At 68.1% G+C, this 57,671-nt stretch carries 49 protein-coding genes and 1 pseudogene (1 of these 50 running past the window's edge); 32 read left to right on the forward strand and 18 right to left on the reverse strand.

Annotation, left to right across the window (positions count from 1 at the left end; all coding sequences use genetic code 11):
* Positions 1–229: 229 nt before the first annotated feature.
* Positions 230–604: a hypothetical protein gene (locus ABZX37_RS36140; protein ID WP_354747322.1), complete on the reverse strand. Its 375-nt coding sequence runs from the start codon at positions 602–604 to the stop codon at positions 230–232.
* 24 nt (positions 605–628) lie between these two features.
* Positions 629–1,156 carry an N-acetyltransferase gene (locus ABZX37_RS36145; RefSeq protein ID WP_354747324.1) on the reverse strand — a complete coding sequence of 176 codons (528 nt, stop codon included), beginning with the start codon at positions 1,154–1,156 and terminating at the stop codon, positions 629–631.
* Between the two features lie 18 nt (positions 1,157–1,174).
* Here ABZX37_RS36145 and ABZX37_RS36150 point away from each other — a divergent pair, with 18 nt between their 5' ends.
* Positions 1,175–1,699 carry a hypothetical protein gene (locus ABZX37_RS36150; RefSeq protein WP_354747326.1) on the forward strand — a complete coding sequence of 175 codons (525 nt, stop codon included), beginning with the start codon at positions 1,175–1,177 and terminating at the stop codon, positions 1,697–1,699.
* Here the strand turns inward: ABZX37_RS36150 and ABZX37_RS36155 are convergent, their stop codons facing one another.
* Together ABZX37_RS36155 and ABZX37_RS36160 are read right to left on the reverse strand one after the other, a co-directional pair.
* Complete coding sequence (locus tag ABZX37_RS36155; protein WP_354747328.1) at positions 1,700–2,896, reverse strand: MFS transporter; 1,197 nt, start codon at positions 2,894–2,896, stop codon at positions 1,700–1,702.
* A gap of 57 nt (positions 2,897–2,953) precedes the next feature.
* On the reverse strand, positions 2,954–4,192 hold the full coding sequence (locus ABZX37_RS36160; protein ID WP_354747329.1) for an FAD-dependent oxidoreductase: 1,239 nt from the start codon (positions 4,190–4,192) through the stop codon (positions 2,954–2,956).
* A 150-nt stretch (positions 4,193–4,342) separates the two neighbouring features.
* Between ABZX37_RS36160 and ABZX37_RS36165 the strand changes: the two genes are divergently transcribed.
* Positions 4,343–4,798 (forward strand): nitroreductase family deazaflavin-dependent oxidoreductase, encoded by a 456-nt coding sequence (locus ABZX37_RS36165; protein ID WP_354747331.1) that lies wholly within the window; start codon positions 4,343–4,345, stop codon positions 4,796–4,798.
* Positions 4,799–4,857: 59 nt separating this feature from the next.
* Here the strand turns inward: ABZX37_RS36165 and ABZX37_RS36170 are convergent, their stop codons facing one another.
* Positions 4,858–8,550, reverse strand: a complete 3,693-nt coding sequence (locus ABZX37_RS36170) for a multifunctional oxoglutarate decarboxylase/oxoglutarate dehydrogenase thiamine pyrophosphate-binding subunit/dihydrolipoyllysine-residue succinyltransferase subunit (RefSeq protein WP_354747333.1) — start codon at positions 8,548–8,550, stop codon at positions 4,858–4,860.
* 699 nt (positions 8,551–9,249) lie between these two features.
* On the opposite strand from ABZX37_RS36170, the gene ABZX37_RS36175 reads away from it, so the two are divergent.
* The 5 genes from ABZX37_RS36175 (at position 9,250) to ABZX37_RS36195 (ending at position 11,940) form a co-directional block, all read left to right on the forward strand.
* Positions 9,250–9,522, forward strand: coding sequence for a hypothetical protein (locus ABZX37_RS36175; RefSeq protein ID WP_354747335.1), 273 nt, complete (start codon positions 9,250–9,252; stop codon positions 9,520–9,522).
* A 178-nt stretch (positions 9,523–9,700) separates the two neighbouring features.
* Entirely contained in the window at positions 9,701–10,042 is a 342-nt protein-coding gene (locus tag ABZX37_RS36180) for a PadR family transcriptional regulator (RefSeq protein ID WP_354747336.1), read from the forward strand.
* Complete coding sequence (locus ABZX37_RS36185; protein ID WP_354747338.1) at positions 10,032–10,415, forward strand: DUF1048 domain-containing protein; 384 nt, start codon at positions 10,032–10,034, stop codon at positions 10,413–10,415. Before ABZX37_RS36180 ends, ABZX37_RS36185 begins: the two co-directional genes overlap by 11 nt.
* Positions 10,412–11,182 carry an ATP-binding cassette domain-containing protein gene (locus ABZX37_RS36190; RefSeq protein ID WP_354747340.1) on the forward strand — a complete coding sequence of 257 codons (771 nt, stop codon included), beginning with the start codon at positions 10,412–10,414 and terminating at the stop codon, positions 11,180–11,182. The genes ABZX37_RS36185 and ABZX37_RS36190 overlap by 4 nt, the downstream gene beginning before the upstream one ends.
* Positions 11,179–11,940 carry an ABC transporter permease gene (locus ABZX37_RS36195; protein WP_354747342.1) on the forward strand — a complete coding sequence of 254 codons (762 nt, stop codon included), beginning with the start codon at positions 11,179–11,181 and terminating at the stop codon, positions 11,938–11,940. The genes ABZX37_RS36190 and ABZX37_RS36195 overlap by 4 nt, the downstream gene beginning before the upstream one ends.
* 438 nt (positions 11,941–12,378) lie before the next feature.
* On the opposite strand, the gene ABZX37_RS36200 is transcribed toward ABZX37_RS36195, so the two are convergent.
* A complete protein-coding gene (locus ABZX37_RS36200; RefSeq protein WP_354747439.1) occupies positions 12,379–16,095 on the reverse strand; it encodes an ABC transporter ATP-binding protein in 3,717 nt (1,238 codons plus the stop codon).
* Positions 16,096–16,659: 564 nt separating this feature from the next.
* Entirely contained in the window at positions 16,660–17,775 is a 1,116-nt protein-coding gene (ald, locus tag ABZX37_RS36205) for an alanine dehydrogenase (protein WP_354747344.1), read from the reverse strand.
* Positions 17,776–17,964: 189 nt separating this feature from the next.
* Between ald and ABZX37_RS36210 the strand changes: the two genes are divergently transcribed.
* On the forward strand, positions 17,965–18,906 hold the full coding sequence (locus ABZX37_RS36210; RefSeq protein ID WP_354747346.1) for a zinc-binding dehydrogenase: 942 nt from the start codon (positions 17,965–17,967) through the stop codon (positions 18,904–18,906).
* Complete coding sequence (locus ABZX37_RS36215; RefSeq protein ID WP_354747348.1) at positions 18,903–19,355, forward strand: pyridoxamine 5'-phosphate oxidase family protein; 453 nt, start codon at positions 18,903–18,905, stop codon at positions 19,353–19,355. The genes ABZX37_RS36210 and ABZX37_RS36215 overlap by 4 nt, the downstream gene beginning before the upstream one ends.
* Here the strand turns inward: ABZX37_RS36215 and ABZX37_RS36220 are convergent.
* Positions 19,324–20,892, reverse strand: coding sequence for a helix-turn-helix domain-containing protein (locus ABZX37_RS36220; protein WP_354747349.1), 1,569 nt, complete (start codon positions 20,890–20,892; stop codon positions 19,324–19,326). The two genes, ABZX37_RS36215 and ABZX37_RS36220, sit on opposite strands and share 32 nt — an antisense overlap.
* Before the next feature lie 71 nt (positions 20,893–20,963).
* Positions 20,964–21,452 carry a hypothetical protein gene (locus ABZX37_RS36225; RefSeq protein ID WP_354747351.1) on the reverse strand — a complete coding sequence of 163 codons (489 nt, stop codon included), beginning with the start codon at positions 21,450–21,452 and terminating at the stop codon, positions 20,964–20,966.
* Positions 21,453–21,623: 171 nt separating this feature from the next.
* On the opposite strand from ABZX37_RS36225, the gene ABZX37_RS36230 reads away from it, so the two are divergent.
* Both ABZX37_RS36230 and ABZX37_RS36235 read left to right on the forward strand, forming a co-directional pair.
* Entirely contained in the window at positions 21,624–22,931 is a 1,308-nt protein-coding gene (locus ABZX37_RS36230; RefSeq protein WP_354747353.1) for a bifunctional o-acetylhomoserine/o-acetylserine sulfhydrylase, read from the forward strand.
* Entirely contained in the window at positions 22,928–24,055 is a 1,128-nt protein-coding gene (locus tag ABZX37_RS36235) for a homoserine O-acetyltransferase (protein WP_354747355.1), read from the forward strand. The genes ABZX37_RS36230 and ABZX37_RS36235 overlap by 4 nt, the downstream gene beginning before the upstream one ends.
* 61 nt (positions 24,056–24,116) lie before the next feature.
* Here ABZX37_RS36235 and ABZX37_RS36240 read toward each other — a convergent pair whose 3' ends face one another.
* The gene (locus ABZX37_RS36240; RefSeq protein ID WP_354747357.1) at positions 24,117–24,887 is read right to left on the reverse strand and encodes an SGNH/GDSL hydrolase family protein; all 771 of its coding nucleotides are present in this window, start codon (positions 24,885–24,887) and stop codon (positions 24,117–24,119) included.
* 195 nt (positions 24,888–25,082) lie between these two features.
* On the opposite strand from ABZX37_RS36240, the gene ABZX37_RS36245 reads away from it, so the two are divergent.
* From ABZX37_RS36245 to ABZX37_RS36280, 8 genes are all read left to right on the forward strand, one after another.
* Entirely contained in the window at positions 25,083–25,673 is a 591-nt protein-coding gene (locus tag ABZX37_RS36245; protein WP_354747359.1) for a TetR/AcrR family transcriptional regulator, read from the forward strand.
* 52 nt (positions 25,674–25,725) lie between these two features.
* Positions 25,726–26,223 (forward strand): hypothetical protein, encoded by a 498-nt coding sequence (locus ABZX37_RS36250; RefSeq protein ID WP_354747361.1) that lies wholly within the window; start codon positions 25,726–25,728, stop codon positions 26,221–26,223.
* Between the two features lie 196 nt (positions 26,224–26,419).
* Positions 26,420–28,033 (forward strand): carboxyl transferase domain-containing protein, encoded by a 1,614-nt coding sequence (locus tag ABZX37_RS36255; protein WP_354747363.1) that lies wholly within the window; start codon positions 26,420–26,422, stop codon positions 28,031–28,033.
* A 5-nt stretch (positions 28,034–28,038) separates the two neighbouring features.
* Positions 28,039–30,024 (forward strand): acetyl-CoA carboxylase biotin carboxylase subunit, encoded by a 1,986-nt coding sequence (locus tag ABZX37_RS36260; protein WP_354747364.1) that lies wholly within the window; start codon positions 28,039–28,041, stop codon positions 30,022–30,024.
* The gene (locus tag ABZX37_RS36265) at positions 30,021–31,178 is read left to right on the forward strand and encodes an acyl-CoA dehydrogenase family protein (RefSeq protein WP_354747366.1); all 1,158 of its coding nucleotides are present in this window, start codon (positions 30,021–30,023) and stop codon (positions 31,176–31,178) included. Before ABZX37_RS36260 ends, ABZX37_RS36265 begins: the two co-directional genes overlap by 4 nt.
* A gap of 71 nt (positions 31,179–31,249) precedes the next feature.
* Positions 31,250–31,759 (forward strand): GNAT family N-acetyltransferase, encoded by a 510-nt coding sequence (locus ABZX37_RS36270; RefSeq protein ID WP_354747368.1) that lies wholly within the window; start codon positions 31,250–31,252, stop codon positions 31,757–31,759.
* Positions 31,760–31,819: 60 nt separating this feature from the next.
* Positions 31,820–32,686: an SDR family oxidoreductase gene (locus ABZX37_RS36275; protein ID WP_354747370.1), complete on the forward strand. Its 867-nt coding sequence runs from the start codon at positions 31,820–31,822 to the stop codon at positions 32,684–32,686.
* 103 nt (positions 32,687–32,789) lie between these two features.
* Positions 32,790–33,848, forward strand: coding sequence for an alpha/beta hydrolase (locus ABZX37_RS36280; RefSeq protein ID WP_354747372.1), 1,059 nt, complete (start codon positions 32,790–32,792; stop codon positions 33,846–33,848).
* Here ABZX37_RS36280 and ABZX37_RS36285 read toward each other — a convergent pair.
* Complete coding sequence (locus tag ABZX37_RS36285; protein ID WP_354747374.1) at positions 33,837–34,232, reverse strand: hypothetical protein; 396 nt, start codon at positions 34,230–34,232, stop codon at positions 33,837–33,839. The two genes, ABZX37_RS36280 and ABZX37_RS36285, sit on opposite strands and share 12 nt — an antisense overlap.
* 66 nt (positions 34,233–34,298) lie before the next feature.
* On the opposite strand from ABZX37_RS36285, the gene ABZX37_RS36290 reads away from it, so the two are divergent.
* On the forward strand, positions 34,299–35,288 hold the full coding sequence (locus ABZX37_RS36290; protein ID WP_354747376.1) for an NADPH:quinone reductase: 990 nt from the start codon (positions 34,299–34,301) through the stop codon (positions 35,286–35,288).
* On the opposite strand, the gene ABZX37_RS36295 is transcribed toward ABZX37_RS36290, so the two are convergent.
* A complete protein-coding gene (locus ABZX37_RS36295; protein ID WP_354747378.1) occupies positions 35,250–36,215 on the reverse strand; it encodes an NADP-dependent oxidoreductase in 966 nt (321 codons plus the stop codon). The genes ABZX37_RS36290 and ABZX37_RS36295 overlap by 39 nt on opposite strands.
* Before the next feature lie 75 nt (positions 36,216–36,290).
* Between ABZX37_RS36295 and ABZX37_RS36300 the strand changes: the two genes are divergently transcribed.
* The 4 genes from ABZX37_RS36300 (at position 36,291) to ABZX37_RS36315 (ending at position 39,975) form a co-directional block, all read left to right on the forward strand.
* Positions 36,291–36,653, forward strand: a complete 363-nt coding sequence (locus tag ABZX37_RS36300) for a helix-turn-helix domain-containing protein (RefSeq protein WP_354747380.1) — start codon at positions 36,291–36,293, stop codon at positions 36,651–36,653.
* A gap of 206 nt (positions 36,654–36,859) precedes the next feature.
* Positions 36,860–37,606 (forward strand): hypothetical protein, encoded by a 747-nt coding sequence (locus ABZX37_RS36305; RefSeq protein ID WP_354747382.1) that lies wholly within the window; start codon positions 36,860–36,862, stop codon positions 37,604–37,606.
* 858 nt (positions 37,607–38,464) lie between these two features.
* Positions 38,465–38,764, forward strand: a complete 300-nt coding sequence (locus tag ABZX37_RS36310) for a hypothetical protein (protein WP_354747384.1) — start codon at positions 38,465–38,467, stop codon at positions 38,762–38,764.
* The gene (locus tag ABZX37_RS36315; RefSeq protein WP_354747386.1) at positions 38,761–39,975 is read left to right on the forward strand and encodes a DUF6575 domain-containing protein; all 1,215 of its coding nucleotides are present in this window, start codon (positions 38,761–38,763) and stop codon (positions 39,973–39,975) included. The genes ABZX37_RS36310 and ABZX37_RS36315 overlap by 4 nt, the downstream gene beginning before the upstream one ends.
* A gap of 479 nt (positions 39,976–40,454) precedes the next feature.
* Here the strand turns inward: ABZX37_RS36315 and ABZX37_RS36320 are convergent, their stop codons facing one another.
* From ABZX37_RS36320 to ABZX37_RS36335, 4 genes are all read right to left on the reverse strand, one after another.
* The gene (locus tag ABZX37_RS36320; protein ID WP_354747388.1) at positions 40,455–41,666 is read right to left on the reverse strand and encodes an acyl-CoA dehydrogenase family protein; all 1,212 of its coding nucleotides are present in this window, start codon (positions 41,664–41,666) and stop codon (positions 40,455–40,457) included.
* 28 nt (positions 41,667–41,694) lie between these two features.
* On the reverse strand, positions 41,695–42,990 hold the full coding sequence (locus ABZX37_RS36325; RefSeq protein WP_354747441.1) for an acyl-CoA dehydrogenase family protein: 1,296 nt from the start codon (positions 42,988–42,990) through the stop codon (positions 41,695–41,697).
* 101 nt (positions 42,991–43,091) lie between these two features.
* Positions 43,092–44,282, reverse strand: coding sequence for a low temperature requirement protein A (locus ABZX37_RS36330; protein WP_354747389.1), 1,191 nt, complete (start codon positions 44,280–44,282; stop codon positions 43,092–43,094).
* Positions 44,283–44,335: 53 nt separating this feature from the next.
* Positions 44,336–45,517, reverse strand: coding sequence for a TetR/AcrR family transcriptional regulator (locus ABZX37_RS36335; protein WP_354747391.1), 1,182 nt, complete (start codon positions 45,515–45,517; stop codon positions 44,336–44,338).
* Between the two features lie 159 nt (positions 45,518–45,676).
* Between ABZX37_RS36335 and ABZX37_RS36340 the strand changes: the two genes are divergently transcribed.
* From ABZX37_RS36340 to ABZX37_RS36375, 8 genes and pseudogenes are all read left to right on the forward strand, one after another.
* Positions 45,677–46,888, forward strand: coding sequence for an acetyl-CoA C-acetyltransferase (locus ABZX37_RS36340; RefSeq protein WP_116203333.1), 1,212 nt, complete (start codon positions 45,677–45,679; stop codon positions 46,886–46,888).
* Positions 46,889–46,895: 7 nt separating this feature from the next.
* Entirely contained in the window at positions 46,896–49,067 is a 2,172-nt protein-coding gene (locus tag ABZX37_RS36345) for a 3-hydroxyacyl-CoA dehydrogenase NAD-binding domain-containing protein (RefSeq protein WP_354747393.1), read from the forward strand.
* Between the two features lie 375 nt (positions 49,068–49,442).
* Positions 49,443–49,832 (forward strand): hypothetical protein, encoded by a 390-nt coding sequence (locus tag ABZX37_RS36350; protein WP_354747395.1) that lies wholly within the window; start codon positions 49,443–49,445, stop codon positions 49,830–49,832.
* Positions 49,829–50,431, forward strand: a pseudogene (locus ABZX37_RS36355) (DUF3558 domain-containing protein); the annotation flags it as partial. The gene ABZX37_RS36350 and the pseudogene ABZX37_RS36355, both read left to right, overlap by 4 nt.
* 28 nt (positions 50,432–50,459) lie before the next feature.
* Positions 50,460–51,698 (forward strand): hypothetical protein, encoded by a 1,239-nt coding sequence (locus tag ABZX37_RS36360; protein ID WP_354747445.1) that lies wholly within the window; start codon positions 50,460–50,462, stop codon positions 51,696–51,698.
* 75 nt (positions 51,699–51,773) lie between these two features.
* Positions 51,774–52,487 carry an ESX secretion-associated protein EspG gene (locus ABZX37_RS36365; RefSeq protein ID WP_354747443.1) on the forward strand — a complete coding sequence of 238 codons (714 nt, stop codon included), beginning with the start codon at positions 51,774–51,776 and terminating at the stop codon, positions 52,485–52,487.
* Between the two features lie 345 nt (positions 52,488–52,832).
* On the forward strand, positions 52,833–53,381 hold the full coding sequence (locus tag ABZX37_RS36370) for a DUF3761 domain-containing protein (RefSeq protein WP_354747397.1): 549 nt from the start codon (positions 52,833–52,835) through the stop codon (positions 53,379–53,381).
* Between the two features lie 122 nt (positions 53,382–53,503).
* Positions 53,504–54,907: an MFS transporter gene (locus ABZX37_RS36375; RefSeq protein WP_344272292.1), complete on the forward strand. Its 1,404-nt coding sequence runs from the start codon at positions 53,504–53,506 to the stop codon at positions 54,905–54,907.
* Positions 54,908–54,920: 13 nt separating this feature from the next.
* Here the strand turns inward: ABZX37_RS36375 and ABZX37_RS36380 are convergent, their stop codons facing one another.
* Both ABZX37_RS36380 and ABZX37_RS36385 read right to left on the reverse strand, forming a co-directional pair.
* Entirely contained in the window at positions 54,921–56,483 is a 1,563-nt protein-coding gene (locus tag ABZX37_RS36380; RefSeq protein WP_354747399.1) for an acetolactate synthase large subunit, read from the reverse strand.
* Positions 56,484–56,488: 5 nt separating this feature from the next.
* Positions 56,489–57,671 carry the 3' portion of an FAD-binding oxidoreductase gene (locus ABZX37_RS36385; protein ID WP_354747400.1) on the reverse strand. 203 nt of this gene lie beyond the right edge of the window, so only the last 1,183 of its 1,386 coding nucleotides appear in the window; its start codon lies off the right edge, out of view; the stop codon is at positions 56,489–56,491.

Consider the following 57,671-nt stretch of genomic DNA (forward strand, 5'->3'; position numbering starts at 1 on the left):
ACTGCGCAGCCTACGCTCGCCGACCGTCCACAAAGGACGTCAAGGTTGCCGGAATGCCCGATTTACGACCATGCGACCGTTTACTGGAGTCCGTGAGGGGAACCCTGAGGGACTCAGAGTCCCTCAGGGTTCCCCTCACGGACCACTGACCCCGCCCAGGGCCTTCGACCTGGGCAGATTCGCCTCAACCGCACCCGTGGCACCGCCTCAAGCTATGCGGCATTGTGTTCTAACTGGGATTGCCACTCACGAGAATCTCGATCGCCTCGAAAATGTCCGCGTCGGTCTCCTGCTGCCACTGCGGGAGCTGATCCCAGTCCGCGACGTACGCTGGCTTCGGGTCCGAGATGTGCTGATGAATTTGCGCGATCCAGCACAGCGCCACGAAGCGGCTCTTCTGCGCTCGGGTCAGTTTCGCGGTGCTGCCACCGGAAATCTCGACGAACTGCCGAACCTGCGTGTAAACCGCAGCGGCACTGGCTCGCTCCCAGTCTGGCGTTTCATCCCACGGCGTGACGTAACCGGGCTTGGGCTCGCCGGGGAAATGCCGCCTGACGCCGGCGATCCAGGCGTCACGAAAGATGCGGCCGGGTTCCTCGGACACGATGGCGCTCCTTCTCCGGAAAGCTCAAAGCCGGTCAAAGGCCGCAGCGTAGCGGAAGGCTCCTCGATTCTCCGGGGCGTACGCCGCCAGCCGGAGGGCCTGGAAGTGCGGGGCCCATTCCGGCACCGGCGGCGTGATGCCGAGCGTTTCGGCCAGTACGAAGCCGAAGCGGGAGTAATAACCCGGGTCGCCCAGCAAGATGATCAGGCCGTACCCCAGGGCATTGGCGGCGCCGATCGTCGCGTGGACCAAGGCTGAGCCTGCCCCGCTGCGTTGGTGCGAGGGGAGGACGCCTAGCGGGCCGAAGCCGATGGCGGATTCTGGGTCGTCGCCTAGGTGGCCTGGGCTGGAGCAGGCGTGGCCGATCAGCTCGCCGTCGCGGTGGGCGACGAACGAGAGGGCGGGGAGCAGATCGCCGTCCGCGGTTAGTTCGGTGACTAGCTTCGCTTCGGGCATTTCGCCGGTGACGTCCTTGTTGTGGACGCGGAAGGCGGCGGTGTGCACGGCGTGGATCGCGGGTGCGTCGTCGGCGGTCGACTGGCGGATCTGCATGTCGCTCAGTCTCCCTGAGTGACGGGCTGCGCGGAAATTGATTTCGACACGGTGCATAACCTGGTGCTCGACGACGTGGGGGTAAGAGTGAGCGATGTCGAGTCGGCCTCGGTGACCATCGGGAGAAAAGGGGGTGATCGGCTGGTAATCACCGTGCTGGGACGGATGCACGTCGAGGCGGCCGATTTTTGGGACGGTAACTGGCTCTTCAGTCCAGTGGACCTCGTCGTCGGCGGGTTCACCGCCCAGGTGCCCGCCGGGTTGCGAGCTGACGAGCTGCTGAGCTTTCGGGAGCAGCTGTCGAAGGCGTATGCCGAGTTCGGCGGTGTCGCTCGGCTGGAGTCGATGGAGAGGTGGCTCGGGCTGACGGTCACGGTGGAGAAGTCCGGCAGAGTCGAGATCGAAGGAGAGGCCATCGATGGGCACGGGTCGGGGAACCGGCTGTGCTTCGAGATCGACGGCCTTGACCAGTCCGATCTGCCGGCCATCGTCGGGGAGCTGTCCTCGATCGAGGCGCAGTTTCCGGTGCTCGGAATGCCCTGATCAGGCCGTCGCTGCCTGCGGAGCAACCTGTGCTGGACGGTCGTCGCGCATGAAAAGCAGAACCGCCGCTCCCACAAGCGGTCCGGCGGCCAGGGTGAGGAAAGCGGCGTAGAACGAGCCGGTCGCGTGGAAGACCGGGCCTACCACCGCGGGCACGATTACGCTGCCCAGCTGCCAGAAGGCGTTCACCGCACCGGCGGCGGAACCGGCTAGGCGGGGGCCGGTCAGGGCGGGGATCATGGCGGCGGTCAGGGGGCTGTAGGCGTAGGCGCCGATGCCGAGAATTGGGGCTACCACTAGGAAAGCGCTGTAGCTGTTCAGGGAACCGAAGACCAGCAGAGCCGCGCCGAAGAGGATGAGGACGGCGATGATGGGGATTCGCCTGCCCAGGCCGACTTTGTCGGTGAGCCAGCCGATCAGCGGTTTGATGACTACCGCGGTCCCGGAGAAGATCACCAGGACTACGCCCGCCCGCACCGGGTCGATGTGTTCGCCTCGGATCATCAGGGTGTTGGACCACGTGACGAAACCGTAGGTGCCCCATAGGCCGCCGAAACCGGCCAATCCCAGTAGCAGCAGGTCGCGGTTGCGGAAGAGCGGGCGCGGGTTCGGCAGGGCGCGGGGGCCAGTCGAGGGGGTGCCGTTGCGGATGAAGGCCAGGCACAGCAAGCCGAGTACGACGGTGACTCCGCCGAAGAGGTGATACGACACTGGCCATCCGCTGTTTTTGACCAGCGTGGGGACGACGGCGTTGGCTACGACGGTTCCTAGCGACGTCGCGGTCATGAAGATGCCGCTTGCCAGACCGTGCTCCTCTGGGCGGAACCAGGTGGTGATCAGCTTGAGCCCGGCGGAGAAGTCGACTCCGGCGAACAGGCCGAGCAGGGCTTGCAGGATCAGGCCCCAGGCGATGGAGGTGGTGGAGCCGAACCCCACCATCAGGACGCCTGCGACCAGGGAGCTGATGCCTAGGACTGCGCGGCTGCCCAGCCAATCGGAGAGGAAGCCGCCGGCGGTGTTGGAGATGACGTAACCGATGTAGTAGCAGGTGGCGAAGATCCCGAGCGCGGCCAGCGGGACACCGAGCGAATCGCTGACTGCCGACGACGCCGGGCCCCACGTCGACCGGTCGACCGAGGTCATCGTGAACACTGCCCAGCAGAGCAGCAGGACGACCCAGCGATAGCGGCTCGGCATGGGGGCTCCTTCGGCCTGGGGACGATCAGGGAAGGTTCTCGTTACCGGGTTGGCGGGTCAAGCCAGGGCGTCTTGGCGGTGCAGTTCGGCGCGGATCGCGCGGACGTCGTGGGCGTGGCCGTCGACGTACTGTGCGGCGGCGATCCCCGCTGCGTGGCCGGTCGCGAAGGCGGTGCCCATGACTCGGACTGATGCGTACGCGTCGTCGTCGGAGCTGGTCAGGCGGCCGACGGCCCAGAGGTTCGCGGTGTCGGCGGAGCAGATCGCGCCGTAGGGGAGGTCGTACCAGCCCCGGTCGGCGATCGGTTCGTAGCGGGTGACGCCTGGCCCCGCGTGGTCTTCGATCGGCCAGCCGCAGCGGCCGATGGACGCGTCGGGGCGCTTGCGGGCGGTCAGGACGTCGCGGCCGGTGAGTTGTTCGCGGCCGACCAGGTGACGTCCTTCGCGGATGCCTAGCTGTGGGCCGGTTTCCTCGAGGCGTGCCGACGACCAGCCGGGCAGGTGTTTGCGCAGGGCGTCGAGGTATTGCCATGCTTGACGTCGCGCGCTGGCTTCGTCGCGGCTTAGCGCGGCGGCGTTCAGGACGTCGGTTTGTTCGTCCACTAGCAGCGCGATTACGTTGCGGGTCAAGGGAAGGTGCACGGCGATGCCGTAGTCGCGGGCCAGCTGGACGCCGGTTTCTCGTTGATACGCGGCGACTGCGGCCCGCAGGCCCTCGCGTGAGAGGTCGGCGTCTTCGGAGACGCCGGAGAATCGGCAGACGAGCGTGCTGGTTTGCCGGTCGCTCAGCGGCGTGATGCGGACGGCGGCTCCGGCGTCGGCCAGGAGTGCGCCGTCGCCGCTGGCGTCGATGAACGCACCGGCGGTGACCCGCTCCACGCCGCCGCGATGGTGCAGTTCGACCTCGGTGACGACCCCGTGCGTCCGCTTCGCGCCGATGAGTTTGGTGTGCAGGAGGACGTCCACGCCGGCGTCGGCGGCCAGCTCGTCGTAGACCAGTTTGGTGGTTTCCAAGTCGAGCAGGACGATCTTGTTGCCGGTCCAGCCCATCGTCTTTTCTTCGTAGGCGCCGCGCTGGCGCAACCGCCGCAGCACCTCGTCGCCGACGCCCGCGACGACCTGCTCGCCGGTCTGGTCGAAGAAACCGCACAGGGTCAGCACGGAGCTGATCGTCGCCGCGCCGCCAAGGTACGGGTACTGCTCGACCAGCAGCACCCGCGCCCCGGTCCGCGCCGCCCCGGCAGCGGAGGCGATACCCCCAGCACCGCCTCCGACTACGACGACGTCGTAGTGCACTCCAGCCCTCCTCGGATGTTTGTCAACCAGTCAACTTGGTCCGGCCGGTGCGCCGCCACTGCCTTTCCGGTACCCCGGGCATAACCGGAAGGTATACGTATGACTCCCAGAAAGTATGAAACTCATACAAGATGGCGTACGCTCGGAACCATGGACACCAAGGCAGCCGGATACCGGCGCAAGGTCAACACGATCAACCGGTTCATCACCGCCCTGCAGCGCGCGGGGCTCGCGTTCGGGCCGATGGAGCTGCTCACCGTCCCCGGGCGGCGCAGCGGCGAGCCGCGGACGTTTCCGTTGGCGGTACTGAAAGTTCAGGGCGAGGAGTACCTGATCCAGGCGTTCCCGAAGGCGGCCTGGGTGGCGAATGTCCGGGCGGCCGGTGCGGGCACGTTGTCTCGCGGGCGACGGTCGCGGCGGGTGCGGTTCGCGGAGCTGCCGGTCGCGGAGCGGGGGCCGGTGTTGCGCGAGGTGGTGGCTGGAGGGCCCGCGAGCGTGGGGAAGCGTTACGTCACGACGGGGCTGGCGGAATCGCCGACACCGGACGGGGTCGCGGCGGCCGCGGCTGCGGGGAGGATCGCGGTGTTCCGCGTAGAAGTGGCCTGAACAACGGCGAAGGCCGCCGCGGGAACGCATCCCGCGGCGGCCTTCGGAGCAAGCAACGATCAGTCGAACGCCTTGGCGATCAACGCCTTCTGCTCGACCTCGTGCACCTTGGACGAACCGGCCGACGGGGCGGCCATCGGACGCCGTGCGACCACGTCGAGCCCACCGAAGAACTCCGGGAACTTCCGGGGCAGGTTGAGGCCGAAGAACGGCCACGCGCCCTGGTTTTCCGGCTCCTCCTGGACCCAGGCGATCTGCTGCGCGTTCGTGTAGCGCTCCACCGCCGCCAGCAGCTTCTTCTTCGGCAGCGGGTAGTACTGCTCGATCCGCACGATCGCGACGTCGTCCGCGCCGCGCTTCTCGCGTTCGGCCACCAGCTCCCAGTAGAGCTTGCCCGAGGTGAGCAGCACCTTGCGGACCTTCGCCGGGTCCTGCGTCGTGTCGTCGATGACCGACATGAACCGGCTCTGGCCGGTGACGTCCTCGACCGTCGACGTCGCCGCCTTGTTGCGCAGCATCGACTTCGGGGTGAAGACGATCAGCGGACGCTGGATGCCGTCGAGGGCGTGGCGGCGCAGCAGGTGGAAGTAGTTCGCCGGGGTGGAGGGCACCGCGACGGTCATCGAGGCTTCCGCGCACAGCGCCATGAACCGCTCGATCCGGCCGGACGTGTGGTCCGGGCCCTGGCCCTCGTGGCCGTGCGGCAGCAGCAGCACGACGTCCGAGCGCTGGCCCCACTTGGCCTCGCCGGAGGAGATGTACTCGTCGATCACGGTCTGCGCGCCGTTGACGAAGTCGCCGAACTGCGCTTCCCACATCACCAGCGCCTCGGAGTTCGCCACCGAGTAGCCGTACTCGAAGCCGACGGCCGCGTACTCCGACAGCGCCGAGTCGTAGATCATCACGCGGCCCTGGCCGTCGGCCAGGTTCTGCAGCGGCGAGTACTCCTGGCCGTTCTTGCGGTCGATGAACACCGAGTGCCGCTGGGTGAAGGTGCCGCGCCGGGAGTCCTGGCCGGACAGCCGCACGAGACGGCCTTCCAGCGCCAGCGACCCGAACGCGAGCAGTTCGCCGAACGCCCAGTCGATGCCGCCTTCGCGGGACATCTTGTGGCGGCGCTCCATGACCGGCTTGACCCGCGGGTGCGGGGTGAAGCCCTCGGGCAGGTTGACGAACGCGTCGCCGATCTGCTCGACGACCTCGCGCGACACGGCGGTGGTGACCTTCGCCGGGATCTGCTGCTCGCCCTCGACCGACGGGCTCGCCTTCGCCGGGTGCCGCTCGAGTTCGCGGACCTCGTTGAAGACGTGCTCGAGCTGGCTGGAGAAGTCGCGCAGCGCGGCCTCGGCCTCTTCGACGGAGATGTCGCCCCGGCCGATCAGCGATTCGGTGTAGGTCTTCCGGACCGAGCGCTTGGAATCGATGATGTCGTACATCGCCGGCTGCGTCATCGACGGGTCGTCGCCCTCGTTGTGGCCGCGGCGGCGGTAGCAGACCAGGTCGATCACGACGTCCTTGTGGAACGCCTGGCGGTAGTCGACCGCCAGCTTCGCGACCCAGTGCGCGGCCTCGGGGTCGTCGCCGTTCACGTGGAAGACCGGCGCGCCGATCATCTTCGCGACGTCGGTGGCGTACTGGCTGGAGCGCGAGTGCTCCGGCGCGGTGGTGAAGCCGACCTGGTTGTTGACGACGACGTGCACGGTGCCGCCGGTGCGGTAGCCGCGCAGCAGCGCCAGGTTCAGGGTCTCGGCCACGACGCCCTGGCCCGCGAAGGCCGCGTCGCCGTGCATCAGGACCGGCAGCACGGTGTAGCCCTCGCCGCCCTTGTCGAGGACGTCCTGCTTGGCGCGGACGATGCCCTCGAGCACCGGGTCGACGGTCTCCAGGTGCGACGGGTTGGACGCCAGCGACACCCGGGTCTCGCCGTCGCCGAACATCCGGAAGTACTTGCCCTCGGCCCCGAGGTGGTACTTCACGTCGCCGGAGCCGTGCGCCTGTCCCGGGTCGAGGTTGCCCTCGAACTCCTGGAAGATCTGGCTGATCGGCTTGCCGACGATGTTCGCCAGCACGTTCAGCCGGCCGCGGTGCGGCATGCCGATGACGACCTCGTCGAGTTCGTGCTCGGCGGCCTTGTCCAGGATGGTGTCGAGCAGCGGGATCGCGGTCTCGCCGCCTTCGAGCGAGAACCGCTTCTGGCCGACGTACTTGGTCTGCAGGAAGGTCTCGAACGCCTCGGCGGCGTTGAGCTTCGACAGGATGTACTTCTGCGCGGACGGCTCCGGCTTGCTGTGCCGGACCTCGACGCGCTCCTGGATCCAGCCGCGCTCCTCGGGGTCGAGGATGTGCGTGTACTCCACGCCGACCGTGCGGCAGTACGAGTCGCGCAGCACGCCGAGGATGTCGCGCAGCTTCATCCGCTCGCGGCTGGAGAAGTCGCCGACCGCGAACTCGCGGTCCAGGTCCCACAGGGTCAGGCCGTGGCTCAGCACGTCCAGGTCGTGGTGGCTGCGCTGGCGGTAGTTCAGCGGGTCGGTGTCGGCCATCAGGTGGCCGCGCATCCGGAACGCCTCGATCAGCTCCATGACGCGCGCGGTCTTGTCGACCGGGCCGTCCGGGATGTCGGCGACCCAGCGGATCGGCTCGTACGGCAGCCGCAGGCTGGTGAAGACGTCGTCGTAGAAGCCGTCCTCGCCGAGCAGCAGTTCGTGAATGCGCTTCAGGAACTCGCCGGACTCCGCGCCCTGGATGATGCGGTGGTCATACGTCGAGGTCAGCGTCATGATCTTGCTGACCGCGAGGTCGACCAGGGTCTTCTCGCTGGTGCCCTCGAACGACGCCGGGTACTGCATCGCGCCGACGCCGATGATCGCGCCCTGGCCCGCCTGCAGCCGCGGCACCGAGTGGTTCGTGCCGATGCCGCCCGGGTTGGTGAGCGAGATGGTGGTGCCCGCGAAGTCGTCCGCGGTGAGCTTGTTCGTGCGGGCCTTCTTGACGATCTCCTCGTAGGCCTGCCAGAACTGCATGAACGTCATGTTCTCGGTGGCCTTGATGGAGGCCACGACGAGCGTGCGGGAGTCGTCCTTGCCCTTCATGTCGATGGCAAGCCCGAAGTTCACGTGCTCCGGCGTGATCGCGAACGGCTTCCCGTCGATCAGCTGGTAGTGCCGGTTCATGTTCGGGAAGTCCTTCAGCGCCCGCACCATGGCGTAGCCGATGAGGTGCGTGAAGGAGATCTTGCCGCCGCGGGTGCGCTTGAGGTGGTTGTTGATGACGATGCGGTTGTCCGCCATCAGCTTCGCCGGGACCGCGCGCACGCTGGTCGCGGTCGGCACGGCGAGCGAGGCGTCCATGTTCTTGGCGATCGCCGCGGCGGCGCCGCGCAGCTGCTTGGATTCCGGCGCGGACTTGGCTGCCGGAGCGGCCGCCGCGGGCTTCGCCGCCGGGGCGGACTTGGCTGCCGGGGCCTTCGCCGCCGGAGCCTTGGCGGCGGGGGCGCTGGCCGCCGGCGCCGCTGGGGCCGCCGGGGTCTTGGCGGACGGGGCGGGCTTGGCGGCGGGGGCCGGCGCGGAGGCCTTGACCTCTCCGTTCCCTCCCGCTTGCGTGCCGTTGCCGCCCGGAGTGGGCTTGTAGTCGGCGAAGAAATCGTGCCAGGCGGCGTCTACCGACTGGGGGTCCGCGAGAAACCGCTCGTACATTTCTTCGACGAGCCACTCATTGGCACCGAACTGCGATGCGGGACTGCTGCTGGCCACGGCTGGCTCTCGCCTCTATCCATTCTCGATCCGATATCACAAGCACCTGCTGACCGCCAGGCTAGTCCCCTGCCGGTGGCCTGAAACACGCCACCTGGACGCTCGTGAGACAGGTCATTGTCTGGATCGGTTGAGAGGCCCAGCCTGACAGACAGCAGGGACCACCGTACGCGTCGCAAGAGCCGAATGCCGTCACCTCGGCTGGTTTGGGGTGATCCCGGACACAGCGCGTGCCCGGTGTCACAGCTCGCTCGGCTGGCTGCGGCGAGCGGACGGTGGTGGCCCGGGTTGGTCCGGACCACGTGCGCCGGGCTTCGCGCAGGTCGGCTGACTTGTGCCCCGTTCTCAGCCCGCCGCGCGACTGGCGTGGCCGCGGCGGGCGCCTCGCTGGTGAGCCGTTCGCCGGGCCGGGGTCGAGTCGGCGGCGGACGCGGGGGTTGTGTCGAAGTCGGGCAGCGGCGGTGCCGGGGTGGTCCTCGCTGTGCGGTCCGTCGACCGTCGCGGTGCTCGTGCGGTCCGAAGCGGGCGTCCGAGGTGGCTAGGTCGTTCGTCCAGGTGGGGCAGTGCGGGGTCGTCCGCGCCTGTTCCGGCCGAGTTGGGATGTGCGTAGCGGGTCGTTCACTGTGCGGTGTTGTGCTGTCGAAAGGCTGCGGCCTCACTCGGGCGCGGCGGTTTTCGAGGCGAGGCGGTGATGGCGCGATGTGGCTGGTCGAATGTCCGTCGTTCTGGGACCAGGGATTGATCCGCCCGCTCGTCACCGAGCACGGCACGGTCCTGCTGATGTGCGATTCCTGCACCGCGGTGTGGCGCACCCCGTCCGGCATCGACGAGTTCGAGCACGTCGAGCCGGAAGCGCCCGAGTGGTCCGTCGGCTCGGACACGCACGTTCGCCCCGGGACGACTCGCTGGGCCGAACTGGCCGACGTCGCCTCGGCGGGCTGGGGCGACCTCCGGTGGCGCGAGCTGCCCTGACTTCGCGGTCTCTCTGAACCTGTCCTGCCTGTCTCGTCCGGCCCGGAGATGGCCCCGTCGCCAGGGCCCGTTCGGTGTGCCTCCTCGCGGCGGTCCCGGAATGCCTCCCCCCCGTCGCCGGTAGTCAGTGTTACTATCTACTGGTACTCAGCGACACTGACTAGCTGAAGGGTGTTCGATGGGCAAGCAGGCGACGGAGATGCTCAAGGGGACCTTGGAGGGCATCGTCCTCGCGATTCTTGCCGGGCGGCCCGCCTACGGGTACGAGATCACCTCCTGGTTGCGCGAACGGGGGTTCACCGATCTCGCCGAGGGCACCGTTTACGCGTTGCTCGTGCGGATCGAGCAGCGCGGGCTCGTCGACGTCGAAAAAGTGCCGTCCGAGAAAGGGCCGCCGCGGAAGGTTTATTCGCTGAACGCTCCGGGGAGAGCGAGTCTTGACGAATTCTGGCGGAACTGGCGGTTTCTCTCGGACCGGCTCGAACAGCTGCGCAAGGAGGGAATCGATCATGGGGAATGAATCCAAGAGCAGATATCTGCATTATCTGGAGGTCGTCACCGGGCCGCTGGAGGACAAGAAGCGGTATCGGCGGTACAAAGCGCGCGTCGAGGAGCTGCCGCCGGACTATCGGGCGGCGATCAAGGCGTTGCACCGGTACCTGCAGTACTTCGGGCCGGGGACGGCGGAGAGTCACCTGCGGATGCTGGACGACCTCATCGACCTGTTCGAGCAGAGCGTGGCGAACGGGACGACCGTCCGGGAAATTGTCGGTGACGAGCCGGTCGAGTTCGCGGAAGAGTTTCTCCGGAGTTATCCCGAGGGGAACTGGATTTCCCGGGAACGGACGAAGCTGACCGAATCGATCGACCGCGCGGTCGGAGGTGCGCGGTGACGACGCCGGCGATTCGGGTGCGGGGGTTGCGAAAGTCGTACGGGAAGCTGGAAGTGCTGCGCGGGGTCGATTTCGAGGTGGCGCGGGGCAGTATTTTCGCGCTGCTCGGGTCGAACGGGGCGGGCAAGACCACGGTCGTGCGGATCTTGTCCACGTTGCTCAAGGCCGACGCGGGGGAGGCGGAGGTCAACGGGTTCGCGGTCGCCAGCCAGGGGGCGGACGTGCGCGAGTCGATCAGCCTCACCGGGCAGTTCGCGGCGGTCGACGAGATCCTTACCGGGCGCGAGAATCTGGTGCTGGTCGCCAAGCTGCGGCATCTCAAGAACCCAGGTGCGATCGCGGACGGGCTGCTGGAGCGGTTCGCGTTGACTGACGCCGGGGCGCGCAAGGTGTCGACGTATTCGGGGGGTATGCGTCGCCGTCTTGACATCGCGATGAGCTTGATCGGGGGCCCGCAGGTCATTTTCCTCGACGAACCGACGACCGGGCTCGATCCGCAGGCGCGCAACGACGTCTGGAAGGCGGTGGAGGAACTCGCCGAGCAGGGAGCGACGGTGCTGCTCACCACGCAGTATCTCGAGGAGGCCGAACACCTCGCCGACCGGATCGCGATCCTGCACGAGGGGCGGGTGCTCGTGAACGGCACGCTCGCCGAACTCAAGCAGCTGCTTCCGCCGGCCAAGGTCGAGTACGTCGAGAAGCAGCCGACGCTGGAAGACGTCTTCTTTTCCCTTGTCGGCGCTGGAACCAAGGGGGAAGGGCAATGAGCGGCCACTTTGTCAGCGACAGCTCGGTCCTGTTAGGACGATCGCTGCGGCACATCACCCGCAGCCTCGACACGATCATCACCACGACGGTCACGCCGATCGTCATGCTGCTGCTCTTCACCTACGTCCTCGGCGGCGCGATCAACTCCGGCTCCGAGTCGTACGTGACCTACCTGCTGCCCGGAATCCTCCTGATCACCATCGCCTCCGGGATCGCCTACACCGCGTTCCGGCTCTTCCTGGACCTGAAGGGCGGCATCTTCGAACGCTTCCAGTCCATGCCGATCGCCCGCTCGGCGGTGCTGTGGGCGCACGTGCTGACGTCGGTGATCGCGAACCTGATCTCGGTCGCGGTCGTGGTGCTCGTCGCGTTCGCGATGGGCTTCCGCACCAGCGCGGGGCCGCTGGCGTGGCTCGCGGTGCTGGGCATCGTGGTGCTGTTCACCCTGGCGCTGACGTGGCTCGCGGTGATCCCTGGGCTCACCGCGAAGTCCGCGGACGGCGCGAGTGCGTTCTCGTACCCGCTCATCTTCCTGCCGTTCGTCAGTTCGGCCTTTGTACCCACCGGGACCATGCCTGGGCCGGTGCGCGCGTTCGCTGAGCACCAGCCGGTGACGTCGATCGTGAACACCATCCGGGATCTGTTCGCGGAGCGTCCGGTGGGGAGCGGGATCTGGACCGCGCTTGCTTGGTGTGTGGGGATTTTGGTGGTGGCGTATGTCTTCGCGAATGTGATTTATCGTCGGAAGATTTCCTGACTCGGTCCGGCGGTCGCGGTTACGGGCAGTGCCTGTTGGTCGCGGCTCGTTCGGCGGGTGTTGTCTGGCGATGCGGTGGTGTGCGGGGAGTGCGGTGACGGGCTTGGTCGCCAAGGCGAGTTGTCGCCGCAAGGTTTTCTGGCGCACCCCGATGCCCGCAGCTGCGTGACGGCGAGGCCGGTTCGATGTTGCGAGTTGTGGTCGGCCACCAGGCGAGCGTCAGTTGGATAGCGGCGTTCGCGTGGTGTGTCGGCGTGCTTCTTCGCGATCGTGATTATCGCCAGAAGATCGCCTGATTCACCTCAGCGCTCGCGGCCAAGGACGGCTGAGACCCGTTCGGGGTGCGTTGTTCAGCGTTGCGAGTGGTGGTCGGACACCACGCGAACGTCAGTCAGGCAGCGGCGTTCGCGTGGTGTGCCGGAGTCTGGGCGGTCGCCGTCAGCCCAGCGCCCACAGTCGCGCGTAGTGGCCATCCGCGGCGACTAGCTCTGTGTGCGTGCCCTGCTCGACGATGCGGCCGTGGTCTAGCACCACGATTCGGTCGGCCTTCGCGGCTGTTGCCAGGCGGTGGGCGACTACGAAGGTGGTGCGGCGGCGGGCCAGGTGTTCGGTGGCTCGCAGCACGGTGGCTTCGGTGGCTGGGTCCAGGGCAGCGGTGGCTTCGTCCAGCAACAGAACGTCCGGGTCGACCAGTTCGGCTCGGGCCAGTGCGACGAGCTGCCGTTGCCCGGCGGACAGGGAGCGGCCGCGTTCGCCTACTGGTTGTCGGAAGCCGGCGGGCAACGCGGCTACGCCGTCCAGGGCGCCGACGGAGCGTACGGCGGCTTCGACTTCCGCGTCGGTGGCTTCTGGGCGGCCGTATCGCACGTTGTCCGCGACGGTGCCGGAGAACAGATGTGCTTCCTGCGGTACTACGCCCATCCGGGCGCGCAGTGCGGGCAGGTCGTATTCGCGGACGTCGACGCCGTCGATCAATACCGCGCCGCCGGTGGCGTCATAGTAGCGCGCGACTAGCTTCACCGCGGTGGACTTGCCTGCGCCGGTCGCGCCGACCAGTGCGACGGTTTCGCCTGCCGCGACGTCGAGCGTCAGGTTTTCCAGCGCGGGCTTTTCCGTGCCGGTGTAAGCGAAATCGACGTCCTTGAAACGCACTTCGCCGGACAGGTGTGCGGGCAGTTCGACTGGCTGTTCGGCGGCGGGCACCGACGTCGGCGTGCGCAGCAGGTCGCCGATGCGGCTCAGGCCGACGCGCGCCTGCTGGTAGCCGTCGAAGACCGACGACAGTTGCTGGATCGGCGAGAAGAATTGCTGCAGGTACAGCAAGAATCCGAGCAGCACACCGGCTTCGAGGGTGCCGCCTGCGACGCGGTGTGCGCCGACGACCAGCACCGTGGTGGTCGCCAGATCCGACAGCAGGGAGACGAGCGGGAAGTACGTCGCGATGTACCGCTGCGCGCGCAGCCGCGACCGGCGGTAGTCGTCACTGCGCGACGCGAACACCGCCGCCGAACGCTCTTCGCGCGTGTACGCCTGAGCGACGCGCAGACCGCTGACGTTCTCCTGCATGTCCGCGTTCACGACGCTCACCTTCTCGCGCGCCTCGCTGTATGCGCGCGAAGCGACCCGGCGGAACACGAACGTCGCGACGAGCAGGATCGGCAGCATGGCCAGCGCGTACACGGCCAGCGCGGCATCGGTGACCAGCAGCGCGACCGTGATGCCTACCAAGGTGAGTGCGCTGACTACTGCGGTGGCCAGGCCGGTTTGCAGGAACGTGGACAGCGCGTCGACGTCGGTGGTCATCCGGGTCATGATCTTCCCGGACAGTTCGCGCTCGTAGTAGTCCAGTCCGAGTCGTTGCAGGTGTGCGTAACTGCGCACGCGCAGCGAGTACAGCACCGTCTCGCCGACGCGGGCGGTGAGCCGCGTCTGCCAGCGCACCACGAACCAGTCGGCGGCCACGACGAGTGCGCCGATTCCGGCCAGCAGCCACACGACGCTCGCCACCCCGGGCAGTACGCCGTGGTCGACCCCGCGTTGATACAGCGCGGGCAGCGCGAGCGAGGCCAGCGCGTCGGCCGCGACGAGACCGACCACTCCGGCGAGCGGCCACCGCACCGGACGCAGGATCCGGGACAGCCGGAAGCCGGGATCCGGGGCCGTGACGTCCACATCGGACAGTCGTGGGCGGTCAGCAGCCGGGGGCAGCCGGCGGACGCCTTCCAACAGCTCTGGTGTCGGCGGCACGTCCGCGCCGCCGCTGCCCGCGAAGCCGCTTCCACCGCCTGGTGTCCCGCCGCGGGACTGCGCGGCGTCGGCGAGAGCGTCGACCTCGTCTCGTTCGTCGTGCGGCCACAGGACTGCGGTGGTGCCGTCCGCACCGGGCTCAAGGTTGTCGCAGCGGTGCGGTTTTTCGACGTCGTCGCCCGGGCCGGCGACCAGTTCGCGGAACAGCGCGCACCGCGCCAGCAACTCCTCCTCGGTGCCGACGTCGACCACCCGGCCCTGATCCATCACCGCGATCCGGTCGGCCAGCTGCAGCGTCGACCGTCGGTGCGCGATGAGCAGCGTGGTGCGCTCGGCGGTAACCGCGCGCAGCGTGTCGTGGATCGCGGCTTCGGTGACGGTGTCGATCGCCGACGTCGCGTCGTCCAGGATCAGCACGCGCGGGTCGGTGAGCAGCGCACGGGCGAGCCCGAGCCGTTGCCGCTGCCCGCCGGACAGCGTGAGCCCGCGCTCGCCGACCTCGGTGGCGTACCCCTCCGGCAGCGCGCGGATGAACTCGTCCGCCTCCGCCGCGCGGGCGGCCGCGAAGACCTCCTCGTCGCTCGCGTCCGGGCGGCCGTAAGCGATGTTGTCGCGCACCGACGTGGAGAACAGGAACGCTTCCTCGAAGACCACGCCGATCGCCTGCCGCAGGTCTTTCAGCGGCACATCGCGCACGTCCAGGCCCCCGACGCGTACCGAACCCGAGTGCACGTCGTAAAACCGGGGCAGCAGCATGGAAATCGTGGACTTGCCGGACCCTGCGGTGCCCACCAGCGCGAGCGTTTCGCCGGGGCATGCTTCGAGGGTGAGCCCGTCAAGCACTGGGTCGCTGCGGGTGTAGCCGAACTTCACGTCGTTCAGTTCCACACCCAGCGTGCCGGGCGGCAGCGGCCGCGCGTCGGGGCTGTCGGTGACCTCCGGCTGCGCGTCGATCAGCTCGTAGACCCGCTCCGCGCCAGCGCGCGTGAGCTGCGCCTGCACCACCAAGCCGGACAGGAACCGCGCCGGGCCGATCAACGCCGCGAGATACGTGGCGAACGCGAGGAACGTGCCCAGGCTGATCTGCCCGTTCAGCGCCAGCATGCCGCCGATCGCCAGCACCGCTACCTGACCCGCGGCAGGCAGTGCCGACGTGGTCGCTGTCGGCAACGCGGACAGCTTCGCCGCGCGCAGCCGTTCCGCGAACAGCTTCCGCGCCGTGCGCTCCAGCCGGGCGACCTCGCGCGCTTCCTGCCCGAAACCCTTCACCACGCGCACGCCGGTGACGGTTTCCTCGACGTGCTGCGCGACATCCGCCGCGCGCTGCTGGGCCGACCAGGTCGCCGGGAACAACCGCCGCCTGCTCAACGCCACGACGATCCCGACCGCGGGCGCGACCACCAGCGCGATGAGCGTGAGCAGCGGCGACATCCACAGCATCGCGCCCAGCGCCAGCACCGCGAAAATCACCGAACCCGCCGACAACGGCACCTGCATCAGCAGCCCGGTGACCAGCTGCAGATCCGAAATCGCGCGCGACACGACCTGCCCGGTGCGCAACGCGTCCTGCTTCCCGCCGTCCAGCCGCGACACCGCGCCGAACACCCGGTTCCGCAGATCGTGCTGCACGTCCAGCGCCAGCCGCCCGCCGACATACCGGCGCAGGAACGCCGAGCCGAACGCGACGACCTGCAACGCCACCAGCCCCACCGCGAGCGCGCCCAGCTGCGACGTGTGCCCGGCCACCGCGTCGTCCACCGCCGACCGCACCAGCAACGGACTCGCCGCCTGCACGCCGACGCTCAAGATCGCCGCCGTCATCGCGAGCACGACAACGCCGCGGTGCTCCCAGCAGGCAGCGGACAACCGGCGCACCCAGCCGACCGGTCGGGGCGCCGTCTCAGCAATCGGACGGTCTTGACGCGCAGGCGTCGCAGTGGTGGTCACATCACAAGGTTAGGGAGCGGCACCGACAATTTATTCCCCAGCGAACCGTCGGCCCGGACCAAACGGGCACAACCGGCGCGCTCGCGGGCCCGCCCAGGGCAGAGGTGACGAAGGGCACCCCAGCCGGTTCCCCATGACCCTGTAAGCGGCATGGAGCAGGGAAAGCCTGGTCCGGCGGCCAAAGGCGGAAGGTTGAACGTTCACCTGGTCACCGGGAAGAACCCCGGCGAAACCCACCCCCGGGCGCGCGCTCCCGCCCAATGTTCTTTAAGCTAGTACTCGGCGACCCGCTCCCAGTGACCCCCAGGCTGGTTGAGCGGGTCGCCCCTTCTTCCCTTCCTCTGCTCGCGCCTGGCGGCGCTTCGCCGAGGAAGGGGCGTCGTATTGCCCGGGGGCCGAGCCCCCGGACCCCCGCGGTGCCTTCGGCGGCGGTTGAGTGGTGGGTCTTGTTGGTACAAAAATGCTTGGGGCATAAGAGAAGCGGCGAGGTCCCTGAGGGCCTCGCCGCTTTCTTGTAGCTGTTGGTTACGCCAGGGCGGTTTCGATGGGGGTGTGGGGGAGGTTGTGGGCGGTGGCGACCGGGGCGTTGGTTAGGGCGCCGGCGTGGGTGTTGAGGCCCAGGGCCAGGGAGGGGTCTGCGGACAAGGCCTGCTTCCAGCCCTTGTCTGCCAGCTGCACCGCGTAGGGGAGGGTTACGTTGGTGAGGCCGTAGGTGCTCGTGCGGGGGACGGCGCCGGGCATGTTGGCCACGCAGTAGAAGACCGAGTTGTGGACCGTGTAGGTCGGGTCGTCGTGGGTGGTCGGGCGCGAGTCGGCGAAGCAGCCGCCCTGGTCGATGGCGATGTCCACCAGGACGCTGCCCGGCTTCATGCGGGAGACCAGGTCGTTGGAGACCAGCTTCGGGGCCTTCGCGCCGGGGACCAGGACCGCGCCGATGACGAGGTCCGCCTCGAGGACCGACTCTTCTACCGACAGGCGGTTCGAGGTGACGGTGCGGATGCGGCCGCCGAAGTCGTTGTCGATCTGGCGGAGGCGGTCGACGTTGGTGTCGAGGATCTCCACGTCGGAGCCGAGACCGAGGGCGACACGGGCGGCGTTGAGGCCGGCCACGCCGCCGCCGATGACGACCACGCGGGCCGGGTGCACGCCGGGGATGCCGCCGGGCAGGACGCCGCGGCCGCCGCTCGGCTTCATCAGGGCGTAAGCGCCGACCTGCGGGGCCAGCCGGCCCGCGACCTCGGACATCGGGGCCAGCAGCGGCAGCGCGCCGTTCGGCTTCTGCACCGTCTCGTAGGCGATCGCGGTGGTGCCCGCGGCCAGCAGCGCGTCGGTCAGCGGACGGTCCGCGGCGATGTGCAGGTAGGTGAACAGCACCAGATCCTTGCGCAGGCGCGGGTACTCCTCGGCGATCGGCTCCTTCACCTTCAGCACGAGTTCGCCCTCGGACCACGTCTCGTCCGCCGTGGCGAGCACCTTCGCGCCCGCGGCGACGTACTCCTCGTCCGTGATGGACGACCCGGTCCCGGCACCCGTCTCGACGAAGACGTCGTGCCCGCGACCGACCAGTTCGTGCACGCCGGCCGGGGTCAACGCGACCCGGTACTCGTGCTTCTTGATCTCACGGGGAACGGCGATGCGCACTGCTTGCCTCCTGGCGGCGGTTCTGGCGAAGGTGTTGCCACTCACGGTGATCTACCCGGACGGCGGTGTCATCATTCCGCCGCCACAGTCTTGCGCGGGGTCAGTAGTGCTGCCAGGACAACGCCCTTGACCTCGACCGCACTTGAGGTAGTTGGCTGGCTCATGGCGGAGACTCGAGGAAGGGCATCAATGCGAGCGGTGTGGCTGCGGGAGTTCGGCGGGCCGGCGGTGCTGGAGGCGGGGGACGCCCCCGATCCGGCTCCCGGACCGGGGCAGGTGCTGATCGAGGTGGCGTTCGCCAACGTCACCTTCGTGGAAACGCAGTTCCGGGCGACCGGCAACGGGCCGTTCGCGGGCGCGCTGCCGATGGTGCCCGGCAACGGCGTCGGGGGTGTGATCAGCCGCGCCGGGGAGGGCGTGGACCCGGCGCTGGTCGGGAAACGCGTGGTGACGTCGACCGGCGGCAGCGGCGGTTACGCCCAGCGCGTGGTCGTGGACGCGGCGTTGGTGTTCCCGGTGCCGCAAGCGCTGAGCCTCGACGCGGCTGTCGCGTTGCTGGCAGACGGCCGCACGGCGACCGGGTTGGTGCACGCGACCGCGGTAGCGCCAGGGGAACGGGTGCTCGTCGAGGCTGCCGCAGGAGGGGTCGGCAGCCTCTTGGTGCAACTGGCGAAGGCGGCTGGTGCGGAGGTCGTGGCTGCGGCGGGCGGGGCGGAAAAGCTTGCTCGTGCTCGGGAATTGGGCGCGGACTTGGCCGTTGACTACACGGATCCGGAGTGGACTGCGTCGGCCGGGGAGGTGGATGTGGTGTTCGACGGCGTGGGAGGTGCGGTCGGTACAGCGGCGTTCTCTTTGGTGCGGCCTGGTGGGCGGATGGCGATTTACGGTCTGGCAAGCGGTTCGTGGGCGGAAGTGTCCGAAGAGGACGCTGCGGCGCGCGGAGTGAAGCTGGTTCGGTCGATCGGTGATGCGGCGGCGATGCGCGGGTACACCGAGTCGGCGTTGGAGGCGGCTGCGGCTGGGCAGTTGACTCCGGTGATCGGGCAGCGGTTTCCGTTGGAGCGTGCGGCTGATGCGCATGCGGCGATCGAGTCTCGGGGCACGATCGGGAAGACGTTGCTGATCGCGTGACCGATTTCGATGTCGACAGTTTCCTCGCACAGCCGCTGACCGCACGGGTCGCGACCGCGGGTCCGGCCGTCCGGCCCACCTGGTATCTCTGGGAGGACGGGGAGTTCTGGATCCTCAGCGGCCCGTGGTCGAGGCTGCCCGATCAGGTGCGTGCGGAGCCGCGGCTCGCGGTGACGGTGGACGTCTGCGATCTCGCGACCGGCTTGGTGCGTCAGGTGATCGCGCGCGGACCGGCCGGGATCGAGCCGTTCGACGTGCCTCGAGGACGCCGGAAACTGGTGCGGTACCTGGGTCCGGACGAGTCCGCGTGGGATCCGCGGTTCCGCGCGTATCTCCTGGACGATCCGGCCGAGCGCGGCACGGTGTGGATCCGGATGCGGCCGGAATCGTTGCGGGCCAACGATCTCAGCTACCGGGTCAGCTCCAGCGGAGTGCGATCAGCTGGGTGAGCAACGCGAGCCGGACGTCGGGGTCGTCGAGGTTCAGCGGGACCAGTTCCAGCAGCCGTTTCATCCGGTACCGCAACGTGTTCGGGTGAATGCGCAGGCGTTCCGCGGCGGCGCGGGGGTCGCCGGGATGTCGCAGCCATTCGTAGAGAGTGTCGACGTACCCGGCGTTGCTCGTCTCGTCGTGGGCGCGCAGCACGCCGAGCGGGCCGAGTTCTGACACCTGCGCCGCCGCTGCTCCGGCGGCGGCGCGGTGCAGGACCAGCGCGGTCCACGCTTCGTCGTAAGCCACGACGCGGCCCTCGACCAGTCCTGCCCGCAGCAGGCCCAGCGCTTCGTCCGCTTGGGCTCGTGACGCGGCCAGCGCGGTCGGATCGCCTGGTGCGCCAGCAGCCGCGCGAGGCAAGCCGCCTCGGCGGGAGGCGGGTTGGGCGAGCAGCGCCTCCCGCAGTTCCGGCCAGCCGCCCTCGCCGGTGCGGTCCGGGACCACGACGTACAGCAACCCGCCCAGTTCAGCCGCGACCGGACGGCGTCCGAAACCCTGCGAAATCCGTTCCAGCAAAGCCAGCAACAGCCCTTCGGCGTCCCGGCTGTCGCCGCCGCTGACGTCCACGACAACGACCCGGTGCGGCTCGTCGGACAGGTCCAGCTCGGCGACCACCCGGCGTGGCGGGACTTGTCCTTCCAAGACCGCGCGCAGCAATTCGGCGGAAGCTCGGCGCTGCGCGTCTGTGTGTGCGCGTCGGCGTAGAAGATGCAGGGCGACCACCGGGGCGGCGTCGGCGAAAGCCGCTGCGCGTTCCTCGGAAACCGGACCGGGGACGACGGCCCACATCGAACCCAGCAGTTCGCCGCCCATCCGGATGGGCACGATCAGCCGCGGCAGGGTGCCGTCGCGCTGGGCCGGCACGAAAATCGTCTGTCGGCCGCGGGAAAGCTCGCGGAAAACGCCGCGCGAGCGGAACCGGGCGAGTACGTCGTCTGGGATGCGGCGGCCCATGATCGTCGCGACGCGCGCCGGGTCGGTGAGGTCTTGGCGGGCGGAGTAGGCGAGGACGCGCGAGTTGGTGTCCTCGATCGTCACCGACGCGTCGACCACCGCGGCCACGGCATCGGCGAGCCGGAAAAGGTCGCCGGAACCTGGGTCGCCGCCCTCCTCGAGAGCTTCGGATTCGTCGGCGAGTGCGTCCAGAACTGTGCGCAACAGCCAGACCAGCTGGGCCCAGGACGTCGCCGCGTGCACCTGGATCAACGCGATCCCAGCCGACTTCGCCGCCCGCCGCACCGACTGCTTCGCGGCCAACGGAGGTTTCAGCAACACCGCCGCCGCACCCCGGCCAGCGCTCACCCGGACGAGCGCCGCGGCGTCGGCCGACTCGACGGTGGCGACGCCGAGCACCAGGTCACCGGCGGCGATGGCGGACTCCGCGCCCGGCTCGGCGATCACCACGTCGCCGACCGCGGGACAGCCTTCGGGCACGAGAAGCGCGTGGAGCAGCGTGGGACCGACCCGGTCCACGACGCTGCGCACCGAAACCACAGCTACCTCCAGCGCTTCTGACGTTCTTGCTGGAACGGTAGAAGACTGCGCCGGTTTCGCCACCCGCGGCACTAGTTAGCGCGACCGACCTTCGGCCACGGCTTGAAGTAAGACACCAGTGTCGCCCCCAGCAGCAGCGTCAGCCCGACACTCATCGCCCCCGTTCCCGCCACCGCGCTCGCCCCCACGACCTCGCCCCGCGACGCCTGCTCGCCGTGCGCGACGAAAGACGGGACTACCAGCAGGTTTCCGCCGCCGAACAGGGCCAGCGTCGCCAGCAGTTTCCACAGCACCCAGTGGTAGCGCACCAGCTTCCACTTCGTGCCGAGCCCGAGGACGACACCGGTCGCCAGCGCGAGGAGGCTGGCCGGGAAATAGAGCGTTCCGGCGAGAATTCCGGCGATGACGTTCGCGCTGCGCGTGGTCACCGGGTCGAAGCCGGCGATCGCGAGAATGCTGCAGATCAGCACCGCGAGTTCGGCTCCGATCCAGCCGACCGACGTGACGACGTGGCCGAACAGGAACCACTTCCGGGTCGCCGGGCGCATTCTCCAGTCCATGCGCCTCAGCGTGCGCGGCACAGCACCGTCTCGTCGTCCGTCAGCGCTCGGCACTTGTTCATACGTACGGGTGCGTAGGACTCTCATCTCGTGAGAGCAGTTGGGCGGTTCGTCCGGCCTGGTTAGCGTCGGCGCCCAGCCGACCCGATCCCGACCGCTAGGAGCGAGCACATGCCGGAAGACACCACGAGCTGGTCCTTCGAGACCAAGCAGATCCACGCGGGGGCGGCGCCCGACCCGGCCACCGGCGCTCGTGCCACGCCGATCTACCAGACCACCTCGTACGTCTTCCGCGACACTCAGCACGGGGCCGACCTGTTCAGCCTCGCCGAGCCCGGCCACATCTACACGCGGATCAACAACCCGACCCAGGACGTGCTGGAGCAGCGCGTCGCCACTCTCGAAGGCGGCGTCGCCGGTCTCGCGTTCGCCTCCGGTTCGGCGGCGGTCACCGCGGCGATCCTGACTCTGGCCAGCGCGGGCGACCACTTCGTCACCAGCCCGTCGCTGTACGGCGGCACCTACAACCTCTTCCACTACACGCTGCCGAAGCTCGGCATCGAGGTCACCTTCATCGACGACCAGGACGACGCGGAGCAGTGGCGGGCCGCGGTCCGGCCGAACACCAAGCTGTTCTTCGCCGAGACGCTGGCCAACCCGAGCAGCGCTGTCCTCGACATCCGCAAGGTCGCCGATCTGGCGCACGAAGCCGGTGTCCCGCTGGTCGTGGACAACACGGTGCCGACGCCGTACCTGGTTCGCCCGATCGAGCACGGCGCCGACATCGTCGTGCACTCGGCGACGAAATACCTCGGCGGGCACGGCACGACGGTCGCCGGTGTCCTCGTCGACGGCGGCACGTTCGACTTCGGCAAGGACCCGGGTCGGTTCCCGGGCTTCAACGAGCCCGACCCGAGCTACCACGGTCTCAAGTACTGGGAGGCGCTCGGCCCGGGTGCGTTCGCGGCCAAGGCCCGCGTGCAGATCCTGCGCGACACCGGCGCGGCGATCGCCCCGCTGAACAGTTTCCTCATCCTGCAGGGCATCGAGACGCTGTCGCTGCGCGTGGAGCGGCACTCCAACAACGCGCTGGCCCTCGCGGAATGGCTGGAAGAGCGCGACGAGGTCGAGAAGGTCTACTACGCCGGACTGCCGTCGAGCCCGTATCACGCGGCGGCGCAGAAGTACCTGCCGCGCGGTGCCGGCGCGGTGCTGTCGTTCGAGCTGCGCGGCGGTGTCGAGGCGGGTCGGAAGTTCGTCGACGGCACCGAATTGCACAGCCAGCTGGTGAACCTCGGCGACGTGCGCAGCCTGATCGTGCACCCGGCGTCGACCACGCACAGCCAGCTCGGCCCCGAGGAGCAGGTCGCCGCCGGCGTCACGCCGGGTCTCGTGCGGCTCGCGGTCGGGCTGGAAGGAATCGAGGACCTGAAGGCCGACCTCGAGGCAGGCTTCCGGGCTGCCAAGGCGGCGCTGTGACCGATCCCGGCGCGAGTCTCCCGCCCGTCACCGGCGCGTGGCGGGCGGGGGACCCACCCGGCAGACGGCACTGGTTCACCGGCCCCGGCGCGCTCGCGCTGGAGGCCGGTGCCAGCCTGCCCAGCTACACCCTCGCGTTCGAAACGTGGGGAACGCTCAACTCCGACGGGTCCAACGCCGTCCTCGTCGAGCACGCTCTCACCGGCGACAGCCACGCCGCCGGTCCCGCCGGACCCGGGCATCCGAGTCCCGGATGGTGGGACGGACTGATCGGTCCCGGCAAGGCTTTCGACACCGGCGAACTGTTCGTCGTGGCCCCTAACGTCCTCGGCGGTTGCCAGGGGTCGACAGGTCCGTCCTCGCCCGCCCCGGACGGCGAGGCGTGGGGCAGCCGATTCCCGGCTCTGACCGTCCGGGACCAGGTCAACGCCGAAGCGGCACTCGCGGACGCGCTCGGCATCGAACGCTGGGCCGCCGTCGCGGGCGGTTCGATGGGCGGGATGCGGGCTCTCGAATGGGCCGTAAGCGAACCCGATCGGGTCGCCTCCGCGCTCGTTCTCGCTTCGACCGCGCGCGCGTCCGCCGAGCAAATCGCTTGGGCCGCACCTCAGCTGCACGCGATCCGAGGCGACCTGGCCTGGCGAGGCGGCGACTACTACACCGCGGCCGAAGGGCCTTACCGCGGATTGGGCGTGGCCCGGCGGATCGCGCACGTCACCTATCGCTGCGAACCCGAACTGGAGACGCGTTTCGGGAACCGGCCGCAGCGGGACGAAGACCCGCTGGCCGGCGGGCGATTCGCGGTCGAGTCCTATCTGGACCATCACGCGGACAAGCTCGTCCACCGGTTCGACGCGGGTTCCTACGCGGTGCTCACCGAATCCATGAACACCCACGACGTCGGCCGCGACCGGGGCGGGGTCGCCGCCGCACTGGGCCGGGTCACCGCGCGCACTGTGGTCGCCGCGGTGGACAGCGATCGGCTTTACCCGCCGTACCAGTCGCACGAGATCGCAGCGGCCGTCGGCGGCGAGGCCGCGGTGCTGGCTTCGCCGTACGGCCACGACTCGTTCCTCATCGAGACCGAGCAGATCGCCGCGCTGGTCAAAACTTTGCTGGGCTGAGACGCGAAGGAAGGCCGCCTTGAGCGAACTCAAGGCGGCCTTCACGAATCTCCGCGAAACCTCAGCCGATCGCCGAGGTCAGCGGCGAGTAGTAGCCGCCCCGCTGCCCGGCGGCAGTCGGGTGGTACGACTCGTCCACCGGCCAGGTCAAGCTGTGCAGATAGTCGCTCGCCGACGAGCAGATGTTGTGCCCGACGAACGCCGACCGGACGTCCACGAACTTCCCGCCGGCGGCGGAAACCCGCGACGACAGCACCGAAGCCAGCGTGTCCGCCCCGGAGTTGATCGCCGAGCGCTTCGTGTCGCTCAACCCGACATTGCACGAGCCGGGCACGGTGTAGAACCGCGGATAAGACAGCACGACCAGTTGCGCCCCGGGAGCCTTGCTCTTGGCCGCCGAGTACACCTTGTCCAGCAAGCCGGGCAGGGTGTTCTGGACGTACGTCTTGGCGGTGTTGACCCGGTCCACGCAGGTCTGGTCGCTGCCCAGCGTGCACGTCTTGATCACGTCGGTGAAGCCGGCGTCGTTGCCGCCCACGGTGAGCGTGATCAAGGTGGCGTTGGACGGCATCGAGCTGATCTGGTTCAGCACGTCGCCGGTCTTCGCGCCCGAGCAGGCGAGGAAGGTGAAATTGGTGCCGGAGTGGGCGTTGGCCCACAGCTGGCCGTACGCGTTGGCACTGCGTTTGCAGCTGCCGGAATCCCCGTAGCTCCCGGCGCCCACTCCGGAGGAGTAGGAGTCGCCGAGCGCGACGTAGTTTTGCGATGCAGCACTCGCGGCGGACGCGAACCCGAGCGAGGTAGCGAGAGCGACCCCCAGGGCCGCGCACATCCGAAGGATGCGTCGTGATGGTTGACGGGTGGTTGCAGCCATAGGTCACTCCTGTCGTGACAGCTTGACGGCGTAAAGCTTTACCAGGTGCAATCCCCACGAGACACCCCTGAAATCCGGGTGCCTCCACTTGGCCCAGGCAGGAAGTAGGACGGGAAGTTAGCGTTCGCTAACCGCGGGACCTACTATGTGCGGATGTCGGCGAATTCCCTCCCACTGGTGAACGGCGCGAAGCCGAACAGACGGGAACAGATCCTCACCGCCGCCGCCGAGCTGTTCGCCCACCACGGTTTCCACGGCGTCGGCATCGACGACATCGGCGCGGCCGTCGGCATCTCCGGTCCCGCGCTGTACCGGCATTTCCGCAGCAAGGACGCGATTCTCGGGGAAATGCTCAACTCGATCAGCCACTACCTGCTCGAGGGCGGCACCAAGCGCGCCGCGGCGGGCGGCACCCCGGACGAGCTGCTCGCCGCGCTCGTGCGGTTCCACGTCGACTTCGCGCTCGACCACCCGTCGCTCATCACCGTGCAGGAGCGCAATCTCGCGAATCTCACCGACGGTGACCGCAAGCAGGTGCGCGCGCTCCAGCGGCAGTACGTCGAGGTGTGGGTGCGGGCGATTCGCGAAGCTGTGCCCGGCCTCGGCGAACGCCAGGCGCGGTCGGCGGCACACGCCGTGTTCGGCTTGATCAACTCGACGCCTTACAACCGCCATCTCGGTGACGGCGCGCTCGCCGATCTGCTGTGCCGGCTAGCGCTGGGTGCGCTTTCCGCGGCGGGCTGAGGCCGCGATCCGGGGTATCCCGCCGACCGCCGGTCTGGTGTTTGATAGGCACGTGACCGCGGACCGGAGCGAGGGCGAGCAGAGGCTCGTCGAGAAGGCACAGCGCGCGCTCGTCGCCATCAGTCTTGGCGAGGACACGGAGGCGCTGGAAGAGGTCACGCCCTCGTCGCGGGAGCCGGGCGAACGCGACGAGGAGACGAAAGAGTTGATGCTGCTGCTCTTCGGCGAGTGCAGCGCGATGGTGTCCACGCTCGGTGACGGCGGCACCGCCCCGGTCAAGGTCCAGGTTTTCGACGAGGCGGGCGAAGAGGTTTCGATCGACCAGGCCGATCCGCCGGTCCGCACCGCCGTCCGCACGCTGCTCGCCGAGGTGCACGGCAATACCGCCGCCGCCCGCGAACAGGTCGAGATCGCGTTGGCGAGCGCGGCCCCCAACGAGGTGGACAGCCTCCTGCTGCAGGCGCTGCGCTGGACGATCCGGCTGTCGGTCGAATGCCTCGAACGGGATCTGCCGGTGGCGGGCTGGATCTCCGACGCCGTAGCGGGCTGAGTTCCCCGCTCGCCTCACCCGTCCGTGACCGCCCCAATGTGGCATTGGGTGCATCTGACGCACCGAACGCCACATTGGGTGCGTCGCATGCACCCAATGCCACATTGGGGCGCTTCGCGCGGGGCTGGACAGAGCGGTTAACGAGCACTAACATCTCCGACGGAGTTAACGACCGCTAACGTCTCGACGGAGAGCCATGGACACGCCGGTACTGCGCAGTTCCGCGGATCCGAACAGCGACACTTTCACCCGTAGCGTCACCTCGCACGGCGAATTGGTCGAGGATCTGCACAAGCGGCTCGCCGCCGCCCGGCTCGGCGGGCCGGAGAAGTCGCGCGCCCGCCATGTGGAACGCGGCAAGCTGCTGCCGCGCGACCGGGTGGACGCGCTGCTGGACCCGGGATCCCCGTTCCTGGAGCTGTCCCCGCTCGCCGCGACCGGACTGTACGACGACGAGGCCCCGTCCGCGGGCATCATCACCGGGATCGGGCGCGTGTCCGGCCGCGAATGCGTGATCGTCGCCAACGACGCCACGGTCAAGGGCGGCACGTACTACCCGATGACGGTGAAGAAGCACCTGCGGGCGCAGGAAGTCGCGCTGCACAACAACTTGCCGTGCATTTACCTGGTCGACTCCGGCGGCGCGTTCCTGCCGCGCCAAGACGAGGTCTTCCCGGACCGCGAGCACTTCGGCCGGATCTTCTACAACCAGGCCACCATGTCCGCGCGCGGCATCCCGCAGATCGCCGCCGTGCTCGGCTCGTGCACCGCCGGCGGCGCGTACGTCCCCGCGATGAGCGACGAAGCGGTCATCGTGCGCAATCAGGGCACCATTTTCCTCGGCGGCCCGCCGCTGGTGAAGGCCGCGACCGGCGAGGTCGTCACCGCTGAAGAACTGGGCGGCGGCGACGTGCACGCGCGCCAGTCCGGCGTCACCGACCACCTCGCGGACGACGACGCGCACGCGCTGCGCATCGTCCGCGACATCGTCTCCACGCTCGGCCCGCGCACGCCGCGGCCGTGGGACGTCAAGGCGATCGAGCCGCCCGCCGCGGACGAACGCGAGCTGTACGGCGTGGTGCCGACGGATTCGCGCACCCCGTACGACGTGCGCGAGGTCATCGCCCGCGTCGTCGACGGCAGCCGGTTCGCGGAGTTCAAAAAGGAATACGGCTCGACGCTCGTCACCGGCTTCGCGCACATCCACGGCCACCCGGTCGGCATCATCGCGAACAACGGCGTGCTGTTCGCCGAGTCCGCGATGAAGGGCGCGCACTTCATCGAACTGTGCGACCGGCGTTCGATTCCCTTGGTGTTCCTGCAGAACATCACCGGCTTCATGGTCGGGCGCGCGTACGAGGCGGGCGGCATCGCCAAGCACGGCGCGAAAATGGTCACCGCGGTGGCGTGCGCACGGGTGCCGAAGTTCACCGTGATCATCGGCGGCTCCTTCGGCGCGGGCAACTACTCCATGTGCGGCCGGGCGTACTCGCCGCGGTTCCTGTGGATGTGGCCGAACGCGCGGATTTCCGTGATGGGCGGCGAGCAGGCGGCGTCGGTGCTGTCGACGGTCCGCCGCGACGCGATCGAGGGCCGCGGCGGCGAATGGTCCACTGAGGACGAAGAGACCTTCAAAGACCCGATCCGCGAGCAGTACGAGGAACAGGGCAGCCCGTACTACTCCACCGCGCGGCTGTGGGACGACGGCGTGATCGACCCGGCGGACACCCGCACGGTGCTCGGGCTCGCGCTGTCGACCGCGGCCAACGCGCCTCTGCCCGAGGTCAACTACGGCGTCTTCCGGATGTGATGAGCGTGTTCGAGACTGTTTTGGTCGCTAACCGCGGCGAGATCGCGGTTCGCGTAATCCGGTCGCTGCGTGCGCTCGGGATCCGTTCGGTCGCGGTGTACAGCGACGCGGACGCCGACGCCCGGCACGTGCGCGAGGCCGACACCGCGGTGCGCCTCGGCCCGGCCGAAGCGGCGAAAAGCTACCTGTCGATCCCGGCGATTGTCGCGGCGGCAAAGGAAACCGGCGCGCAGGCGGTGCATCCGGGGTACGGCTTCCTCGCTGAGAACACCGCGTTCGCGCGGGCTTGCGCGGAGGCCGGACTGGTGTTCATCGGCCCGCCGCCGGAAGCGATCGACAAGATGGGCGACAAGATCCGGGCGAAGGCCACGGTGTCCGCGGCCGGTGTTCCGGTCGTGCCCGGCGCGTCCGATGTGGACATTCCGGAGGGCGGGTACGCCGCAGCGGCGGCGAAAGTCGGTTATCCGCTGTTGCTGAAGCCGTCTGCGGGCGGTGGCGGCAAGGGCATGCGCCTGGTGCACGAAGAGTCCGAACTGGACGCTGCGATCGAGTCGGCGCGCCGGGAAGCGAAGAGTTCTTTCGGTGACGACACGTTGCTGATGGAGCGGTTCGTCACCACGCCGCGGCACATCGAGATCCAGGTGCTCGCCGACACGCACGGCACTGTGCTGCACCTCGGCGAGCGCGAGTGCAGCCTGCAGCGGCGGCACCAGAAGATCATCGAGGAAGCGCCGTCGGTGCTCCTGGACGAGGCCACGCGGGCGAAAATGGGCGCGGCGGCCGCGGAAGCCGCGCGGTCGGTCGGCTACGTCGGCGCGGGCACGGTCGAGTTCATCATGTCCGCGCACAACCCCGACGAGTTCTTCTTCATGGAGATGAACACCCGGCTGCAGGTGGAGCACCCGGTCACGGAAATGGTGACCGGACTCGACCTGGTTTCCTGGCAGGTGCGGGTGGCGGCAGGGGAGCCGCTCGGACTGACCCAGGACGACGTGCGCCTCGACGGGCACGCCGTCGAAGCCCGGGTCTACGCCGAGGATCCGGCGCGCGGCTTCATCCCGACCGGCGGCACGGTGCTGGCCGTGCACGAGCCCTCCGGCGACGGCGTGCGAGTGGACTCGTGGATGTCGGTCGGCGCGGTGGTCGGGTCGAACTACGACCCGATGCTGGCGAAGATCATCGCGCACGGCCCGGACCGGGCGTCGGCGCTGCAGAAACTGGACCGCGCGCTGGCCGACACCGCGTTGCTCGGCCTCGGCACGAACATCGCGTTCCTGCGCGGTTTGCTGGCCGACGAGGACGTCCGCGCCGGGAAGCTGGACACCGAACTGGTGGACCGGCGACTGTCCGCATTGGTCTCTTCCGAAGTCCCAGCCGGGTTTTTCGTCGCCGCGGCAATGGATCGGCTGGTTTCGCTGCAGCCGACGGACGCGGTCGTGGACCCGTGGGACATCCCGAGCGGATGGCGGCTCAGCGGCCCCGGCGGGATCACTTTCCGGCTGCGGACCGGGGAAAACCAGGCCGTCGTGCGGGTCGAGGGCACGCCGTCGGACGCTTCGGTGCAGGTGGACGACGCCGAGCCGGTGCGCGTTTCCGCCCGCCGCGAAGGCGATCTGCTCGAGGTGCGCCGGGCCAACGGCGTCGAGCGGTACCGCTGCGCCGACGGTCCACAGCGGACCGTGTGGCTGGCTCGCGAAGGCAAGTCGTTCGCGTTCGCCGACCAGGAATTCACGCTCTCCTCGCGCGGCGAGGCGGCGGGTGCTGGTCCGGTGAAGAGCCCGATGCCGGGAACGGTGCTGGTGGTCAAGGCCGCCGAAGGCGACGTGGTGAGCGCCGGTACGCCGCTGCTGGTCGTCGAGGCGATGAAGATGGAGCACACCGTGACCGCGCCGATCGACGGTGTGGTGACTGAGCTTTCGGTGCGGGTCGGCCAGCAGGTCGCGCTCGACGAGACGCTTGCCGTCGTGAGTGCGGCAGAGGAGAAGCAGTGATCGACTTCCGGCTTGACGAGGAATACGAAGCGCTCCGCAAGACGGTCGAGGACTTCGCGCAGGCGGAGGTCGCGCCGGTGATCGGCCCGCTGTACGAGAAGGAAGAATTCCCGTACGACCTGGTCGCCAAGATGGGCGAGATGGGCCTGTTCGGCCTGCCGTTCCCGGAGGAATTCGGCGGCATGGGCGGGGACTACTTCGCGCTGTGCCTCGCGCTGGAGGAATTGGCGCGGGTCGACTCCTCGGTCGCGATCACACTGGAGGCGGGGGTTTCGCTCGGCGCGATGCCCATCTACCGCTTCGGCACCCAGGAGCAGAAGGAAACCTGGCTGCCCATGCTGACCACGGCCGAGGCGCTCGGCGGATTCGGGCTCACCGAACCCGGCGGCGGCTCCGACGCCGGGGCCACCCGCACGCGCGCCCGGCTCGACGGCGACGAGTGGATCATCAACGGCAGCAAGGCGTTCATCACCAACTCCGGCACCGACATCACGAGGCTGGTCACCGTCACCGCGGTCACCGACGTGATGGAGAACGGCCGCAAGGAGATCTCGGCGATCATCGTCCCGTCCGGCACGCCGGGCTTCGCGGTGGCCCCGAAGTACTCGAAGGTCGGCTGGAACTGCTCGGACACCCACGAACTGTCCTTTTCGGACGTCCGGGTGCCCGCGGAGAACCTGGTGGGCAAGCGGGGCCGCGGCTACGCGCAGTTCCTGTCCATTTTGGACGAGGGCCGGGTGGCGATCGCCGCGCTGAGCGTCGGTCTCGCGCAGGGCTGCGTGGACGAATGCCTGAAGTACGCGAAGGACCGCGTCGCGTTCGGCCACCGGATCGGCGAGTACCAGGCGATCCAGTTCAAGATCGCGGACATGGAAGTGCGCGCGCACACCGCTCGGCTGGCGTATTACCAGGCGGCGTCGAAGATGCTGCGCGGCGAACCGTTCAAGAAGGAAGCGTCGATCGCGAAACTGGTGGCGTCGAACGCGGCGATGGACAACGCCCGCGACGCGACGCAGATCTTCGGCGGATACGGCTTCATGAACGAATTCCCGGTCAGCCGCTTCTACCGGGACGCGAAGATCCTGGAAATCGGCGAGGGCACCAGCGAGGTCCAGAAGATGCTGATCGCGCGCCACCTCGGGGTCGGCGCCTGAGACCCGGCGCCGCCGGGGCGTCCGGGCGGAGTCCCGGCGGCGCTGCTTCACCAGATCCTTATGGTGGAGCCATGGAGTTCACCATCCGGCCTGGGGTTGCCGGAGACGCAGACGTAATGCTGGGGTTTTTCGACGACGCCGTCGCATGGCTGGTCGCGCGGGGCAGCGCGGGCCAATGGGGCACCGAGCCGTGGAGCAACATCCCGAAGCGGGTCGAGCGGGTGCGCGAGTACGCGGCCGATCCCGAGCTCCGGATGGCGGAGGTCGACGGAAAGCCCGCCGGAGCGCTGATCCTCGGCCAAGCGATGCCGTACGCGCCGCAGGTCGACGAGCCCGAACTGTACGTGCGGCTGCTGATCACTTCGCGCCAGTTCACCGGGCACCGGGTCGGCTCGCGGCTACTGCAGCACGCGATGGACGAGGCGAAACGGCGCGGGATCGACCTCGTGCGCGTCGACTGCTGGGCGGGCGGCGACGGCGATCTGCCGCGCTATTACGAGAGCCAGGGCTTCAAGCCGACCGAGCAGTTCACCGTCGACGGCTGGCTCGGCCAGGTCCTCGAGCAACGGGTTGGGGGATAGCGGCGCGGCCGGACCCGGAGGACGATATTGGCTAGATGTCAATAGACCGAGGAGTCCGCCATGGCCAGGCAGTCGCTCTCCGGGAAGGTCGTCGTCGTCACGGGCGGCGCGCAGGGCATCGGGGCGGCGACGGCCGCCGCGCTGCACCGGCGCGGTGCCCGGCTCGTGCTCGGCGACCTCGACCGGGTCCGGGCCGAGAAAACCGCTGGTGAGCTGGGTCCGGACGTGGTCGCGTCGCCGCTGGACGTCACGGACACGGCCGCCTTCACCGCGTTCCTGGACGACGTCGAAAGCACTGTCGGGCCGATCGACGTGCTGATCAACAACGCCGGGATCATGCCGCTCTCGCCGCTGGACGAGGAGGACGACGCGGCCACGCGGCGGCTGCTGGAGATCAACGTGCACGCGGTCGTGCACGGCACGCGCGAGGCCGTCAAGCGGATGAAGCCGCGCGGGCGCGGGCACATCGTGAACGTGGCGTCGATGGCCGGAAAGTCCGGATTTGCCGGTGCGGCCACATATTGCGCTACGAAACACGCGGTGGTCGGGCTGTCCGAGGCGGTGCATCTGGAGCTGCGCGGTACCGGCGTCGAGGTGTCGTGCGTGATGCCCGCGGTGGTGCGCACGGAACTCGCGTCGGGGCTGGGCGAAGCGCGGTTCATCAAGTCGGTCGGGCCGGAAGACGTCGCGGTGGCGATCGTCGACGCGCTGGAGCGGCCGAAGTTCGACGTATTCGTACCGAAATCGCTTGATCTGACCGGCCGGTTCACGCGGTTGTTCCCGCGCGCGTTCGGCGAATGGCTGGTGCGCGCGCTCGGCGGCGATCAACTGCTGGCGTCCGCCGCGCATTCGCCCGAGCGCGCCGAGTACGAGGACCGGGCCGCCCGCAGCGCGCCGTCGGCCGTCCCGCCTGGTGGGAGCGTCTGACGGGGACGTGCGCTTGCCGGGTGCTTGCGGGAGTGGCGTGTTGATGCCGCGCCCGCGCGCACGGCAAGATGCCCGGCAGACGACGAGTTCCAGGAGGCGCTGAATGGTTTCCCCACCGGCCCGGTTGGCTGCCGCGGCGGCCAATGTCGTGGGCAAGGTTTTCCAGGGTGGGGTCGCCGATCTGCGGCCGATGCCGAGGGTCCTGATCGACCAGGGGCCCAACCGGTCGGTGTACCGGATGACGCACGGCGCGTCCGAGGTCTCCGGCCCGCCGGTGCTGCTGGTGCCGCCGCTGGCCGCGCCCGCGCTGTGCTTCGACCTGCGCCGCGGCTGCAGCCTCATCGAGCACCTGGTGGAGGGCGGACGGCCGACCTACCTGGTGGACTACGGCATGGTCGCGTTCTCCGACCGCCGCCTCGGCATCGAGCACTGGATCGACGAGGTGCTGCCGAGGGCGATCCGGAAGGTCAGCGAGGACGCCGGCGGACAGGGCGTGCACCTGGTGTCGTGGTCGCTCGGCGGGATTTTCTCCATGCTCGTCAGCGCGGACCAGCCGGAGCTGCCGATCGAATCGATCACCGCGGTCGGCTCGCCGGTCGATTTCACCGCGATCCCGATCGTCGCGCCGTTCCGCCCGCTCGTGGACCTGACCGGCGGGCACCTGCTCACCCCGGTGTACCGGGTGTTCGGCGGCGCACCGTCCTATTTGGTCACCCGGGTGTTCCGGGCCACCGGGATCTCCAAGGAAATCACGAAACCGCTGGCGATCCTGAAAAACCTCGACGACCGCGACTACCTCGCGCAGATCGAGGCGGTGGACCACTTCATGGGCAACATGTACGCCTACCCCGGGCGGACGTTCGGCCAGCTGTACCACCGTTTGTTCCGCACCAACGACCTCGCCGAGGGCACCGTAGACCTGAACGGGCGCAAGATCAGCCTGTCCGACGTGAAGACACCGATGCTGGTGGTGGCGGGCGAAAACGACACCATCGCGCCGCGGGCGTCGGTGGAACGCGTGGTGCAGCTGCTGGAAAACGCGCCGGAGGTCCGGTTCCGCACCGCGCCCGGCGGGCACCTCGGCGTGCTCACCGGCCGTCGCGCCCGGGGCACGACCTGGCGGTACCTCGACGAATTCCTGGACGACCGGTCAGCTGGCTGAAGGCTGCTGCGGGAAGAACCACGTCCGCACGTCGCGGGTGAGCAGCGCACGCAGTGCGAGCCCGGCGAAAATCAGCGGCAGAATGCCGGGCAGGCCCTTGCTGAGCAGCGTGACCAGGCTGTTCAGCACCAGGAGGCCTTCGATGACCGCGGCGGTCACGTAGGCCCATTGCTGGCGCTTCGGCAATACGACCGCGCACACCGCGAGCGCGATGGCGGTCGCGTAGGTGATCACGATGTAGAGCTGGGTGAGGCTGATCAGGTCGACCAGCGAAACGCCGGCCATCCCGGCCAGCAGCAGCGGCCCGATCGCGCTCAGCGCGACCTGGATCCACATGAAGATGCGGGCCTGTTTGAGGTCGGCCGGCGCCACCGGAGCGGTCATGCCGGGCAGATTAGGGCATTTACGCGGCTTTGCGCGCGGATTCCGGGCAGCGGAGATCAATCCGATATGCGCGCGAAGTCGGTAATAAACCGGCGGTACCGTGGGCCGGTGATCGCTGCATACGTGACGTCGCTCGGCGACAGTTCCGAGATCAAGGTCGGTCAGCTTCCAGACCCCGAGCCGGGGCCGCGCGAACTGCTGGTGAAAGTGTCCGCGGTGACGGTGAACCACGTCGACACCTTCATCCGTTCCGGCGCGTATCCCACCGAGGTTTCTTTGCCATTCGTCATCGGCCGGGACTTGGTGGGCACGGTTGTTTCCTCGCCGGTGAACCGCTTCACGCCCGGCGACCGCGTGTGGTGCAACAGCCTCGGCCACGACGGTCGGCAGGGTTCGTTCGCGGAGTACTGTGCGGTTCCCGAGGACCGGCTGTATCTCTTGCCGGACGGGGTTTCCGACGACGCTGTCGCCGTCCTGCACACCGCCGCCGCTGCGTATCTGGGCCTTTTCGAGCACGCCGACGCCGGTTACGGCGAGACGATTGCCGTGCTCGGCGCGGGCGGCGGGGTCGGCAGCGCCGTCGTCCAACTTGCTTCGACCGCTGGCCTGCGCGTCATCGCGACCGCCCGCGCCGACGACGCGGAATGGTGCCGGGAATGCGGTGCCGACGAGGTTTTCGACTACGCCGATCCCGACCTCTATCGCAAACTGCCGGCGGTGGATCTTTTGTGGGACAACGCAGGCAGCCATGATCTGATCTCGGCAGTGCCGCTCTTGTCCCGTGGCGGCCGCATCGTCGCGATGGCCGGAATGGAGTCGACCCCGACGCTGCCGATCGGCGAGTTGTACACGCGTGACGCGAGCATCCGCGGTTTCGCCATCAGCAACGCCGGTGTCTCCGCGCTGGGTTCCGCTGCCCGGGTCATCAACCGGGCCCTGTCCACCGGAATCCTTCGCCCTCGCGTCGGCACTCGCCTGCCCCTGTCGTCGGCCGCCGAAGCGCACCGATTGCAGGAATCAGGCGAGGCGCGAGGCCGGATCGTGCTGGAGGTTTGAACCGACCGTGAGGACGACCTTGCCCTGGAGATGACCGCCGTCGAGCAGCCGATGCGCGTCGGCGATGCGCTCGAACGGGAACGTCTCCTGCACGTGGACCCTGAGCTTGCCCTGTTCGACGAGCCCGACGAGCTGCCGCAGCGCGACCGGATCCGGATCGACCCCGATCCCGCTGAACCGCATTCCCGCCGCCTCGAACTTCGCGATCAGCGCGGTGTCTTCGTCGGCGACCGCCGTCACGAGATGCCCGCCGGGACGGAGTACTCCGAGGGACCGCTCGACTGTGTCGCCGCCGAGAGTGTCGAGCACAACGTCGATTTCGCTGACCACTTCACTGAAGTCGACCTTCTTATAGTCGATGACTTCATCGGCGCCAAGCCCCTCGACGAACTCCCGCTTGCTCTCGCTGGCCGTAGCAATCACGTGCGCACCAAGGGCTTTCGCGATCTGGATCGCGACGTGCCCGACTCCGCCACCGCCGCCGTGAATCAGAACGCGGTCGCCTGCGCTCACTCCGCCAAGGTCGACCAGCCCCTGCCACGCCGTCAGCCCGACGATCGGCAAAGCGGCGGCCTCGACGTGCGAAAGCTTCTCCGGCTTGCGGACCAGATGCAACGCCGGTGCCGCCACTGCTTCGGCATACGCGTTGGCGGCGCGGGGAAACAACGGCATCCCGAATACTTCGTCGCCGGGCCGGAACCGCCAGGTCAAGGCCTCTTCGACCACGCCGCTGACATCCCAGCCGAGCACGAACGGCGGCTGGCCGAGCAAGGGGAATTCGCCCTCCCGCAGCCGTGCTTCCAACGGATTCAGCCCAATCGCCTTGACGCGCACGAGGACTTCGGTCGGCAATGGGCGGGGTTCGGGCGCGTCGGCGATCGTGAGCACTTCGGGACCGCCGAGTTTCTGCTGGGTGATGACTCGCATGACTCTCCTGGTTTCTGGAGGGGTACGAAAACCAGGCTAGGATTCCGATAGGTACCAGCAGGTACCTTGGACTCCATGAGCGGTTCCCGCGGCATCTTCCTCGCCGATTGCCCGGCGCGGCTGGCAGTAGAGCTGATCGCCGACAAGTGGACGGTGGTCGTGCTCGCCGGTCTCAGCAAGGGGCCGGTCCGGCATGGGGACCTGGTTGACCTGATCGGCGGGATCTCCCGGAAGGTGCTCACCCAGACGCTGCGTCGGCTGGAAGCGCACGGACTCGTCCGGCGCCAGGCGTATGCCGAGGCTCCGCCGCGCGTCGAGTACGAGCTGACGCCGCTGGGAGCGACGCTGATCGAGCCGATCCACACCCTGACGGAGTGGGCCCGCGCGAATGGGGACGCGGTTCTGGATGCGCTGGATTCTGTCGCCCAAAACGATTGAACAAGGTCTCTTGGCTGCGCATTCACTGATGAATAGCGGCTGAAACTGCACTATTCGCAATCAGTGGCGCTGTTGTCGTTGTCACGATTCGGGTTCAGAACGGCGACGGCTGAGGACCGTGCGCAACAAAGGCTAGCTCGCACGCGATCCGTGGAGCACCGCAGGCGGCAGAGGGGCTGCGCAACTCGATCAAACGGACAATAACTATGAGCGTTCCAGAAGATCGCAGTGTTGTCGAGTTCGAAGAACCGGATCACCGGGACGGCCGGTTGAGACGGCGGATGGAGCTGGAGTTCATCGACAGCGGGCTCGACAGCTCGTCGCTCGAGAAGCAGTCCGTCGACGACCTCCGTGCGTCGCTGGACCGGCTTGACGCCTTCATTGTCCGGCAGCAGAAGAAACTAGAGCTGCACGAGGAAGCGCTGGCGACGGAAAGCGGGTCGAAAGGGCGTGCGGACGCCCTCCGCAAGGTGAACGCCCATCGCAGTGCCTTGAAGATCTCTCTGGAGCGACGTGAGCAGATCCTCGAGTTGATCAACGGGCTGACCGTCGGGCAGGAGATCGGCAAGCTGAGAAACGCGGTGTCCGGGGTAGACGACGCCGGAACCAAAGGGGAATTCCACCGGTTGCTGGGCGAATTCGAAAGCAAGACCGGTCAGATCGACGGCGAGCTGAAGGAAACCAGCCGGAAGATCGCCGAAGTCGAAGTCGAGGCGGCGGCGATGGCCACCGATATCGACAAGTACGAGCGGAAAGCCAAGGTGTGGCAGAACTTCCTGGCGAAGGAATCCGTCGCGACCTATGTCGGAGCCGCGATTCTGCTGATCATGTGCCTCGCGGTGGTGGCCGCGATGTTCGCCGCGGTGGAGATCAACCAGGTGCTGTCGAGCGCGTTCCTGCTGGTCCTCGGCTATTTCTTCGGGCAATCCACGGGGAAGAGGCAGGTGGAGTAGCTCGGCCCGCCTCCGCGAGACGGGCCGAGCGGCTGGACTACTTGAGCTGCGCGCTGGTCTTGCCCAGCACCCGCCGAGCCACGATCAGTTGCTGGATCTGCTGCGTCCCCTCGAAGATGTCCAAGGTTTCTCAGCAGATTCTCACCAATCTCGTTCACTTCGCCGAAAGCAGCCTCTGAACTGCGCTTATGCGTCTTGCTAGGTCTCGGCGTCTGCCGCCTCTCTCTGAGTGTCTGACGGCCTCGAGACGGCTCAGCGCTCGGCCGCACTGACCCTTGTATCCCGATACGAAGCCAGCACGCGACTGGTGGTGCCAGGTCAAGACACGTTTCACCCGTCTTGACCCTGTGCTACCGAACCGTTGTCACGATCAGGCGTCGGGATGTAGGTCCCCCAGGACGGTGCGTAACGGAGATCGAGTCACGAACGACCCGAATGTCACAAGCGCTCGTAGAGGGAGGCCGACGTTGGCTCAGGAGATCTCTGCCCCGCCGCCGTGTGGCGCTGCGCCAGGTGACGACCTGCTGGTGGTCGCACGCCCGGCGCGCGAAGCGGAGCGGAGCGGCAGTCCGCCGTATCGGGAGCGGATGCGGCCGCCAAGACAGGGGTTACGTGGGCGATAGGCGCGCCGTTACCGCAGGCGTGCTCTTGATCCCATAGAGCGATGTTCGGCAGCGCGCTGTCTGCGGTGGTGAAAAGTGTCGTACACCTGTGTGACGATGCTAGCGACGGCGAAGCGAAGGCCAGTTGGCGTCTTGAGGAGGTTTCGTGGAGTGGCCTGAGTTCTACCCGTCTTCCTGTCCGCCTGAGGATGCCATCGTGCCCGAAGGGGCTTGCTACCGCTTTGTGAGGAGTGACGTGCCTGAGGTGAGTGACTTCGAGTCGAACAAGGAACGCCACCTCGCCGGCAAGATGAGGCGGAACTGGCCGGACGAGCAAGAGTGTGCAGCCTCAGGCTTGAGCGTGTTCAGCACCTTGGATGAAGCCGAGGCAGCGCGTAAGGCTATTCCTGGTTTTAGGAAACGCAAGGTTGCGAAGGGTGATATTGCATCATTGGGCCTGATCAAAGATACTCCGAGCCATACCTCAAAGGGTCACCAGACTTGGTGGCGTCCAATAGGTGATGAATCGTGGTTGAATTTTGAGGTTGTCGCATGACATGGTTGCCTGAGGGAACGCCTCTTGGCGATCTTAGAATCGTCGAGACGTTTGCGTTCTACGATGGCCCCAGAATCTTCAGTGCGATATCAGGAACTGGGCAGTTTTATGTAGCAGTTTGGGTTGACTCGAGCGACGAATCTGACACCTGGATCTATGTCCCGGTCTCCGAGGGTCGTCTTATAATGGTGAGATCGGGAGGAATGTCACTGCGGGACGCGATGCAACATTCAGAGGGTGTTGTATATGAGGTAGAACTAGCGGCCGTCCCGGGTGATGGAATTGTGGATAAGGTGTCGCCGATCTACGCTGGAGGCTTGCCGGAAGAGTGGCTTCCGGACTCTGATTTTAGCGTGAAATTGCCGACGCCAACGTTGCCACCTATGAGTGATGCAAATCAGTTGGAGTTGGCGGCGACGCAGGAGCATCGGACGCATGTGCGAATCCGAGTTATGCTACCCGAATTCACTCGGACCGAGGCGCCGGTTCAGACTGTGGGCAAGATCTTAGTTGCAACGCAAAATGTATATGACAACCTCGGTTATCGATTGCAAAGCGACGAGCCGCCAACTCGGGGGAAAGTTCCTTCTGAGATATCCAGCCAGATGGCCGCTTCTGTAACGCAACTTTCCGCCGCGAGCTTTGTTGTAGAGTTGGCGTCGGGGCAGTTGGATGACATATTCGGCGACTCGCTATTTGCTCAGGCGACCCGCCAGTTGATGAGTATCTTGAGTCAAGATTTTGCTGCGCCCGAGTTGACTCAATCTGTTCGAGAGTTGAAGGTTCGCGCCGCAAAAAGCTTTAGATCATTCGTTGAGAAGCTGGCTGAATCTAATGCTGATGTGGCCATCGCTGCGGCCGGAAGTGGCTTCCCGCATCAGTTGGCGACTCTCTCCTCGGATAGAATTCAAGACTTGCTTTCGCGACTTCGAAATTTGGTGCCGAAAGAAGAGGTCGAGATAATTCGTGGTCGCATGCGCTTGTTTAGCATAGACGAGCATCGTCGTCGGTTTGGCCTGCGGGACGTGTCGGATTCCGATCCGGTTGACTATGAAGGTCGAATAGATGAACGTGCTGAATACGCGGCTACCCACGCGACGATTAACAGTATATATGAAGTTGCAATAGAGGCTACAACCATACTCGATGAATCAGTGGGCGAGGAGAAGGTTACTTATCGGTTGGTGCAACTCTTCGCTCGGGACGAATAGGCGGCTTTGCGTCACTGTTGACTGCATGGTCGGCGACGCCGACCTACCTGCGGTCGTGTTGGGACGGGTCGTCACCGCGCTGCACCGCCCGGCCTGAATAAGACGACCGGGCGACGGAATCGGCCTCGGCCGACGGCGTGGGGTACAAGTGCGCCTGCACGGCGACCTCGACGCGGGGCCACCACCTGGCCGTGACTACGTTGAGCAAGATCGGTGAGGCTGATTCACGTGGACTACCTCGGTCACTCAGACCTAAGCTTCACGCTCCAGGCGTACACGCCGTCGTCCCGTCGAACCACCGGTAGACGCGGTAGGCGGTAGACGCGGTAGGCGGTCGGCGCGGTGTTCGGGCGACCTGGGTCTCGATGACGGTCTAGTAGTAGCCTGATCACGCGATCCGGCTCAGGCGACGCGAAGGCCGCCCAGTTGCAAGGCCCCGAGAAGGGCAAGCGACCGGGCGGCTTTCCGTGACGTCACAACTACTTCAATTGTGCCGAAGTCTTGCCCAGCACCCGCCGAGCCACGATCAACTGCTGAATCTGCTGCGTCCCCTCAAAGATGTCCAAGATCTTGGCATCCCGGGACCACTTCTCCAGCAGCGATTCCTCCGTATACCCATACGCCCCGGCAAGCTCGACGCACTTCAACGTCACATCGACCACCGTGCGACCAGCCTTGGCCTTCGCCATGGAAGCCTGCAGCGAGTTTGGCTCACGGTTGTCCGCCATCCACGCCGACTCCAGCGTCAGCAGATACGCCGCTTCGTAGTCCGCTTCCAGTTGCAGGAAAGTCGCGGCGGCAGCGTGCTGCGTCAGAGCCGGGCGGTCGTAGTCGATGACAACCCCGGCTTCGGTCAGGACGCGGCGGGTTTCGTCCAACGCCGCGCGTGCGACGCCGATCGCCATGGCGGCCACCAGCGGGCGGGTGTTGTCGAAGGTCTGCATGACCCCGGCGAAACCCTTGGCGGTGTCGATTTCCGGCGTGCCCAAGAGGTTTTCGCGCGGAACCCGGCAGTTCTCGAAGCGCAGCACGGCGGTGTCGGACGCGCGGATGCCCAGTTTGTGCTCCACGCGCACGACCTCGAAGCCCGGCGTGCCCTTCTCCACCACGAAAGACTTGATCGCGGCGCGGCCCTTCGTGCGGTCCAGCGTCGCCCAGACCACGACGGCGTCCGCGCGCTGGCCGGACGTCACGAAGATCTTTTCGCCGTTCAGGATGTAGTCGTCGCCGTCCTCGGTGGCCGTCGTGGTGATGGCGGCCGAGTCCGAACCGCAGCCGGGTTCGGTGATCGCCATCGCGGCCCACAGGCCCTTGAAACGCTCAAGCTGCTCGTCGGTCGCGACGGAGCCGATCGCGGCGTTGCCGAGGCCCTGGCGCGGCATGGACAGCAGCAGGCCGACGTCGCCCCAGCACATCTCAATGGTGCCGAGCACCACGTTCAGGTTGGCGCCGTTGCGGTTTCCCTTGGGTCCACTGTCCTTTTCGGACCGGCGCACGCCAGCCGCGCCGGCCCCGCCCTCGCCGGAGGAGTTCAGGCCGTCCAGCAGTGCGGCGAACATGTCCAATTCGGACGGATAGGTGTGCTCGGCGCGGTCGTACTTGCGCGAGATCGGCCGGAACACCTCGGCCGCGGCCTGGTACGCCTGGTTGATCAGGGCGCCGGCCTTCTTCGGAGCTTCCAGGTTGATCATGAGTTGCCTTTCGGAGCAAGAAAAAGGATCAGAGGAGGACGGCGCCTTCCATCACGCCGATCGCCCGCAGGTCGCGGTACCAGCGCTCCACCGGGTGCTCCTTCACGAACCCGTGCCCGCCCAGCAACTGCACGCCGGCGTTGCCGATCTGCATGCCCTTGTCCGTCGCGAGCTTCCGGGCGAGCGCCGCTTCCCGCGCGTATTCCTTGCCCTGCTCGGCTCGCGAAGCCGCGCGCAGCGTGACCAGGCGCAGGCCTTCCAGTTCGATCGCGATGTCCGCCACCGAGAACGCGACCGCCTGCCGGTGGCTGATCGGCTCGCCGAACGCGGTGCGCTCGTTCACGTAAGGCACGACGTAGTCCAGCACGGCCTTGCCGACACCCGCGGCGAGCGCCGCCCAGCCGAGCCGGGAAAGCCTTATGACCTCAGTGAAAACGTCCGCCTTGCCGCCGCCGAGCAGCGCGCCCGCGGGCAGCGAAACCTTCTCCAGATGCAGCTTCCCGGTGGCCGCGCCGCGCAGGCCCATCGCGGGTTCGGACTCGATCGTCACGCCCGCGTTGGACGATTCGACCAGGAACAGCGCCGGTCCGCGGCCTTCCAGATCGGCCGAGACGAGGAACAGCTCGGCCTCCGCCGCGCGCGGGACGAGCGACTTCACGCCGTCGAGCTGGTAGCCCTTCGGGGTGCGCTTCGCCTTGGTGGCGGGCTTGAACGGGTCGAACAGCGGCGTCCGCTCCAGCAGCGCGAGCGCCGCGGCGGGCACCTGCTCGCCGGTGAACGCGGGCACGTAATCGGCTTGCTGCTGCTCGTCGCCCCACGCGACCAGCGCGGTGCTCACCGCCGACGGGGCCAGCACGGCCACCGCGAGCCCGAGGTCGCCGTGCGCGAGCGCCTCCGCGACCAGCGCGTTCGTGACGACCGAACGCTCCGTGCCCGCGCCGCCCAGCTCCTCCGGGATGCCGACGAGGCTGATCCCCAGCTCGGCCGCGCGGCTCAGCAGACCCTCCGGCGCGGCGAGCTTCTCGTCGGCGTCCGCGGCGGCCGGGCGCAGCTGCTCGGCGGCGAACTCGCCGACCGTCTCGACGATGAGCTTCTGGTCCTCGTCCGGCGTCAGATCGAACAGCCCGCGGTCGTCCGGCTTCGCCAGCCGCGCCGGCTTGCCCAGCCGCTGGACCGAGGTGAACGACCTGGTCGCCGCCCCCGCCGCGCGGAAACCGCTCCGGGTTCCCGTCTTGACCAGGTTCTGCACCGGTCCGCGCAGCCCGACCCGGTCGATCGCCTTGCTCCCGGCCAACCGGGTGAGCGCGGCCAGCCCGAGGCCCATCGCGTCTCGTTTCCTTGGCGCAGCCATGCAGCATCTCCCTCGCGTTACCTACTCACGAGTAGGTTAACGCGACGACGCGGAATCCGCCAGTGCGGCCCGGCTCACTCGACCACCGGCCGCCTGGCCAGCGACGTGCGTTCGAACGCGATGAGCAGCAGGACCGAGGCCGTGACGATCAGCAGCAGCAAGGCCGCGGGCACGTGTCCGAGCAGCGGCGTGAGCGCGAGCAGCACGGCGGCGAGCACGAGCCGCTGCCGGTTCCAGGTGCCGAGGTTGCGTCGCCGAAGCGAGCTGAGCGCGACCAGATACAGCGCGAGCCCGCCGGTCAGCGACCACAGCGCGACGCCGTGCAGCGCGTCCGTCGGACTGTGGTGCACGCTGTCGGACAGCGTGAGGAACGTCTTCTTCAACCCGAGCGAGATGAGCACGATGCCGGCGATGAGCGGCAGGTGCAGATAGGTGTAGGAGTCGGTCGCGATCTTGGCGCGCGCGATGCCCTCGGCGCGGGCGAGCCGTCGCTCGGCGACGTGCGCGACCAGGTCGAAGTACGTCCACCACATCCCGGCGGCGAGCGCGATCCCGCAGATCGACGACCCGGCGATGAGCCAGGTGATCGGCACGTGCCCGATCCCGATGCCGATCGCCACGACCGATTCGCCCAGCGCGATGATCACGATCAGCCCGAACCGCTCGGCGAAGTGCGCGGGCGAGTGCACCCGCCAGCCCGTCGGTCCGGAGAGATAGACGTTGACGTAGTCCACCAGCAGCGCGACCACCCACAGCACCGGCTGCCACGCCCCGCCCACGACGTCGGCGACGGCCAGCAAGGCCAGGCTCGGGATGAGCCCGCGCAACATCCGCAGCAGCACCTGGCGCAGTTCGGCGTCGTGCCGCGCGGCCCCGAGGTAGGCGACGATGTGCAGCAGCCGCACGACGCCGTAACAAGCGACGAACAGCAACGGCCCGTCGAGCCCGCCCGGTTCGTTGGTGAGCGCCTGCGGCACCGCGAGCGCGACGAGGAACATCACCGCCATCGCGCCGAACATCGCCAGCCGCGCGATGCCGTGGTCGACGTGGATCGTGGTGCCGAGCCACGCGTAACTGCACCAGCACCACCACAGCACCATCAGCACCAGCAGCCCCTCGCCGACGCCGAGCAGGCTCAGGTGCCCGGACATCAGCTCGGTCGTCTGCGTGATGGCGTAGACGAAGACCAGGTCGAAGAAAAGCTCGAGGGTCGTGACGCGGTGGCCTTCGTCCGCGCGAACCAGATGCAACCGTCTCGTGGGCACGGCAGATGCTTACACGTCCGGGGGAGCGGCAGGGACGGTTTCGCGCAGAGCGTTCAGTCGAGCCCGAGGACCGCGTGCAGCACTGCCGTCAGCTCAGCTTGCAGATGCGGCCTGCTCTTGATCCGCCCGGTGCGGCTCAGGTCGTTCGCGATAGTCAGCGCGGCATGCACCCGGATCTTCGCCTCGCGCGCCGGAAGCTCCGGAAACACCGCGCACAGCAGCGAAACCCACTGATCGACATAGTCACGCTGGACCCGCCGCAGATCAGCTTTGTCCCGCTCCGGCATGGTCACCCGGTCCGCCGTGAACGACACCAGCAGTTCCGGCGTACGCAGCAGAATGTGCACATACGACGCGGCAAGCCGTCCCAGCGCGGACCGCTCGTCGGGTGCCTGCAGCGCTTGCTCGGCGGCCAGCGCGAGGCGGTCCGCCGCGCGGTGTCCGATCGCGACCATCAGCGCGCCCTTGCTGGGGAAGTGCCGGTACACACTGGGCCCGGCGATGCCCGCCGCCGCGCCGATGTCTTCCATGCTCACCGTGTGGAAGCCGCGTTCGGCGAAAAGCCCGGTCGCGGCGCTCAGCACCTGCTCGCGGCGGGACGGCGTGCCGAGGCTGCTTGCGACCGGTGCCGCAGGCTCGGCGGGGACTGGTAGCGAGACGTTGAGCACCTTCAATGCCAGCTCGACCAGCAGCGGCACGAAGCGTTTGCGCGCCACCGACGTGTGGTGCACCGCGACGCTCCCGAACACTGACAGCGCGGCCCAGCACAGCAGCTCAGCCTCGTCCACCGACAGCTCCGGACGCAGCGTGAGCAGGGCTTTCGTCCACGCGTCGAGCACCGCGCCGGACCGGCGGCGGATCTCGCGGCGCTGCTCGCGCGGCAGATGCGGACCTTCCCAGCGCCACAGCGCGGCGATCTCCCGGCGCTCGACCGCCTGCGTCGCGAGGCCGGTGAGCAGGGCGTCCAACTGCTCCAGCGGCGGCGCGGAATCGGCGAGCGCGGCCGCGGTGGCCGATTCCATGTCGTCGATTCCGGCGAGCACGACGTAGGCGAGGATCGCCTGCTTGTCGGCGAAATGCCGGTACAGCGCGGGCCCGGTCACGCCCGCCGAAGCGGCGATGTCGTTGATCCCGACACCGTGGAACCCCCGCGCGCGGAACAGCTCGGCCGCGACGGCGGCCAGCTGGGCCTTGCGGTCGCGAGGCCGCGTGCCGCGGGAGGGAGACGTACTCATGGTGAACTGACCATAGCGTGAATCGAAACTACGGCAACCCATTGACACCATGGGGTTCATCGGGCTTATGTTAATGGCCATTAGCACCTACTGGCCGGTATAGTCGGCGGCGAGATACACCGCAGTGTCCAACCACGCCGCTTCGCGGAGGAGTGTTCAGTGAGTAGCGAGGCCTACATCTACGAGGCGTTGCGCACGCCCCGGGGCAAGAACAAGGGCGGTGCCCTGCACGGCACCAAGCCGGTCGACCTGGTGGTCGGCCTCATCCAGGAGCTGAAGGTCCGCCACCCGAACCTCGATCCGCAGGCGATCGACGACATCGTGCTCGGCGTCGTGTCCCCGGTGGGCGAGCAGGGCGCGGACATCGCGCGCACCGCCGCGCTCGTCGCGGGCCTGCCGCAGACGGTCGCGGGCGTGCAGCTCAACCGGTTCTGCGCGTCCGGGCTCGAGGCCACGAACGTCGCGGCGCAGAAGGTCCGCTCCGGCTGGGACCAGCTGATCATCGCGGGCGGCGTCGAGTCGATGTCGCGGGTGCCGATGGGTTCGGACGGCGGCGCGCTGTTCATGGACCCGGCCACCGCGTACGACCAGTACATCGCCCCGCAGGGCATCGGCGCGGACCTTATCGCGACGATGGAGGGCTTCTCCCGCGAGGACGTGGACGCGTTCGCGGTCCGCTCGCAGGAGAAGGCCGAGGCGGCCTGGTCCGGCGGCTACTTCGCGAAGTCCGTGGTGCCGGTGAAGGACATGAACGGCGTCACGATCCTCGACCACGACGAGCACCGCCGTCCGGGGTCCACTGTGGAGGGTCTGGCGAAGCTCAAGCCGGCCTTCACCACGATCGGCGAGATGGGCGGCTTCGACGCCGTCGCGCTCCAGAAGTACCACCAGGTCGAGAAGATCGACCACGTGCACACCGGCGGCAACTCGTCGGGCATCGTCGACGGTTCGGCGATCGTCCTGGTCGGTTCCGAGCAGGCGGGCAAGACCTTCGGCCTCACGCCGCGGGCGCGCATCGTCGCCACCGCCTCGATCGGCTCCGAGCCCACCATCATGCTGACCGGTCCGACGCCGGCCACCGAAAAGGTCCTGAAGACCGCGGGCCTGACCCCGGACGACATCGACCTGTGGGAGCTCAACGAGGCGTTCGCGTCCGTCGTGCTCAAGTGGCAGAAGGACTTCGACCTGCCGGACGAGAAGATCAACGTCAACGGCGGCGCGATCGCCATGGGCCACCCGCTCGGCGCCACCGGCGCGATGCTGGTCGGCACCGTGGTCGACGAGCTGGAACGCCGCGAGGCGCGCCGGGCGCTGGTGACCCTGTGCATCGGCGGCGGCATGGGCGTCGCGACCATCATCGAGCGGGTGTGAGGACCTGATGACCGAGAGCAAGACCATCCGCTGGGACAAGGATTCCGACGGCATCGTCACGCTGACCCTGGACGACCCGGACCAGTCGGCCAACACGATGAACCAGGCCTTCCGCGAGTCGCTCGCCGCGACCGTGGACCGGCTCGAGGCGGAGAAGGACGACATCGCCGGCGTCGTGCTCACCTCGGCGAAGAAGACCTTCTTCGCCGGCGGCGACCTGCGCGACCTGATCCAGGCGCAGCCGGAGCACGCGGCCGAGATCACCGCGTCCAGCACCGCGATGAAGGGCCAGATGCGCCGGCTCGAGCAGCTGGGCAAGCCGGTCGTCGCGGCCATCAACGGCGCGGCGCTCGGCGGCGGTCTCGAGATCGCGCTGGCGACGCACCACCGCATCGCGGCCGACGTCAAGGGCAGCCAGATCGGCCTGCCCGAGGTCACCCTGGGCCTGCTGCCCGGCGGCGGCGGCGTGGTCCGCACCGTGCGGCTGCTCGGCATCCAGAGCGCGCTGCTGAACGTGCTGCTGCAGGGCCAGCGGCTCAAGCCGCGCAAGGCGCTGGAGCTGGGCCTGGTGCACGAGGTCGTGGACACCGTCGACGAGCTGGTGCCCGCCGCGAAGGCGTGGATCAAGGCCAACCCCGAGGGCGGCGTGCAGCCGTGGGACGTCAAGGGATACAAGATCCCGGGCGGCACCCCGTCGAACCCGAGCTTCGCGGCGAACCTGCCCGCGTTCCCGGCGAACCTGCGCAAGCAGCTCAAGGGCGCGCCGATGCCCGCGCCGCGCGCGATCCTCGCCGCCGCGATCGAGGGTTCGCAGGTCGACTTCGACACCGCGATCCAGGTCGAGACGCGCTACTTCGTCAGCCTCGCCATCGGGCAGGTTTCGAAGAACATGACCAAGGCGTTCTTCTTCGACCTGCAGTCGATCAACTCCGGCGGTTCGCGTCCGGACGGGTTCGAGAAGTACACCGCCAAGAAGGTCGGCGTGCTCGGCGCCGGGATGATGGGCGCCGCGATCGCGTACGTGTCCGCGAAGGCGGGCATCGACGTCGTGCTCAAGGACGTCTCGCAGGAGGCGGCCGACAAGGGCAAGGGCTACGCGGTCAAGCTCGAGGAGAAGGCGCTCTCGCGCGGCAAGACCACGCAGGAGAAGTCGGACGCGCTGCTGGCGCGGATCAAGCCGACCGCCGACCCGGCCGACTTCGCGGGCGTCGACTTCGTGATCGAGGCCGTGTTCGAGAGCGTCGAGCTGAAGCACAAGGTGTTCGGCGAGATCGAGAGCATCGTCGACGCCGACGCGGTGCTGGGCTCCAACACCTCGACCCTGCCGATCACCGCGCTGGCCGAGGGCGTGCAGCGGACCGAGGACTTCATCGGGATCCACTTCTTCTCGCCGGTGGACAAGATGCCGCTGGTCGAGATCATCTGCGGGGAGAAGACGTCGCCCGCCACGCTGGCGAAGGTCTTCGACTACACCCTGCAGATCCGCAAGACCCCGATCGTCGTCAACGACAGCCGCGGCTTCTTCACCTCGCGGGTCATCGGCACCTTCATCAACGAGGCCGTGGCCGCGCTGGGCGAGGGCGTCGAGCCGGCGTCGATCGAGCAGGCGGGTTCGCAGGCCGGGTACCCGGCGCCGCCGCTGCAGCTGATGGACGAGCTGACCCTGACGCTGCCGCGCAAGATCCGGGCGGAAACCCGCGCCGCGATCGAGGCCGAGGGCGGCACCTGGACGCCGCACGCGTCCGAGGCCGTCATCGACACGATGCTCGACAAGTACGACCGCAAGGGCCGCTCCACCGGAGCGGGCTTCTACGAGTACGACGAGAACGGCAAGCGCACCGGTCTGTGGCCGGGCCTGCGCGAGGCGTTCGGCTCGGGTTCGGCGGACGTGCCGTTCGAGGACCTCAAGGAGCGCATGCTCTTCGCCGAAGCGCTGGAAACGGTGAAGTGCTTCGACGAGGGCGTCCTGACCACGGTCGCGGACGCCAACATCGGGTCCATCTTCGGCATCGGCTTCCCGGCCTGGACCGGCGGCGTGATCCAGTACATCAACCAGTACGAGGGCGGCCTGCAGGGCTTTGCGGACCGGGCCCGCGAACTGGCGGCGCGGTACGGCAGCCACTTCGAACCGCCGCAGTCGCTGGTGGAGAAGGCCGCCAAGGGCGAGATTTACGAATAAGGCAGGTTTGACTGGCGGGGCTGCTCCGGAATTCTTGGAGCAGCCCCGTTTTCGTTGCGCCACGATCCGTCCCCAGCGTCGGACGGCAGCTTCATCCCGCCGTCGCGGATATTTCCGACACAAGCCAGATTCGCAGTCGGAGCTGCCGGGGTTCCTCAGCGTCGCAAACCGCCTGTCTGGCCGGAGGCGCTCCAGCCAATGCGGGCCGTGCCTTTCCGGAGCATCCAGCCGCGCGGTCCCGGACGTCCTGACTGATCATCGTGAACCCGGGACGGCCGCCTCCTGGCCGTACTAGAGTGACCGCTCGGCCACTCATGGTGGCTTGCGCGGGCCGGTATGGGTCCAGGGAAGCATTGCGCGGGGAGGCGTAGAGCGGTGAGCGACATCAAGCACGGCGGGTCGTACGGGGGCGAGTCGCCAGACCGGTTCGTGAGCGGCTTGTTCGGGAATTCCGGCGGCTACTCATTCGATCGGTCGACCTTGGATCACATCGCCAGCGAGTTCGAGGGTCTGGCACGCGAGTTCGATCTGGACGTCGACACCGCAAGGGTCATTACGCGGACGCAGCCCCCAGGGCTGGATTTCGCGAGCGGTGACAACGCAAAGGTGTTTCAGGGCTCCGGCGAGGCGTTGGTCAAGTCGCTGCAGGATCGCGCGGAGTACTGCCGCAAGCAGGCAGGGAAGTTCCGCAAGGCACTCGGCGGCTACACCGCCGCCGAGGACACGCACGCGACCGACGTGAAGAACATCGGAGGAAGCCTGTGAAGCGGGCAGTCGCGTTGGCTGGCGTCGCGTTGTTCGCACTGGCCGGTTGTTCGTCCGCCAAGGACGGGCAGGCAGGCCCGGAGCCGTCCGTTCCCGCCGGCCCGGCCTCGTCCAGCAGCGGTGCCACCGGTCAGCTCCCCGGTCCTGGCGTGCCGAAGGTCGAGAATCCGATCGACACCGCTCAGGCCGCCAAGGATCCGTGCAAGGCGCTCACCGCGGGCCAGCTCAACGGCCTGTTCGGGTCGCCGGTGGAATCGCTTCCCCGGCTCGATGGCGCGGCCGGCCCCGCGTGTTACTGGGGAGGCGACGCGGCACACGGCGACGCCAAGATCTCGGTGATCTTCACAGCTGCCGACAAACAGGGGCTGACGTCGGTTTACGCGGCCAAAGGCAGCTCATACAAGTTTTTCCAGCCGCTTGCTCCTGCGGGCGGGTACCCGATCGTCGCGTACGACGTGTCCGCCAGCCGCACTCCTGGCGAGTGCAACGTGGCGGTCGGCGCCAGCGACACGCAAACGATCGACATCGGCGTCCGGCAGCCTAAAACACGGATCGGCTCGAAAGATCCGTGCGACTCCGCCCGCAACGTGGCCGAGATGGTCGTGGGCAACATCCGCGGGGGCAGTGATGCCGGGCCAGTCGTTGAATGCCGCCGAGATCTACCAGCAGCTGACCACGGGCAAGGGATCCGAGTCGCTGGGGGAGACGCATCAAGCCGCGGACAAGCTGAGCAAGAGTTTGGAGCAGCGCGCCGCCCGGGTCTCGGCGCTGGCGGAGACGCTGAGCGGCGGGTTCAAGGGCGCAGCTTCGGACGAGGCGGTGTCGAATGTGTGTATGCCGTTGATGGCTGCCTCGATGGACGACAGCCTGCACCTCACGGCCGCCCGGACTGCTGCCAATGACCAGATGTCTGCGTTCCAGACCGCGAAGAACAGCGTGAAGCCGGTGTCTGCGGACAAGCCGGAGCTCACCGCAGCGGACCTCCTCGACTCGCTGAACGGCAACAGCGACGCCTATTCGGCGAAGGTGTCGAGCTGGCAGGCAGATGCGCAGAAGAACGTCGATGTGTTCACGGGCTACCACGGCGCGTCCGGCACGAACAGCGGGCGTGTGCCGGAGCAGTACTCGAGGCTGGAGGACACGGGCGCGGACGTCAGTCTCGCCAGCGCGGACGGCCAGCCGAAGCATCCGGCCCACGAGCCTCATCCGGGCGGAGGCTGGGACGGAGGCCCGCGACCCGGTCGTGATCACGAGACACCGGTTCCGGCGCCTACGCCCAGCCCGGTATCGACGCCGAGTCCGAAACCGGTGCCAGTCCCAGGTCCTGTACCGACGCCGAGTCCAGATCCGCGTCCGACGCCGATTCCGTCACCAGGACCTGGTCCCTCGCGTCGGCCCATCGAAGAGCCGCCGATCCTGCCGCCCGGCGACGGGCGTCACCCGAGGGACCTCGACGACGAGAGGACGAGGAAGGAGTCGTGGCCCGAGCCAGGACCGACGCCGGGTCCTCCGCGCTATCAGCCTGGTCCGCCGCTGAATCCGATCGATCTCGGGCAGGGCAACGGCGTCGGCGGTGGCGGATTCGGTCCCTTGGGTTATTCGCCGGGCGGCAGCGGTGCAGGCGATTCCGGTGGTTCCCGAGGCGGCCTGGGCTGGGGCGGCGAACCGGGCGCACGCGGATCGGGTACGGCAGCGAAGAACAGCGCCGCGATGGGCGGCGGAATAGGCGGAAAAGGCAGCAAAGGCGAGGAAGACAAGGAGAAAAAGGCTCCGTCTTACCTCCAGGAAGCTGACCCGGACGGCCTGTTCGGCGGCAGCGAAGTGCGGCCGACGCCGCCAGTCATCGGCGAACGTCCGCAGCGTTAGGGCGAGTTGAGGGGGGAGGAACAGGCGGTGCTGACACGCACAACCGAGGTTAAGCTGAGCACGTTGACTGGTGCGATGAAGAGTTGTGGACTCGACGGCATGCATCCGGTGCTGGTCGGTGACATTCGCTTTACCACCGACTCGACAGGCGCCGGGATGAACGAGGCCGTGCGCGGCGAACTGGCAGAGCTCGGCCTGTTGCGGGGCAGCAGGATCGCCGATGAGTTCGAAGAAGTGCTCTATACGCTGGCGCGGGCCGAGATCGAGTACGTAGCGCACGTCGTGAACCAAGGGGAGCGGTACGGTGTTCTGGTCGCGGTCCGCGGCCGGACCTGCATTGCTGCACTGTGCGATGGGGACCGGGTGTTGCTGAAGCAGCCGTCTCCCACTCGCTCGGCTGGGTATGCGCTGGCAACGAACCTGCCCGACTACCGGGCCGCGCAAGTGGCGACGTTCTCGCTGCCGCAGGACGAGTTCCGTTCCGACGGTGGTGACGGCCGTTACGACACAGGGGAGCGGCGGCCGCGCGAGGCACTGGAGATCGACGCTCTGTTCCGGGCACCCCGTTACGGTCTCGGCGAGATCACCCTTGCGGCGCGCGGGCGCGATGGACATCGCCGCGCCGCAGACGGGCAACTGAGCTACCTGGACACTGCCAGCGGCCGGGTGGCGTTTGAGATCTCCGGGCCACCGCGCAATCGGTACCTGACAGTGATGCCTGGAGAAACGGAACTGCTCGCAGCCAAGATCGACTGGCTTCGCGCGGGCCTGGACGACCTGAAGAGGTAGGCGTGCAAGCGAAACAGCCCCGGACACCTCGTGGAGTCCGGGGCTGACGCTTGTGCTCACTCGCCGAGTTGGATCAGATTGTCGTGGATGACATCGTTGATCGGCCTCTCCGAAGCCACTGTGAGGCCGCCCGTTGCAGCCCAGCCTTTGGCAACCGGCCTTGGTATCTATTCGGTCTGTCGGAACGTTCTGCCGTAACGGGATTGAGAGGTCTTGACCCAGTACGGCGGGCGACTGGAATTCGTTCTCTCTCCGTCACCGACCGAGTGGTCTGCGCAACCGCTGTAACAGTTTTCCGCGGATTCCCGACCTCGTCCATTGTCTGGATTGCGAGGGAGGTTCCGCATGATGCGTAAACTGTGGATGGCTTTGGCCGCGGGCGTTGTGGTCGCTGGGTGCGGGGCGGCTCCCGCTCCAGTCGGGAACCCGGCTCCGGTCGTGCAGAGCAGCGTCACGAGCGAGTATTCGCCGCCGACTACGACCTATAGCGCGCCGGAAGCGCCCACGACGTCAGTCGCGCCTCCGGAGACCACGCAGCAGGAGGTCGCGCCACCGACCACTGCGGCTCAACCGAATGCGGTGCCGAAAGCCCAAGCCGCGCCGAAAGCCCAAGCTGCGCCGAAAGCCCCGGCCGCGCCGAAAGCCCCGGCTGCGCCGAAGACCCAAGCTGCGCCGAAGACCCAAGCCGCTCCGCCAGCGCAAGCAGCCGCGCCGAATCCCGCGCCCGCCGAGTGCGGTGCCGACTACTACCGCAACTCCTCCGGAAACTGCGTCCACCGCCCGGACTCGAATCCCTCCGGCGCGACCGCGCAGTGCAAGGACGGCAGTTACAGCTACAGCCAGCACCGTTCCGGTACCTGCTCCGGCCACGGCGGCGTCAAACAGTGGCTGTGACCCAAGCAAGCGCTGGGCCGAACGGACCAGTCCGCTAAGTCGGATCGATCACGAATCGACCGTTCCTTCCGCCCCGACCGGTAGCGTGCGAATCCGGTACGGCATACGGAACGGGGGACGTGGTGGCACGGGCAGGCGCGCGGCCGATCATCGTGGTGCTCGCCTCGTGCGGGCTGGTCGCTTCGTTCATGCAGACGCTGGTCATCCCGTTGATCCCGGCGTTCCCGAGACTGCTGAACACGACGCCGACGGACGCGTCGTGGGTCGTCACCGTCACGCTGCTGGCCGCGGCGGTGTGCACCCCGGTCGCTGGGCGGCTCGGCGATCTTTACGGCAAGCGCCGCGTGCTGCTCGTGAGTCTCGCCGTGCTGATCGCCGGGTCCGTGGTTTCGGCGCTGACCAGTTCGCTCGCGCTGATGATCGTCGGCCGCGGGCTGCAGGGCTGCGCGATGGGCGTCATCCCGCTCGGCATCAGCATCATGCGCGACGAACTTCCGCCGGAACGCGTCAGCGGCGCGATTTCGCTGATGAGCGCGACGCTCGGGGTCGGCGGCGCGATCGGGTTGCCGGTCGCGGCGATCGTGGCCGAGCACGCGGACTGGCACGTGCTGTTCTGGGGCGCGGCCGGACTCGGGCTCGGTTGTGCGCTGCTGATCCTGCGGTTTGTTCCGGAATCGCCGGTCCGCACGCCCGCGCCGTTCGATTTCCTTGGCACGCTCGGGTTGATCGTCGGTCTCACGAGCCTGTTGCTGCCGATCGTGAAGGGCGGCCAATGGGGTTGGGGCAGCCCGGCGACGCTCGGGTTCGCCGCGACCGCCGTCGTTGTTCTCGCGGCTTGGGGCTGGTATCAGCTGCGCCGTCGTGACCCGCTGGTCGATCTGCGCGTTTCGGCGCGACGGCCGGTGCTGTTCACGAACCTCGCGTCGGTGCTCGTCGGCTTCGCGATGTACGCGATGTCGTTGTCGTTCCCGCAGTTGCTGCAGGCACCTTCGGCGACCGGCTACGGCCTCGGGCTCAGCATGGTGGAAGCCGGTCTGTGCCTCGCGCCGAACGGCCTGGTGATGATGGCGCTGTCCCCGGTTTCCGCGCGGCTTACCAACCGCTACGGCGCCCGCGTCACGCTCATGACCGGCGCGACCGTGATCGCGGTCGGCTATGTCTTCGCGATTTTCCTGATGGCCAACGCGGTCGAGCTGATCATCGCGTCGGTGATCATCGGCGCGGGCGTCGGAATCGCTTACGCCGCGATGCCCGCGCTGATCATGAGCGCGGTGCCGGTCACCGAAACGGCGTCGGCGAACGGGCTCAACTCGCTCATGCGTTCCGTCGGCACCTCGACCTCCAGCGCCGTGATGGCCACGATGCTGGCCCACCTGACGATCACCGTCGGCTCGTTCACCGTGCCGTCGCTCGCCGGTTTCCGCGCCACATTCGCGGTCGCCGCCGTCGCGGCGGTGGCCGGGCTGGCGTTGACCGCGGTGGTGCCGCGGTTCCGTGCCGCCAGCCCGGAACTCGCCCGGGTCTAGAGCCTCACGAGTATCAGAGCAGCGGCGGAACAGCCACGTCGATCAGGTGCGGCCCCGGCTCGCCCACCGCGCGCCGGAACTGCTCAGCCAGCTCCTCCGCCGTCGTCGCCCGGGTCGCCGGAACGCCCATGCCCTCGGCGATCTTCGCGAAATCCAGGTCCGGACGGCCGATGTCCAGCAGGTCCTTCGCGCGCGGGCCGTCGCCGGACGCACCGACGCGCTGCAGTTCCATCCGCAGGATCGCGTACGCGTTGTTGTTGAGCACCACCGTGGTCACGTCGAGGTTCTCGCGCGCTTGCGTCCACAGCGCGGAGATCGTGTACATCGCGCTGCCGTCGGATTCGAGGTTGATCACCGGCCGCCGCGGAGCCGCGATCGCCGCGCCGACGGCCACCGGCATGCCGTAGCCGATCGCGCCGCCGGTCAGGGTCAGCACGTCGTGCCGCGGCGCGCCCGCCGTCGCGGCGGGGAGCATGAGGCCGGACGTGTTCGCCTCGTCGACGATGATCGCGTTCTCCGGCAGCAGCGCGCCGATCACGTCGACCCAGTTCTGCACGGTGATCGGACCGCTCGGCAGCTCCGGCCGTCCGGCGGCCTGCAGGACCGGCTCGGTGTCCGCGGCGACCAACGCGGCGACCGCTTCCAGCGCGGCGGCGACGTCCTGGCCGACCGTCGAAAGGACGTGGACTTCCGCGCCTTCCGGGGTCAGCTCGCTCGGCATGCCGGGGTAGGCGAAGAACGACACCGGCGCCCGCGTGCCCGCGACGATCAGGTGCTTGATCCCGTCCAGCTGGTACTTGGCCTGTTCGGCGAGATAGCCCAGCCGTTCGATGTTCGGCAGACCGGCGCCGCGCTCCAGCCGCGCCGGGAAAGTTTCGGCGAGCGCCTTCGCTCCGGTCGCGGCGGCGATCCGGCTGGTCGCGCGCAAACCGGCTTCGTGGCAAGCAGATCCGCCGACCAGCAACGCCACCGGCTCGCCGCTGCGCAGCACGTCCGCGATCTTCTGCACGGTCGTCGCGTCGACCGTCTGCGGCACGCGCGGCGGGATCGGCTCGCACGTTTCGCCGCCCTCGCCCCACGACGCGTCGGCGGGAAGGATCAGCGTCGCGACCCGGCCCGGTGCGTCCTGCGCCGCCGCGACCGCCGCCGCGGCGTCCGCGCCGACGTCCTTCGTGTGCCCGGACCGGCGCACCCAGCCTTCGAGCGAGCCCGCGATGGCGTCGATGTCCGACTCCAGCGGGGCGTCGTACTGCTTGTGATAGGTGGCGTGGTCGCCGATCACGTTGACCACCGGCGTGTGCGCGCGGCGCGCGTTGTGCAGGTTCGCCAGGCCGTTCCCCAGGCCAGGGCCGAGGTGCAGCAGCGTCGCGGCGGGCTTGCCGGCGACCCGCGCGTACCCGTCCGCGGCACCGGTCACGACGCCCTCGAACAGCGCGAGCACGCCGCGCATTTCCGGCACCGAATCGAGCGCGGCGACGAAATGCATCTCCGAGGTGCCGGGGTTGGAGAAGCACACGTCGACCCCGCTGTCGACGAGCGTGCGGATGAGGGACTGGGCGCCGTTGAGCGTGCTCACTGTGCTCACTTTCCGGTTTGCGCGAACAGGACGCCGGGGTTCAGGATCCCGGCCGGGTCGAAGCTGTCCTTGACGCGGTGCAGCAGATCGAGCTTCACCGGGTCTTCCAGCTTGGCGTAGTACTTCGTCTTGGTGCGGCCGAGGCCGTGCTCGCCGGAGATCGCGCCGCCCAGTTCGTAGGCGTAGCCGAAAATGTCGGTCAGCAGCTGCGAGCGGGTGTCCGGGTCCTTGCAGAAGATCGCCAGGTGGACGTTGCCGTCGCCGGCGTGCCCGCAGCCGATCGCGCCGCCGCCGGTCGCCATCGCCAGCTCGCGGGCTTTGGCCAGGAACTGCGGCATCGCGGTGCGCGGCACCACCACGTCGATCACGTCGTCCGCGCCCGCGGCTTTGGCGTTCCAGAAGGCTTTTTCGCGGGCCTCGATGAGCTTGCGCGCGGCTCCGCCTTCGAGCACGTACGCGTCGGTCGCGCCGAGTTCGACCAGCAGTTCGCCGAGCGCTTCGACGTCCTCGCCGAGCCGGTCGGCCACCCGGTTTTCCAGTGCCACGGCCAGATACGCCTGGGTCCGGTCGCGGATTTCGGCCGGGACGCCCAGTTCGAGCTTGTCGTTGTAGACCATCGCGGCCATCGTCATGTTGTCGATGTACTCGAGGATCTGCGGCGCGAGTCCGCTCGCGGCGATCTTCGGCACCGCCGCCATCACCTGTTCGAAATCGTCGAACGGGGCGAGCACGGTCGCGCCGTGCGGCAGCCGCGGCTGCAGTTTCACGATCACCTCGGTCACCAGCGCGAGGGTGCCCTCCGAGCCGATGATCAGCTGGGTGAGGTCGTAACCGCTGGAAATCTTCGACATCCGGCCGCCGACGCGGATGATCTCGCCGGTCGCGAGCACCGCCTGCAGACCCGAGACGTTGCCGCGCGTGATGCCGTAGCGGATCGCGCGCATGCCGCCGGCGTTGGTGCCGACGGTGCCGCCGACGCTCGCGCTCAGCTCGCCGGGATAAACGGGGTAGGTGAGGCCGTGCTCGGCGGTCTTCGCGTCGAGTTCGGCCAGCGTGACGCCCGGCTGGACCACGGCGACGTGGTTGCCGGTGTCGATCTCGAGCACCGAGTTCATCCGCTCGAACGAGACGACCAACCCGCCCTCGACCGGCCGCGCCGCGGCGGACAGCCCGCTGCCGGACCCGCGT

Origin of the sequence: Amycolatopsis sp. NPDC004079, assembly GCF_040610415.1 — a bacterium.
Taxonomy (GTDB): domain Bacteria; phylum Actinomycetota; class Actinomycetes; order Mycobacteriales; family Pseudonocardiaceae; genus Amycolatopsis; species Amycolatopsis halotolerans.

Excerpts from the sequence above, each read along its gene's own strand:
- ABZX37_RS36145 (WP_354747324.1), bottom strand. The coding sequence starts at position 1,156 with ATGCAGATCCGCCAGTCGACCGCCGACGACGCACCCGCGATCCACGCC.
- ABZX37_RS36155 (WP_354747328.1), bottom strand. The coding sequence starts at position 2,896 with ATGCCGAGCCGCTATCGCTGGGTCGTCCTGCTGCTCTGCTGGGCAGTG.
- ABZX37_RS36165 (WP_354747331.1), top strand. The coding sequence starts at position 4,343 with ATGGACACCAAGGCAGCCGGATACCGGCGCAAGGTCAACACGATCAAC.
- ABZX37_RS36175 (WP_354747335.1), top strand. The coding sequence starts at position 9,250 with ATGTGGCTGGTCGAATGTCCGTCGTTCTGGGACCAGGGATTGATCCGC.
- ABZX37_RS36180 (WP_354747336.1), top strand. The coding sequence starts at position 9,701 with ATGGGCAAGCAGGCGACGGAGATGCTCAAGGGGACCTTGGAGGGCATC.
- ABZX37_RS36185 (WP_354747338.1), top strand. The coding sequence starts at position 10,032 with ATGGGGAATGAATCCAAGAGCAGATATCTGCATTATCTGGAGGTCGTC.
- ABZX37_RS36195 (WP_354747342.1), top strand. The coding sequence starts at position 11,179 with ATGAGCGGCCACTTTGTCAGCGACAGCTCGGTCCTGTTAGGACGATCG.
- ABZX37_RS36210 (WP_354747346.1), top strand. The coding sequence starts at position 17,965 with ATGCGAGCGGTGTGGCTGCGGGAGTTCGGCGGGCCGGCGGTGCTGGAG.
- ABZX37_RS36225 (WP_354747351.1), bottom strand. The coding sequence starts at position 21,452 with ATGGACTGGAGAATGCGCCCGGCGACCCGGAAGTGGTTCCTGTTCGGC.
- ABZX37_RS36230 (WP_354747353.1), top strand. The coding sequence starts at position 21,624 with ATGCCGGAAGACACCACGAGCTGGTCCTTCGAGACCAAGCAGATCCAC.
- ABZX37_RS36240 (WP_354747357.1), bottom strand. The coding sequence starts at position 24,887 with ATGTGCGCGGCCCTGGGGGTCGCTCTCGCTACCTCGCTCGGGTTCGCG.
- ABZX37_RS36245 (WP_354747359.1), top strand. The coding sequence starts at position 25,083 with ATGTCGGCGAATTCCCTCCCACTGGTGAACGGCGCGAAGCCGAACAGA.
- ABZX37_RS36255 (WP_354747363.1), top strand. The coding sequence starts at position 26,420 with ATGGACACGCCGGTACTGCGCAGTTCCGCGGATCCGAACAGCGACACT.
- ABZX37_RS36270 (WP_354747368.1), top strand. The coding sequence starts at position 31,250 with ATGGAGTTCACCATCCGGCCTGGGGTTGCCGGAGACGCAGACGTAATG.
- ABZX37_RS36275 (WP_354747370.1), top strand. The coding sequence starts at position 31,820 with ATGGCCAGGCAGTCGCTCTCCGGGAAGGTCGTCGTCGTCACGGGCGGC.
- ABZX37_RS36280 (WP_354747372.1), top strand. The coding sequence starts at position 32,790 with ATGGTTTCCCCACCGGCCCGGTTGGCTGCCGCGGCGGCCAATGTCGTG.
- ABZX37_RS36285 (WP_354747374.1), bottom strand. The coding sequence starts at position 34,232 with ATGACCGCTCCGGTGGCGCCGGCCGACCTCAAACAGGCCCGCATCTTC.
- ABZX37_RS36290 (WP_354747376.1), top strand. The coding sequence starts at position 34,299 with ATGCGCGCGAAGTCGGTAATAAACCGGCGGTACCGTGGGCCGGTGATC.
- ABZX37_RS36295 (WP_354747378.1), bottom strand. The coding sequence starts at position 36,215 with ATGCGAGTCATCACCCAGCAGAAACTCGGCGGTCCCGAAGTGCTCACG.
- ABZX37_RS36300 (WP_354747380.1), top strand. The coding sequence starts at position 36,291 with ATGAGCGGTTCCCGCGGCATCTTCCTCGCCGATTGCCCGGCGCGGCTG.
- ABZX37_RS36305 (WP_354747382.1), top strand. The coding sequence starts at position 36,860 with ATGAGCGTTCCAGAAGATCGCAGTGTTGTCGAGTTCGAAGAACCGGAT.
- ABZX37_RS36315 (WP_354747386.1), top strand. The coding sequence starts at position 38,761 with ATGACATGGTTGCCTGAGGGAACGCCTCTTGGCGATCTTAGAATCGTC.
- ABZX37_RS36320 (WP_354747388.1), bottom strand. The coding sequence starts at position 41,666 with ATGATCAACCTGGAAGCTCCGAAGAAGGCCGGCGCCCTGATCAACCAG.
- ABZX37_RS36325 (WP_354747441.1), bottom strand. The coding sequence starts at position 42,990 with ATGGGCCTCGGGCTGGCCGCGCTCACCCGGTTGGCCGGGAGCAAGGCG.
- ABZX37_RS36335 (WP_354747391.1), bottom strand. The coding sequence starts at position 45,517 with ATGAGTACGTCTCCCTCCCGCGGCACGCGGCCTCGCGACCGCAAGGCC.
- ABZX37_RS36345 (WP_354747393.1), top strand. The coding sequence starts at position 46,896 with ATGACCGAGAGCAAGACCATCCGCTGGGACAAGGATTCCGACGGCATC.
- ABZX37_RS36360 (WP_354747445.1), top strand. The coding sequence starts at position 50,460 with ATGCCGGGCCAGTCGTTGAATGCCGCCGAGATCTACCAGCAGCTGACC.
- ABZX37_RS36365 (WP_354747443.1), top strand. The coding sequence starts at position 51,774 with ATGAAGAGTTGTGGACTCGACGGCATGCATCCGGTGCTGGTCGGTGAC.
- ABZX37_RS36370 (WP_354747397.1), top strand. The coding sequence starts at position 52,833 with ATGATGCGTAAACTGTGGATGGCTTTGGCCGCGGGCGTTGTGGTCGCT.